A 51,651-nucleotide genomic window follows, 5' to 3' on the forward strand; every position below is an offset into this window, starting at 1 on the left:
TGCCGCCCACGCCTCGCGGCCGTACCCGGTCCACTCCTCCGAGACGTCGCAGGCGATCAGCGTCCCGTCGGCCGGCAGCGCCTGGGCCATCGACAGCGCGGAGAAACCGGTGAAGGTGCCGACCTCGACGATGTGCCGGGCGCCGATCAGCCGGACCAGGAAGGCCAGCAGCGGCCCCTGCTCCTCGGCCGACTGCATGCCGGCCTGCTCGGGCAGCCGCGTGTAGGTCGTCTCCACCAGCTCTCGTTGTACGGCGTCCAACGGCGGGTTGTGCGCCAGCATGTACGCGTAGAGCTCGTCGGTGATCCTGGTGCTGTTCCCCTTGGTCATGCGGGCTCTCCACTCGGTTGCCGCCACGGTCAGCCGGGATGCCCGCCGACGGCGTGTCGGAATTCCCGCAGGATCTCCTCGCCCGCCGCGACACCCCGACCGGAGGTTACGGCAACCGTCGGCGCGCTCCACCCCGTGTCGGCCAGTTCGCCGTGTGCGGGTCGCCAGCCCCGGTCGGCAGCGAGCAGCAGGTCCGCGTCCAGCAGCGAGTCCCCCGCGGCGAGGGTGAGGTCCGCGCCGGTGCGGCGGGCCACCTCGCGTACGGCGGCGCTCTTGGTGAGCGGGTTGGGCACGGCGTACAGCTTGCGGCCCTGCAGGGACACCGACCAGCCGCGCTCCCTCGCCCATACGGAGAGCTCCTTGACCCAGCCTTCGGGCAGCAGGGAGCGCTCCACGACCAGGTAGGCGAAGAGGTCCTCGGCGACCCGTTCATCGATCAGCCAGGCAGGGTCGGCCGCGGCGACCAGGTGGGCGCGTACCTCCGCGAGCGACGCCGATTCGGCCGCCAGCCTGCGTCGTACCGTGGCGTGCCAGCCGGGGTCCGGGACGCCGTCGACCATCAGGTGGCCACCGTTGGCGCAGATGGCGAACCGCGGGGGCGGGCAGGGCAGGTGGATGCGGTGGTACTGCTCCCGGGTGCGGGTGGTCGTCGGTACGAAGACGGCGTCGGCGGCGAGCTGTGCCAGCAGCCCGGCCGCGGTCTCCGTGAGGTAGGAGAGCGGCTTGCCGCGGTACACCTCGACGCACAGCAGCCTGGGCGCTTCGGCGTCCGGCATGGTCAGGTCCAGGGCCGCCGCCGAGTAGATGAGGGTGCGGTCCAGGTCGCTGGCTACGAGGACGGTCGGGGCGGCGGTCACTCAGCCACCACCGCGGTGCCGTGGGCGCCGGTGGCGCCGCGGGTGAAGCGCGGGTGGATGAGGCCCACGCAGGTGTACGGAAGGCCGTCGACCTCCTCGACGGGTACGCCGCGCTGTTCGGCCAGCAGCCGCACATGGTCGAGGTCGGCCCCCGCCCCCCTGGCGGCCAGGACCTTCCAGGGCACCCGTCGCAGCAGCACCCGGGTGGTCTCCCCGACGCCCGGTTTGACCAGGTTGACGTCATGGATGCCGTACTGCTCGCTGATCCGCTCGACGGCGGCCCAGCCCTCCCAGGTCGGCGCCCGGTCGGCGGAGAGCATTTCCTTCACTTCGGTGTCCACGGCGCCGGCCACCTCACCGAAGCGGGCGGCGATGGTGTCGATGAAGTCGTTGGAGACGTCGTTTCCGGCCAGCTCGCGGTAGAACTTCCCGCCGTGGAAGTCGTCGGGGCCGACCAGGTCGGCGCGCAGCACGGTGCGTGATATCAGCCCGGAGACCGTGGAGTTGAGGCAGGCCGAGGGGATCAGGAAATCCTCGCGGGTGCCGTAGGTCCGCACGCAGCCGCCCGGATCGGCGAGGACCGCGATCTCCGGGCTGAAACCGGGGAACTCCCGCAGCGCCTCGGCCAGTTCGCGGGTGATCGCGCCCTTGCCCGTCCAGCCGTCCACGAACACCACGTCGGCCGGGTCGTGGTGGACGGCCAGCCAGCGCAGCGCGTTGGCGTCGATGCCGCGGCCGCGCACGATGGACACCGCGTAGTGCGGCAGGTCCAGCCCGTGGCGGTGCTGCGCCCAGCGGCGCATCAGCACCCCGACGGGCGTGCCGGCCCGCGCCAGCGAGACCAGCACCGGACGGGGAGACCCCTGGGCCAGCACCGTGTCGGTGACGGTGCCGACAGCCCGCGCGATGCGGGCCGCCGAGGTCTCCAGGGCCGCCCGGAAGAGCTGCTGGTACTGCTCGCTCGGCTGGTACTCGACGGGCAGCGACTCGGCGTAGTGCGCTCCCCCCGCCTGGATCGCCTCTTCGCGCTCCTCGGTGGGCGCTTCGAGCTGGACCCCGGACAGATCCTGGAGCAGCCAGCCGACGTCCTCGGCCGCGTACGACGAGAAGGCGGGACCGCGCAACGGCTCGGGCAGCTGCTGGGGCATGGGGGGCGCTTTCTCTTCCGGGTGGACGGGCGACGCGGGCCTGACCGGCTGTTCGGGCCGCGCCGCGGGTACGTAGGAGGGCACCACGGCCAGCAGCACCTGCGGGACGTGCGCGGCGAGCTGCGCCAGGAGTCCGCCGGGGGCGTGCAGCGCGGGGGTGTCCGCGGTGGAGTCGACGACCGCGACCACCGCGTCGAAGCAACCGTCGGTGACGTTGTACGCGTACCGCTCATCGGGGCCGCCGGGGCTGTCGTGCGGGTCGTCGTGGGCCGGGAAGACCAGCCGGGTGCGTATCGCGTAACCGGGGTCGTCGACGGCGAGCACCGGGGAGCGGGTGGTGGTGGAGAAGCGCACGTCGTGTCCGGCGCGCTCCAGCTGGAGGGCGAGCCGCAGCGGTGCGTACATCAGCTCCTCGAAGCCGAGGACGAGGACCCGCCGGACGTCCCCCGGCAGTTCCGCTACCAGCCGGGAGGCCATCCCGGGCAGTGCGGCATCGAGTGCGCTCCGGTGCGCGGGTGTGAAGCCGTGCCGGCCGCCGTCCGGGATTCCGGTCGGCCAGCCGAGGTCGACCCGTACGAATTCACCGCCGGTGCGCAGGGCCGGCGGCTGCGCCTCGGCCGCCGTGTGCGCCTCGGCCGCCGCGTGCTCCTCGACGATCCGCTGCCCCTTCGCCAGCACGCCCTCCGGCAGCCGTACGGTGCCGCGGGCGGTGGTCACCAGGTCCACCCGGGCGCCGATCTCCTGGGTGAAGGCGTCCAGCCGCCCCAGGTCGGCGGCCGACCGCATGTCCACCAGCGCGACGATCACGTACCGCTCGCGCGGGTAGCGCCGGTGCAGGGCGCGGATGGTGTTGAGCACGGTGTTGCCGGTGGAGAACTCGTCGTCGACCAGGATCAGCGTTCCGTCCCCGGCGAGCAGGTCCGGGTCCTCGGGGAGCAGCAGATGCGAGGTGGCATGGGAGTGCGCCTCCTCGAAGCCGCCCGCCTGATCGACCCCGGCGACCGGGCGGCGGGTGGAGTGCAGGTAGGGGGCAAGGTGCACGCCGTCGGCGACCGAGTGGCCGAGTCCCGTCGCGGTCTCGGCGTATCCGAGGACGACGGCCCGGCTCGCGGCCTCGTCACCGAGCAGCTCGCGCACTTTCCGGCCGAGCCGGTAGCCGTGGCCGTACACCGTGGACGGGCGCTGCGGCACGTGTTTGCCCAGCACGTTCGACACGAGCAGATGGGCCCGCTTGGGGTTGCGCCGCAGCGCGAGGCCGAGCAGCTCCCGCAGCTCGTCGTCCCCGACGAGCTCCACGCCGAGTCTGCGTGCGACCCATGTTCCCGACCAGACCACGTTGCCCGTCTCTTCTCTCACAGGCCGCATCAGCCGGGCAGTCCGGCGGTCAGCAGCTCGACAAACCCGATGTCTTCCCTGGCCACGCCGAAGACCTCGGCCCGCAGCAGGGTGCGTTCGGCCCATGCCCGGTGCGGCTTCACCTCATTCATCTTGTTCGTGTAGACCGAGCGGAGCACCCCGCCGCCGCCCCGCTCGGGACGCAGGATGTCCTGGGCGTCGCTGTACTCCTCGTGGCTGACCACCGACAGCGCGTGCACCGGCACCACGTGCGAGGGGTGGATGCAGGTCTTGCCCAGCAGCCCGTTGGCCCGGTCCAGCTCGATCTCGTGGAGCAGTCCGTCCAGGTCGTGCTCGATGAGGGTGGTGCGGAGCTGTTCGGCGCGGCTCTCCATGAAGGGGCTGCGGCGCAGCTGCGGCTTGAACATCCGCTCCTGGACCCGGAAGTACTCCCAGACCGGCCCGGTGATGGTGAAGCCGGTGCCGTCCGAGCGGCCCAGGACGTTCACCACGTCACCGATGACGGCGGCTACGATCTGGACGTCGTACGCGGTCATGTCGGGCGCCCTGCGCAGTCCGTACGCGGAACAGAAGTCGGTGACGCCCAGGCGTAGTGCGAGTACCCGCTCGCGGTACTTGTCGACGGTGCGGGCGATCCCGGCGAGGGCTTCGCCGCGGGTCTCCAGATGCAGCAGTTCCGGCGATTCGAGTACCGGCATGGCGAAGAGCCGCTGGCCGCCGGAGCTTTCCGCGGCGCTGAGCGCCTCCAGGAAGGCCGTACCGCGCTCCTCGGTGAACTTCGGCAGTACGAATCCGGTCAGCAGCCGGGCGGCGGCGCCCAGCCTGCTGACCAGGTCGGGTATCTGCTCCGGTTCGCGGACCCGGATGAAGAGCAGTGGCACCTCGGCGCTCCTGGCGTCGAGGTCGGCGAACTGCCGCACCAGATTGGCCTCGGCGGCGGCGACCTCCGTGTCGTCGATGGAATCCTCCAGGCAGAGGACCATGGAGACGACCCCGCGTGCGGCCTGTTTCAGCACGTCGTCGGCGAGCGCCGGCCGGGTGGCCGGGCTGTAGAGGGTGGCACCGAGTGCGGCGGCGATCGTGCTCGGCGGGGAGGCGGCGCTGAAGTCGGCCGGCTCCCGGTGGAACAGCCCCTCCCGGACGACGGACGGGATATGCCCGAAATGACGCATAAAGTTCCCCCCGTGCTACGTAGACGGTCCTGATGAAGTGTGGCCGGTAATAGTACGTAGAGACGGATGTCGCCAGTTCCATCGACGGCGACATTTTCCTCGGCGGGCCCGTTCGACCAGGTGCGGGCGCCGACTCGCCGGACGCGGCGGAAAGCGCCCCCGCGTTGTCCGCCGCCGTGCCGGGAAGGCAGGATGACCGCCATGACGCACGCGATGCTGAAGGGCTCGAACGTCCCGCTGGACGCCATGGCGGTACGGGCCGTGCTCCGCTGGACGCCGGGCCCCGACATCCCCGACATCGACGCGTCCGCGCTGCTGCTGGGGCACGGTGGCCGGGTGCGCTCCGACGAGGACTTCGTCTTCTACAACCAGCCGCGCCATCCGTCCGGGCTGGTCCGGCGGCTGCCCAAGAAACGGGCGGGCGCCGGTCTCACCGACACCGTCGAAGCGGATCTGGCGGCCCTCGATCCCTCGGTCGAGCAGGTGGTACTGGCCGCGTCCACCGATGACGCGCCGTTCCTCGCCGTACGGGATCTGCGCATCCTGCTGTACGACGCCGCCGCGCCTGCCGACGGCGACGCGCCGGCGCTCGCGGTCTTCGACATACAGCCGGAGACCGGGCAGGAGACCGCGATGATCTGCGGCGAGCTCTACCGTCGCGGGGACGGGTGGAAGTTCCGGGCGGTGGGCCAGGGGTACCCGACCGGGCTGGTCGGCCTCGCCACCGCGTTCGGCATCTCGGTGGACGAGACGGAGGCGGACGGGACGGCGGAAGCGCAGCCCCGGCCCGAGCCGCAGCCGCACCGGGCGGCCGCCGCGGTCGCCGCTCCGCCCGAGCAGGTCACCGCGGTCACCGCCGCCCTGCCGCAGCCGCCGCCTCCGCAGACCGCGCCGCCGGCCGCCTACCCGCTGCCACAGCCACAGCCGGCGGTGGCCCAGCCCGCGCGCTCGGCATCCGAAGGACCATATGGGAGCCGAGACGGAGCGCCGCACAGTGGCTACCCCCAGCCGGCCGCCGCGGCGGCACCCGCTCCCGATCCGTACTTCGAGCTGCCGCCGATGGGGCCGCAGTTCCTGCCCCGGTAGGGCAGGCCCGGCCGCTCCGCCCCCCGTACCGCGCCCGAGGTTTCGTGCGGTGCTCAGATCTTGCTCTTGTAGCCGCGGCCCCACTGCAGCCCCCACCCGTAGAGCCGGTCGAGCTCGGCCTGGAAGCCGTACACGAACTTCACCTCGCGGCGGACGACCAGGTCGCCCTTGACGTTCTCGACGGAGAACACCGCGCAGGAGCGGGCCTGCGGGTGCCGTTCCTCCAGCTGGATCTCGATCCGCGGCCCGTTGCTGGGGTAGAGCGTCACGATGGCGTGAGTGCGGTCGAAGGCCGGCGTCTGGTCGTAGATGTAGACGAAGACCAGCAGTCGCTTGATCTTCTCGCGGTGGTCGAGGTTGATGAAGATCGTCTCGCCGGACGGCGCCCCGAACCGGTCGTCGCCGCTGAGCTGCACGTACGGCGGTTCGTTGAGACCACCGAAGAGGCTGCCCAGCGGCTGCACCACGCCCTTGCTGCCGTCCGTGAGCTCGTAGAGGCACCCCAGATCCAGGTCGACGTTGACGACGCCCTGCGTGTGCGCCTGCACCACATCGGGCTGCAACGCCCTGAGCGGGTGCCGGAGCAGGCTGGCGTTCGGCCGGCTCCGGCCGCCGATGTCCGATGTGCGCATCCGCCACGACAGGTTGACCCGCAGGTTCCCGGTGGTCGCCCCCTGCTTGGTGAGCGACACCACCGGGTGCCGTTTGGTGAGCTCGATGGCGTTGGACGCGGCGTTGCCGGAGTCGAAGTGTGGACCACGCTCCCGTCGCAGACCGTCCCAGAAGGCCATGCGCCCCACCCCCAGCTGTTCGGTGACTCTTCCCCGGTGCTTCCCGTGCCGACCCCACGCCGAACGGGGCGGCCAGGAGGCTGACGCGTCCTGGCCGCCCCGTTCAGAGCGTTCCGCAATCCCTTACGGGTCACACCCCGGAAGGGACTTCCGTCTTGTCTCCGGCGCCTTCCCCGCCGCCTTCCGCCTCGATCCGCCGGTTGCGGCGGACGGACGACCAGAAGGACCAGGCGATGAGGACGACACCGACGAGACCGGTGATGACCTCGTTGATCTCGTACTGAATGGTGACGAGCAGGATGCCGGACAGCGCGCCGATGGCGTAGTGCGCGCCGTGCTCCAGGTAGACGTAGTCGTCCAGGGTGCCCTGGCGGACCAGGTAGACGGTGAGCGACCTGACGTACATGGCGCCGATACCGAGGCCGAGCGCCATCAGCACGATGTCGTTGGTGATGGCGAAGGCGCCGATGACACCGTCGAAGGAGAAGGACGCGTCCAGCACCTCGAGGTAGAGGAACATGAAGAACGCCGCCTTGCCGGCCAGCACCACCGCGGCGACGCTCGAGCCGGACTTCCTGGCCTCTTCCTCGGCCTCCTGCTCGCGCTCCTCCTCTTCCTCGAGACGGTTCTCGAAGAAGCCGGAGAGACCGCCCACCACGAGATAGGTGATCAGACCGGCGATCCCCGAGATGAGGACGGTCTGCGCCTTGTCCGCATGCACGCCGCCGTGCTGGTGGGCGTGGGCGGCGACGGTCATGGACGAGACCAGCAGCACGATCAGCGCGATGCAGACCGAGAGCATGTCGACCTTGCCCAGCTTGGCCAGCGGGCGCTCGATCCAGCGCAGCCACTGGACGTCGCGGTCCTCGAAGATGAAGTCGAGGAAGATCATCATGAGGAACATGCCACCGAAGGCGGCGATCGACGGATGCGCGTCGGTCACCAGCTGCTGGTAGTGGTCCTTCTCGTTGACCGCGAGTTTGACCGCTTCAATCGGATTGATCTTGGCGCTGATCGCGACGACCACGACCGGGAACACCAGTCGCATGCCGAAGACGGCGATGAGCACACCGACCGTGAGGAAGATCTTCTGCCAGAAGGCATTCATCTTCTTCAGGATTCCGGCGTTGATCACCGCGTTGTCGAAGGACAGCGAGATCTCGAGGATGCCCAGGATCGCCACAATGCCCAGGGCGGTCCATCCGTCGTAGATCACCGCCACGGCAAAACCGATCACGGTGATCACGAGTGACCACCCGAAGGTCTTCAGAAGCACTGGCTACCCCATCGTGTGTGTACGGGTTCCCCCGCGCCGTGCGCGGCGTTGCACAACATTCTCCCGGGGTACCGCCCCCGGGCCCCCAGCACGAAATCCCGGGGCCTCCCGGACTTGAACCGTGCCGGAAGAATGCTTTAGGAAACATTGACCCCGAAGTCTAGGGCGATGCCCCGCAGCCCCGACGCGTACCCCTGCCCAACGGCCCGGAACTTCCACTCGCCGCCATAGCGGTAGAGCTCGCCGAAGATCATCGCGGTCTCCGTGGAGGCGTCCTCGCTCAGGTCGTAGCGGGCGAGTTCCTGGCCGTCGGCCTGGTTCACCACCCGGATGAAGGCGTTGGCGACCTGCCCGAACGTCTGACCGCGGTTGTCCGCGTCATGGATCGAGACCGGGAAAACGATCTTGTCGCAGTGCGCGGGCACCGCGGAGAGGTCGACAATGATCGACTCGTCGTCACCCTCGCCCTCACCGGTGAGGTTGTCACCGGTGTGCTCGACCGAACCGTCCGGGCTGGTCAGCTGGTTGTAGAAGATGAACCACTCGTCGCCGAGCACCCGGCCGGACTGGCACAGCAGCGCGCTGGCGTCCAGGTCGAAGTCCGCTCCAGTGGTGGAACGTGCGTCCCAGCCGAGCCCGACCAGCACTTGCGTGAGGTTGGGTGCGGCCTTGGAGAGGGAGACATTGCCTCCCTTGGCGAGCGTGACGCCCATGATCGTTTTCCTCCCCGACGGTACGAACGGTTGGCGATACGAACGGTTGGCGAGCGCGTCCGGCGCCGCACGGATGTGCGGCGCCGGACGAGGGAACTTCCTGCTCAGACGTTGACGCCGAAGTCCTGCGCGATGCCGCGCAGGCCCGAGGCGTAGCCCTGGCCGATGGCGCGGAACTTCCACTCCGCACCGTTGCGGTAGAGCTCGCCGAAGACCATGGCGGTCTCCGTCGAGGCGTCCTCGCTCAGGTCGTAGCGCGCGAGCTCGGAGTTGTCGGCCTGGTTCACCACGCGGATGTACGCGTTGCGGACCTGGCCGAAGCTCTGCTGGCGGGTCTCGGCCTCGTAGATCGAGACCGGGAACACCACCTTGTCGACATCGGCGGGGACGCCGGCGAGGTTCACCTTGATGACCTCGTCGTCGCCCTCGCCCTCACCGGTGAGGTTGTCACCGGTGTGCTCGACCGAGCCGTCGGGGCTCTTGAGGTTGTTGAAGAAGACGAAGTTCGAGTCGTTGGCGACCTTGCCCTCGGTGTTCGTCAGCAGTGCGCTGGCGTCGAGGTCGAAGTCGCCACCGGTGGTGGTGCGTGCGTCCCAGCCGAGACCGACGATGACCGCGGTCAGATTGGGCGCGGCCTTGGTCAGCGAGACGTTGCCGCCCTTGCTGAGGCTGACTCCCACGAGTCCTCCCAAATGGTGTCGAGGGGCCGAGGAGGGCCCTGCCCCCGTTTTGCCAGACATTTCTTACGTCGTACCGGATCAACGATTCGATCCTAGTGACCGGTTCCCGGACTCGGCAGGCTCTTGACCGACCGGTTCGGAGGGTGTCCGGTCAGAGGGTGTCGAGCGCCTTGACGTACTCGTTCAGGTCGCGCGCGTCGGGCAGACCGTTGACCACGGTCCAGCGGACGACGCCCTCCTTGTCGATGATGAAGGTTCCCCGCACCGCGCACCCCTTGTCCTCGTCGAAGACGCCGTAGGCCCGGGAGGCCTCACCGTGCGGCCAGAAGTCCGAGAGCAGCGGGTATTCCAGGCCCTCCTGCTCGGCGAAGACCCGCAGCGTGTGGATGGAGTCGTTGGAGACGGCGAGCAGCTGCACCTCGTCATTGACGAACGCCGGCAGTTCGTCGCGTAGCGCGCAGAGTTCGCCGGTGCAGACCCCGGTGAAGGCGAAGGGGTAGAACAGCAGCACCACGTTCTTCGCGCCGCGGAAGTCCGACAGCCCGACCGTCCGGCCGTGGTTGTCCTTCAGCTCGAAATCCGGGGCTTTCGTGCCGACCTCGATCGCCATGGAAACTCTTCCCTTCGGTGGGGCCATTCGAATGATGTCCACCCTAGGGCGAGCGCCGATCCCCGCCCGGGGCGGGGCGGCAGGGCAGAGCCCCCGCCGGCGGACTCGCCGGCGGGGGCTCGGGCTCACGACGACTCAGCGCTTGCCCGACTTGGCCACCTTCGGCGTGATCAGACGGCTTCCCGTCCAGTCCTTGCCCGCATTGATGCTCTTGGTCTGGGCAAGACCGGCGGTCTGCGAAGCCTCGTTGATGTCGCTCGGCTCGACGTAACCGTCACGGCCGGTCTTGGGGGTCAGCAGCCAGACCGCGCCGCCGTCGTCGACCAGACCGATGGCGTCAACCAGCGCGTCCGTAAGGTCGCCGTCGTCCTCGCGGAACCACAGCACGACGGCGTCAGCCACGTCGTCGTAATCCTCGTCGACGAGTTCCTGGCCGATGACACTCTCAATACCCTCACGGAGTTCCTGCTCGACGTCGTCGTCGTAGCCGATCTCCTGGACCACTTGTCCGGGCTCGAACCCCAGGCGTGCTGCCTGATTGGTCCGCTCCTCCGCGTGGTCCGCGGTCGCGCTCACGGTTTGCCTCCTGATCGTTTTTGGAAATGCGTCAGCCACGCGCGTGCGCGGGGCGTTGGCGGTAGTCCACACGGACGGGACCGATCGCGCAAGTACCCCGCGTCCGAGACAGCCGAAACGGTGACGATTAGATACAGCTCGTCCCAACTCCGGGCAGGTCCGGACGACGTCACGTGACGCACGCCACACTGTTCATCCTGATTTGCGAGCTTACGCCGCTTCGTTACGTCCATGATGGCCGCACGGGCTTTGGAACGCTTGAGCGTGCCGGGCGTAAGATTGCGATTTGGCCGGACCCATCCCCCGCCTTCGGACGGGAAATCCCGCCGAGCGGTGGTTACCCCTCGGTAGAGATGACGTTTGCGTCCCTGCGGTACACGATGGAGGCGGCGTACACCCGTATGGCACCGACCCGTATCGCACCGACCGAACAGCGAAGGAACAGCGTGGCTTCCGGATCCGATCGCACCCCGATCATCATTGGCGGCCTTCCGAGCCAGGTCCCGGACTTCGATCCCGAAGAGACCCAGGAATGGCTCGACTCACTCGACGCCGCCGTCGACGAGCGAGGCCGTGAACGTGCCCGCTACCTGATGCTCCGTCTGATCGAGCGCGCGCGCGAGAAGCGTGTGGCCGTGCCCGAGATGCGCAGCACGGACTACGTCAACACCATCGCCACCAAGGACGAGCCGTTCTTCCCCGGGAACGAGGAGATCGAGCGCAAGGTCCTGAACGCCACCCGGTGGAACGCGGCCGTGATGGTCTCGCGCGCCCAGCGCCCCGGTATCGGGGTCGGCGGCCACATCGCCACCTTCGCCTCGTCCGCCTCGCTGTACGACGTGGGCTTCAACCACTTCTTCCGTGGCAAGGACGACGGTCTCGGCGGCGACCAGGTCTTCTTCCAGGGGCACGCGTCCCCCGGGATCTACGCCCGCGCCTACCTCCTCGACCGGCTCTCCGAGCAGCAGCTCGACGGTTTCCGCCAGGAGAAGTCGAAGGCGCCGGACGGCCTGTCCAGCTACCCGCACCCGCGGTCGATGCCGGACTTCTGGGAGTTCCCGACCGTGTCCATGGGCCTCGGTCCGCTGGGCGCGATCTACCAGGCCCGGATGAACCGCTACATGGAGGCACGCGGTATCGCCGACACCTCCAAGTCGCATGTCTGGGCCTATCTCGGCGACGGCGAGATGGACGAGCCCGAGTCGCTCGGCCAGCTCTCCATCGCGGCCCGTGAGGGCCTGGACAACCTGACGTTCGTGGTGAACTGCAACCTGCAGCGGCTCGACGGTCCGGTGCGCGGCAACGGCAAGATCATTCAGGAGCTGGAGTCGCAGTTCCGCGGAGCCGGCTGGAACGTCATCAAGCTGATCTGGGACCGGAGCTGGGACCCGCTGCTCGCCCAGGACCGCACCGGCATCCTGGTCGACAAGCTGAACCGGACGCCCGACGGCCAGTTCCAGACGTACGCCACCGAGACCGGCGCCTACATCCGGGAGCACTTCTTCGGCGACGACCAGCGGCTGCGCTCCATGGTCGAGGGCATGACCGACGAGCAGATCCTGCACCTGGGCCGCGGCGGCCACGACCACCGGAAGGTCTACGCGGCCTATGCGGCGGCCAAGGCGCACAAGGGCCAGCCGACGGTGATCCTCGCGCAGACGATCAAGGGCTGGACGCTGGGGCCGAACTTCGAGGGCCGCAACGCGACGCACCAGATGAAGAAGCTGACGGCCGAGGACCTGAAGCGCTTCCGCGACCGGCTGCACCTGCCGATCGCGGACAAGGAGCTGGAGGACGGCAACCCGCCGTACTACCACCCGGGCCGGGACTCCGAAGAGATCCAGTACATGCACGAGCACCGCAAGTCCTGCGGTGGGTACGTACCGACCCGGGTGGTGCGCGCCAAGCCGCTGCCGCTGCCCGGCGACAAGGCGTACGCGACTGCGAAGAAGGGTTCGGGTCAGCAGTCGATCGCCACCACCATGGCGTTCGTCCGTGTCCTGAAGGATGTGATGCGGGACAAGGAGATCGGCAAGCGGTTCGTGCTGATCGCCCCCGACGAGTACCGCACGTTCGGGATGGACGCGTTCTTCCCGAGCGCGAAGATCTACAACCCGCTCGGTCAGCAGTACGAGTCCGTCGACCGTGATCTGCTGCTCGCGTACAAGGAGTCGCCGACCGGTCAGATGCTGCACGACGGCATCTCCGAGGCCGGCTGTACGGCGTCGCTGATCGCGGCCGGTTCGGCCTACGCCACGCATGGCGAGCCGATGATCCCGGTGTACGTCTTCTACTCGATGTTCGGCTTCCAGCGCACCGGCGACCAGTTCTGGCAGATGGCCGACCAGCTCGCCCGCGGCTTCGTGCTCGGCGCCACGGCCGGCCGCACCACACTGACCGGTGAGGGCCTGCAGCACGCGGACGGCCACTCGCAGCTGCTGGCGTCGAGCAACCCGGCGTGCGTCGCCTACGACCCGGCCTACGGGTACGAGATCGCGCACATCTTCCAGGACGGTCTGCGCCGGATGTACGGCGGGACGCCCGAGGAGAACGAGGACGTCTTCTACTACCTGACCGTCTACAACGAGCCGATCCAGCACCCGGCGGAGCCCGCTGACGTCGATGTCGAGGGCATCCTCAAGGGCATCCACCGCCTCCAGCGCGGCGAGAAGGGCCAGATCCCGGCCCAGATCATGGCGTCCGGTGTCGCGGTGCCGTGGGCGATCGAGGCGCAGCGGATCCTCGCCGACGAGTGGGACGTCAAGGCCGACGTCTGGTCCGCGACCTCCTGGAACGAGCTGCGCCGCGACGCCATCGATGTGGAGCAGCACAATCTGCTCCACCCCGAGGAGGAGCAGCGCGTCCCGTACGTCACGCGGAAGCTCGCCGACGCCGAGGGGCCCTTCGTGGCCGTGTCGGACTGGATGCGCGCGGTGCCCGACCAGATCGCGCGCTGGGTCCCCGGCACCTACCAGTCGCTGGGCGCGGACGGCTTCGGCTTCGCGGACACCCGGGGTGCGGCCCGCCGCTTCTTCCACATCGACGCCCAGTCGATCGTCCTCGCGGTGCTCACCGAGCTCGCCAAGGAGGGGAAGATCGACCGCTCGGCGCTGAAGCAGGCGCTCGACCGCTACCAGCTCCTGAACGTCTCCTCGGCCGACCCGGGTGCGGCGGGCGGCGACGCGTAGCACTCGTCCGGCACGCGACCGCGGAGGGCGGCGGGACCCTGGGGGTCCCGCCGCCCTCCGGGTTTCCTTACGATGCGCTGCATGAAGCAGCAACCAGCTCAGATGCGGTGGGAGCGGCGCACACAGTGGCCGTTGCTGGCGCTGGCCGTCGCTTTCGCCGTCGCCTACTCGGTGCCGATCATCGCGCCCGGCTCCCATTCGGTGTGGCGTGCGGTGTGTTCGGTGACCGAATGGGTGGTGTGGGCGGCCTTCGCGGCCGACTATGCGGTCCGCCTCGCGCTGACACCCGACCGGAAGTTCTTCGTCCGCACCCATTGGCTGGATCTGCTGGCCGTGTTGCTGCCGCTGGCCCGGCCGCTCAGGCTGCTGCGGCTGGTCTCCACGCTGGCCCTGGTCGGGCGGCGCGCCAGGATGGCGCCGCAGATCCAGTTGACGACGTATGTGGGCGGCGCGGTGGTCGGCCTGTTGATGTTCGGGTCGCTGGCCGTGCTGGAGGCCGAGCGGGACGCGCCGAACGGCAACATCAAGACGCTCGGCGACGCGGTGTGGTGGTCGTTCACCACCATGACCACGGTCGGATACGGGGACCACTCGCCCACCACCGGGCTCGGCCGGGTGGTCGCGGTGGGGCTGATGATTTCGGGGATCGCGCTGCTCGGGGTGGTCACGGCGAACATCGCGGCCTGGTTCATCTCCCGGTTCGAGCGGGACGACGAGGAGGAGCACCGCCGTACCGCCGCGATCGAGGCGCTCACCGCGGAGGTGTCGTCGCTGCGGGCGGCCGTCGCGGCGCTGGCCGCCGACCGGGCGGACCCGGCCGCGGACGGGACTCCGCCCGCGCCGACGGCCGCCGTCAGTTCTCCCAGATCTTGAACGCCCTCACCTGATAGGGCGATCGCGGCAGCCAGGTCCCTCCGCCGGGGTACGTGTCGAACTCGCCGGTGTCCGCGCACTCCTCGGACTGGTACGTGGTGACCGGCCGCCCGGTGCGGTTGGCCACGGCCTGCGCGGTGGTCCCCGTGGGGAGGACCACGCAGCTCTCGATGTCGGTACCGGACAGTTCGAAGGTGCGGCGGGCGCCCTTGAAGTCGGCCCGCTCCCAGAGGCAGAGCTGACCGGCCGCGCAGTCCCCGAGCCGGGGCCGGGCCGACGCCGGTGCGGGCTGCGGGGCAAGGACCGCGGTGGCCAGGAGCACGGCGGGCACGGCGGTACGCAACAGGTTCCTGCTGTTCATGTTCATCCCCCGGGTTGTACGGATCAGTTGACGCGACCGGCTGACCGCAGCCGGTTGACCGCAGTCGGTTGACGGCAGCCGGTTGACCGCAGTCGGTCGGCCAGTCGGTTGACCGCAGCCTGATCCGCAGCGGGGTGTCACCGGAAGGGGCGACCGCGTACACCACCCGGATAGGCGACAGCCCCGCCGGAACCGTCCGGCGGGACTGTCGTGGCGCGAGGTTGACGCCATGCCCGGGTCGGTGCCGAGCCGGTCCGGCGTCAGATGTGCGCGGCGCCCGCACCCGCTTCCGCGTTGTCCCCGCGCTTGGTGAGCAGCGCCACGAAGATCGCGACGGCGGCGACCCCCGCGGCCACCAGACAGGCCAGACCCATGCCCGAAATGAAGGTGTCGTGCGCGACGTCGGTTATCTTCGCGGCGATCGCGGCCGGAGTGTTCGGCGGCACCGGGGCGCTGCCGACCTGGACTGCCTGCGAGGCCTGGTCCAGCTGCTCGGGCTTGAGCGGCGGGAGCTTGGCCGCGGCCCAGTTGCCGGGCAGCGCGCTGTCGACCTTCGACGCCATGACGGCGCCGAGCACCGCCGTACCGAGGCTGCCGCCGATCTGCATGGCCGCCTGCTGCAGACCGCCCGCGACTCCGGAGAGTTCCATCGGGGCGTGGCCGACGATGACCTCGGTCGCGCCGACCATGACCGGCGCGAGGCCGAGGCCGAGCAGCGCGAACCAGACCGACATGGCGACGCTGCCGGTGTCGGTCTCCAGTGTGGACATGCCGAACATGGCGACCGCGGTGAGCAGCATCCCGCCGGCCAGCGGAATGCGCGGGCCGAGTTTGGTGATCAACGCGCCGGCCAGCGGCGAGCCGACGATCATCATGCCGGTGAGCGGCAGCAGATGGAGGCCGGCGTCGACCGGGCTCATCCCGTGCACGTTCTGCAGGTAGAAGGTGACGAAGAACAGACCGCCCATGAAGGCGATGGCCATCAGCACCATCAGCACCACACCGGCCGACAGCGGCACCGAGCGGAACAGCCCCAGCGGGATGAGGGGTTCCGCGACCTTCGTCTCCCAGAGGGCGAAGAGCGCGAAGCACACCACGGCAACGAGCAGGAAGCCCCACACCTTGCCGTCGCCCCAGCCCCACGCCGGGGCCTTGATGAGCGCCCAGACCAGGCAGAACATGGCCGCCGACAGCAGCACGATGCCCAGCAGGTCGAAGGAGCGCGGGGCGTTCTCGGCGCGGTGGTCCTTGAGGATCACCAGGCCCATGACCAGCGCCACCACACCGACCGGCACATTGATGAAGAAGACCGACTGCCAGCTGACGTGCTGGACGAGCAGACCACCGATGATCGGGCCGCCGGCCGTGGAGGCGCCGATGACCATGCCCCAGAGGCCGATGGCCATGTTGAGCTTCTCGGCGGGGAAGGTCGCACGCAGCAGGCCGAGGGCGGCCGGCATCAGCAGGGCGCCGAACAGACCTTGCAGCACCCGGAAGGTGACGACCAGGCTGACGCTCCCGGAGAAACCGATGGCGCAGGACGCGGACGCGAAGCCCACCACTCCGATGAGGAAGGTCTGCCGGTGTCCGAAGCGGTCGCCGAGCTTGCCCGCGGTGATCAGGGTCACGGCGAGGGCAAGGAAGTAGCCGTTCGTGATCCACTGGACCTGGGCGAAGGTCGCGCCGAGGTCCTTCTGGATGGCCGGGTTGGCGATCGCGACGATGGTGCCGTCGAGCGCGACCATCATCACGCCGATGGCCACGGAGATGAGCGTCAGCCAAGGGTGGCCACGGAGCCCCTTGGCCGGCGGGCCCCCGGCATCCCGCGGCGCCTGTTCAACGGTGGTCTGACTAGTCATACAAGCCAGACTAATGTCAGTCTCTGACAGTTGACCAACCGATTGACCCGCCGAGCGCTGTCAGGTGGGTCACAGGTAATCTGAGGGATTCCCGGACAAACATACAGAAAGCGGAAAGTGGGTCGACGAGTGACGATCGAGCAGACCGACCAGCCGGCGCCGGGCGCGCCGACAGGTCTTCGGGAGCGCAAGAAGCAGCGCACCCGCGACGCTCTGCTGCGCGCCGCCCTCGAACTCTTCACCACGCAGGGGTACGAGCGCACGACCGTCGATGAGATCGCCGACGCCGTGGACGTCTCCCAGCGCACCTTCTTCCGCTACTTCGCCAACAAGGAGGAAGTGGCCTTCGCCGTGCAGGACGTGGTCGACTCCTATTACGCCACCGCGCTGCGCGCCCGGCCGCCCGAGGAGAGCCCGTTCGAGGCGATGCGCAACGCGGTGCTCCAGTCCTGGGACAGCATCGGCCAGGCGATCGAGGACCTGGTCCCGGTCGACCTCTACCTGCGGACCTGCCGGCTGATCGAGTCCTCCCCCGCGCTGTTCGCGGTCCACCTGCGCCGCTGGGCCGAGATGGAGGAGAAGATCGCGCAGCTGATCGCCGAGCGCGAGGGCCTCGACGTGCACACCGATCCCCGGCCACGGGTGGCGGTGGCCGCCTTCACCGGGGTGATGCGGGTGACCGAGCAGCTGTGGGGCAGGGGGCCGGACGTCAGCGTGACGGCCATGCGGGAGCTGACCGTTCGTCATCTCGACCAGATAGGCCCTGCGTTGGCAGGGAACTGGCGTACGACAGACGCACACGGTGCGTAGCCATCCGGATTCATTCCCCCGTTAAAACGTGATGTCAGTCACTGCCTTCGTGAGGGCACCCCCCTGTCTCCTAGGGTGGTGCCCAGTGACTTCCTTGGACTCCTCCCCCACGCTCACCGTCTGGCGCACGCTGCTCGCGCTCGCGGTGGTTTTCGTCATGCTCGCCACGACCGGATGGACCGCGGCGCATCACCGAAGAACCCCCGGCCCACGCGAGGCGGCACTCACGGCCTGGGGGCAGGGCACCATCGCCGGTCACCACCTGCCCGCCGCTGACGCCTCACCGTCCCGGCTGAAGGAATTCTTCGCCACGCTGAGCGCCGCCCAGCGCATCCGGCTCGCCGACCGCTACCCGCTGGTCGTCGGAAATCTCAACGGCGCGCCGGTGACCCTCCGTTACCAGGCCAATCATCAGGCGCTGCTCGATGCCCGTACCGAGGAACGCCGACGGCTGACCGATCCCTCGCTGAGCGCCGACGGTCACCGGAACGCGGTGCGCACCTACGACCGCTACACGGCACTGACGCAGGACGGCCGGCAGATCATCGCGTTCGACCCCACGGGCACCGGTCGGGTCGCCGAAGTCATCGGCGATCTCCAGCGCGCCGAGCACGTCTCGGTCGTCGTCCCCGGCGTCGACACCAATCTGCTGACCTTCCAGCGGGACCAGCGCCCGTACTCGGCGCCGCTGGGCATGGCCAAGTCGCTGTACGCCGCCGAGCACAAGGAAAGACCCGCGGCTCACACGGCGGTCATTGCCTGGGCCGACTACACCTCACCCGTCGGCATCGGGGTGGACGCCGCCATCGGCCGGCTCGCCGAGGACGGCGCGGTACGGCTGCACGCGCTCATCGACGCACTGCCGGGAAACGCCCCGGTCGCGCTGGTCTGCCACAGTTACGGGTCCGTGGTGTGCGGCGTGGCCGCGCACCACCTGTCCACCCGGGTCAGCGACATCGCCGTCGCGGGAAGCCCCGGGATGCGGGCCGAAAGCGCCGCCGGACTGCGCACCGACGCACGGATCTGGGCGATGCGGGACAGCGACGACTGGATCCAGGACGTTCCGCATCTGGATGTCGGCGGCCTCGGGCACGGCGCCGACCCGGTGTCGGCGGACTTCGGCGCCCGAGTCGTCTCGGCGGGCCGGGCTCACGGCCACGCAGGCTATTTCCAGCCGGGCACCGAAAGTCTCAGCAATTTCGCCGCGGTGGGTCTCGGCGACTTCGCGGCGGTGAGCTGCGCGGACGGAAGCGACGCCTGTCACAGTTGATTTTGCGGTGACAGGCGGGACGAACGCGCGTAGAAGCCCGTACATCCGGTCCGGCGCCGAGGGGCGACGCGCGGGCGCACGCCCCCTACGATGTGGCACATGGGTGATGTTCTGGCCGGAATTCAAGCCACTTGGGAGTTCGCGACAGGCTCCGTGCTCATCCGCTTCGGACGGGGGATCCGCACGCCAAAGCTCTTCTCGGCGCTGCGCGGACGCCGTATCCCGCACGAAGCGCTGGAGTCCGTGACCCTCACCGGGGGCAGACGCGGGACGGTCGTACTGCAGGCGGTGCCACGCGCGGGCGCCGATCCACTGATGGAGGCCGCCTCCGGCCAGCTCAAGAAGGAGTGCGACCCCTACCGTCTGGTGCTGCCCGCCGAGCGGGGGACGCTGGCCGAGTACTACGCCGAGGAACTGACCGCCCGGCTCGCACCCGATGCCGGCGAACCGGCCGACCGCTTCCTGGTGGCGGCGCCCGAGGCGCCGCTGCACTTCAAGGCGTACGACGGCAAGGCGTCCTTCGACGGCACCCAGGTGTCCTTCCGCTGGTCCTGGACGGGAGCCTCGTCCGCCAAGTGGAAGTGCGGCGACCAGCGCATCCCGGTCACCGAGCTGACCGGCGTCGACTGGCGCTCCCCCGAAGCCTTCGACGGCTATCTGCGTCTGCTGCGCCGCGGCGACGCGAACGTCCCGCAGGCCGACCAGGACCCGGCGGCCGTTCTCTTCGGCCTGGGCTACGGCCCGGTGCACGAGTCGCTGCCCTTCGCCGCCGCCGTACTCGGAGCGGCCCGGAACGCCAGGAAGGCCCCGGTGCCCGCGGTAGCCGTCGGGCGCCGCGATCCCGCCGACATCGCGGAGCGGATACGACACCTCGGCGAACTGCACCAGTCGGGGCTGGTGACCGACGAGGAGTTCCACCTGAAGAAGGCGGAACTCCTCGCCGAGCTGTGACGTCCTGCGGGCCCTATTCGCGGGCGGCCGAGGTCGACGACATGTCCGGGTAGCGGTCACCCGCGACCTGCCCGGCGATCGGCTCCAGCAGCGCCAGTTCGTCGGTGGACAGCCGGAGCCGGGTGGCGCCGGTGTTCTCCAGCAGACGGCTGCGCTTACGGGTGCCCGGGATCGGCACCACCGCGAGGCCGTGCACCTCGGCCCGCTGCTGCACCCAGGCGAGGGCCACCTGGGCGGCCGTCGCGCCGTGTGCCGCCGCGATCTTGTGCACCGGTTCGAGCAGCGCCGCGTTGGCCCGGGCGTTGTCTCCGGTGAAGCGGGGCTGGTACGCGCGGAAATCGCCGCCGGACAGCTCCTTGGAGGCGTCTGCGAACGAGCCGGTGAGGAAACCCCGGCCGAGCGGTGAGTACGGCACCACGGCCACCCCGAGCTCGGCGGCCGCGCCCGAGGCGCTGATCTCGATGTCACGGCTGAACAGCGACCACTCGGACTGCAGCGCGGTGATCGGGTGCACCGCGTGCGCCTCGCGCAGCTCGGCCCCGGTCACCTCGCTGAGCCCGAGGTACTTGACCTTGCCCGCCTGCACCAGCTCGGCCATCGCGCCGACCGACTCGGCGAACGGGACGGCGGGGTCGCGGCGGTGCATGTAGTAGAGGTCGATCACCTCGACGTTCAACCGGCGCAGGCTGGCCTCGACGGCCTGCCGGATGTAGGCCGGGTCGTTGCGCACCGCCCGGTAGTCGGGGTCGTCCGCGCTCCGCTCGATGGCGAACTTGGTGGCCAGGGTGATCTCGTCGCGGTGCGCGGCGACGAACGGCGCGAGGAACTGCTCGTTGGCCCCCGAGCCGTAGATGTCGGCCGTGTCGATCAGAGTGACGCCCGCCTCGACGGTGGCCTCCAGGGTGTCCCTGGCCGCCGCTTCGTCGGTGTCCCCGTAGAACTCGCTGATGCCCATGGCACCGAAGCCCTGCACACCGACCTCGGGCCCGTTGTGGCCCAGCTGCACCTTGCTGATCTTCTCGATGCTCATCAGGTTCTAGAACCTCTCCGACGCCCGGCGGGCGTCCGCGTAAAAGCCGATCTTGGTGTCGAGCACGGCGAGGGTGTCCTGCAGCTCCGCGATGCGCGTCCGTACATCACGGCGGGTCTGCTCCAGAAGTTCCTGCCGGGCTTCGAAGGTGTCCTCGCCCTCGCGTGCCAGCTCGGCGTAGCGGACCATGTCCGCGACCGGCATTCCGGTCAGCCGCAGCTTGCCGACGAAGGCGAGCCAGTCCAGGTCGCGATTGGTGAAGCGGCGCTGACCGGTGTGCGACCGGTCGACGTGCGGCATCAGACCGATCCTCTCGTACCAGCGCAGGGTGTGCGCGGTGAGCCCGGTGAAGGCGACGACCTCGCTGATCGTGTACTGATCCGCCCCGTCAGGACGCCTGCCCCGGGTGGACGGCGCCGCACAGAGGTCCACCGCGGTGTCCGTTGCGGTGGGCCCGGACACGGTCTCGGTCACAGTCATGCGGTCCCAGCTCCTTCGTCCTCGCGACACCGTCAACGCTAGATCCTTGGAGTGCACTCCAAGCAAGCGAAATCAGGGAGAACTTTCCCCGGCGGTACGGCTAGCCTGCGGCGCTATGAGCCCCGCCCGCCGCGCCACCCCCGACGACGCCGGCGAACTGGTGCGCCTGCGCACGATCATGCTGGACTCGATGGCCGGGAAGCCGAACCCGGACACCGGCTGGCAGCCGGCCGCCGTGGACACCCTGCGCGCGAAGCTCGCGGATCCGTCGGGCGACCTCACCGCGTTCGTCGCGGACCGACCGGACGGCGGTGGTCTGGCGTCCTGTGTGGTCGGGACGATCGAGTACCGCCTCGGCGGCCCGGGAAACCCCCAGGGCGTGAGCGGCTACGTGTTCAGCGTCGCCACCGACCCGGACATGCGCCGCCGCGGCCTCTCCCGGGCGTGCATGGAGGCGCTGCTGGACTGGTTCCTGGAGCGCGGGGTCCGGAAGATAGACCTGCGTGCCTCGCCATCCGGTCTGCCCCTCTACGCCTCGCTCGGCTTCGTACGGACCCCCGATCCGGCGATGCGGCTCACGTGGTAGTTAGGCTCGTGCCTCATGAAGAGCCTGGCGATGACCGAGAACTGGCCGGTACCGACCGTGGCAGCAGCCGTCGTACGAGCGGACGGGACCCTGGCCGGCTCCGTCGGCCCGACCGCGCACCGCTTCCCGCTCGCCTCGGTCACCAAGCCGCTCGCCGCATACGCGGCGCTGGTGGCGTACGAGGAAGGCGCCGTCGAGCTCGACGAACCGGCCGGCCCCAGCGGCTCCACCGTCCGCCACCTGCTCGCCCACACCAGCGGTCTGGCCTTCGACGAGCCACGGGTGATGGCGGCCCCCGGCGAGCGCCGGATCTACTCCAACGCCGGCTTCGAGGCGCTCGGCGACCACATCGCGAAGGCCACCGAGATCCCCTTCCCGGAATACCTGCGGCAGGCGGTGCTGGAGCCGCTGGGCATGGCGTCGACCACGCTGGACGGCTCGCCCGCCAAGGACGGCGTATCGACCGTGGCCGACCTGGCGCGGTTCGCGGCCGAGGTGCAGGCGCCCCGGCTGCTCGACCCGCGCACCGTCCTGGCGGCGCAGACCGTCGTACACCCCGGTCTCAAGGGCGTGCTGCCCGGCTACGGTCAGCAGAACCCCAACGACTGGGGCCTCGGCCTCGAGATCCGCGACGCCAAGTCGCCCCACTGGACCGGTAGTTCCTCATCCCCGGCGACGTTCGGGCATTTCGGCCAGTCTGGCACCTTCCTGTGGGTGGACCCGGTGGCGGGCGCGGCCTGTGTCGTCCTGACCGACCGGGACTTCGGTCCGTGGGCCATCGAGGCCTGGCCGCCCTTCACCGACGCGGTACTGGCGGAGCTCGGCTCCGCCCGCTGAGCTGCTCATCCCGCTGAGCTGTCCCGCCCGCTGCCCCACCCCGCGATCAGGCGGTCAGAGCAGTCGCCACAGGTGGTCGTCGGTGCCGTTGTCGTCGAACTGGACGACCTGCGCGCTGTTCGCGGTGGACATTCCGTCCACCCCGAGGACCTTGCCGCTGTTCTTGTTGCGGACGCGGTACCAGCCGTCCCCGTTGTCGACCAGGGTCCACAGGTGGTCGTCGGTGCCGTTGTCGTCGAACTGGACGACCTGCGCGCTGTTGGCCGTGGACATTCCGTCCACCCCCAGGACCTTGCCGCTGTAGCCGTTGCGGATCAGGTGAAGGCCGTCGCCCTTGTCGACGAGCTGCCAGGCGTGGTCGCCCGTACCCGTGTTGTCGAACTGCACGACGTGGGCGCTGTTCTCCGTCGACATGCCGTCGACGGCGAGCACCTTGCCACTGTTCTTGTTGGCGATCCGCCGGTAGGCGGGCTCCGGTGTCCAGGCCGTGCCGCCGGGCGACGCCTGCGGGAACGACGTGATCCTCAGCCGGGCCGCGCCCATCGGGACGAGCGTGACGGTTTCGACCGGGGCGTCGCTGCGGGCCGGGCCGTTCTGCAGAGGTGCTACGACATGCTCGTCGTCGGCGATCCACTCGTCGATACGGCGGGCGCGGGCGGTGATGCGGACCGGGGTCGTCCCGTGCGTGAAGGGGTTGTCCGCGATCGGTTCGTCCGCGCGGCTGAACGCCAGGGCCGGCGCCGGATCGAGGCCGTAGTTCCAGGCCGACGTCGCGTGCACCTCGTCATGGGGGAACGTGTCGTCACCGGCGTACCGCTCGTACTTCTCGCCGATCTCCAACGAGTAGGTGAGCGGCCCGTGCTGGACGCTGACGGCGTCGTGGTTGTCGGGCCAGTGGCGCACGGAACTCTGCTGCGGAAGCCGTAGCGTCACCACGTCTCCGTCGTGCCAGGTGCGCTCCACGGTGGCCCAGGCGGGGCCGTCCTGCGCCGCCATCCGCCGGCCGTTGACCCGGAGCTCGGGCCCGCGGCACCAGCCGGGGACCCGGAGCTGGAGAGGGAAGCGCACCGGCTTGGGAGTGGAGAGGGTGAACGTCACCGAGTCGGTGAACGGGTAGCCGGTCTCCTCGGTGAGGGTCACCGTCGTGCCGTGCGCGACCTCGGTACGGACCGTGCACGGGGCGTACATCGCGGCGGCGAGCCCCTTGCCGGGGGTGGCGAGCCACAGCTCCTCGTTGAAGTAGGGCCAGCCCATACCGTAGTTGTGCGGGCAGCAGCGGTACTGGTCGACTCCCGGCTGCAGGGACTGCATGGCGAAGCCGTTCTGGAACTGGCCCTGGGTCTTGGGCTTGTTGTCCAGGTCGATGCTGTTGGCGCTGGTGATGTAGTGCAGGGACTTGCCCTCGGGATCGAGCGCCGCCGGCAGCATGTTGAACGCCAGCTCTTCGCAGCGGTCGGCCCACACCGGGTCACCGGTGATCCGGGTGAGCAGCTCGTGGCTGGCCATGAACTCCACGATGCCGCAGGTCTCGAAGCCCTGGCGCGGGTCACCGAAACCGGGCCGGTAGTTCTCGTCGCCCGCCATGCCGCCACCGGGGAACCGGCCGTAGGCGCCCATGACGGTGTCGTACCCGCGGTAGGTGGCCCCGGTCAGTTCGGTGGAGCCGTTGAGCTGTGCGTACTGCGCCGGCTCCCGGAAGCCCTGGGCGATGTTCACGTTGTGCCGCGAGGGGGTCTCGCCCGTCCAGTTCGCCCCCAGGGTGTGCATCTTGTCGGCCAGGTCGAGCAGGAAGTTCTCCCCGGTGCGGCGGTAGAGCCACACGGCGATGTCGAGCCCGTCACCCCAGCGGTAGGAGACCCAACTGGTGTTGAACGCGCCGGGTCCCTGGGCGTTCATGAAGCGCATGAAGCGGGTGATGAAGGGGATGATGCGCTGGTCGTGTGCGTACTCCTGGTACGTCCGGAGCGCCATCAGGAGCGGCAGGAACGGCCAGAAGTCCGGACCTCCGTTCAGCGACGTACGCAGGGCACGGGGCCCGAAGAAGCCGTCGCTCTGCTGGGTGGCGAGGATCGCGTCGATCCACTCGCGCGAGCGGGTGAGCGCGTGCTGGTCACCGGTGGCGACGGCGAGCGGGACGTAACCGCGCAACCAGTACGGCAGTTCCTCCCAGGCGTTCTTCTCGGGGTGCACCCAGCCGGTGGCCGAGAAGTCGAGAAAGTGCGAGAGTTTCTCGTACTGTCCGCACAGCCCGTCGAGCTGGAGGCTCAGCTGCCCCGCGAGCCACCCACGGGCGGTGACGCTTCCGGAGGGCAGCTTCTGGAACGCGTCGGGAAGCAGCCTATCGGCCGATGACCGGGGGGCTGCTGACGCCGACGTGGCGAACGGACCGCCAAGTGCTGCGGTACCGAGGCTCACTGCGCCGACACCGAGGAACGAGCGTCTGCTGACGGGCATGCGGGGGCTCCTGTTCTGAGGTACTCGGGGTTGCCGGGCCGGGGGTGGCGCTCCGGGCGCCCGCTGCCCTTGATGGTGCGCAGCGGGGGCCCGGAGCGAGCGATGCGGTGTGCCTCAGTTGGCGGAGCAGCCGGCCACGGTCGCCTGCGACGCGTCGTGGATCAGCGCGTCCTGCGCCGCCTTCACCCGCTTCACATCGGGCTTGACGACCTTCCGGTCGTACGTCATCAGGCCGTTGAGCTCACCTTCGACGTCCGATATCTGGGTGTACACGGCGCCGTTGCTGCCCTGGCAGGCCAGCTTGTGGACCTCGGCGAGCCGTGCCAGATAGTCGTCCGTGTAGGCCGACGGGTCGACGTCGACGTACGACTGCTGCACGGCCCAGGCGTGCCCGGGCACCGCGAGTCCGAGACCGCCGTACTCGCCGCTCACCAGTGCGCGCTTGCCGTCGGGGTGGGGCGGCAGAGCCGGGCTCGGGTAGCCGTGCTCGTCCATGATGTCGCCGGTCCCGCCGTCGGCGCCCAGGTTGAGGCCCGACATGTTGTTGACCAGCCGGGTCGGGTCCCAGGCCTTGGCCTGCGCGGCGATGCGCCCCACGTCGTACTGGCCCCAGCCCTCGTTGAAGGTGACCCACATGATCACCGAGGGGTGGTTGCTGTGCTGGTCGATCATCTGCTTCATCTCGTGCTCGTACTCGGCGCGCGCGGCCGTGTCCGGTGTGCTGCTCATGGCCGGCATGTCCTGCCAGACGAGGAGGCCGAGCTTGTCCGCCCAGTAGAACCAGCGGTCGGGTTCCACCTTGATGTGCTTGCGGACCGAGTTGAAGCCCATCTGCTTGTGCATCTTGAGGTCGTAGGACAGCGCCTGGTCGGTCGGTGCCGTGTACAGCCCGTCCGGCCAGAAGCCCTGGTCGAGCGTGGCCATCATGAAGATCGGCTTGCCGTTGAGGACCGTGCGGGGGGTGCCGTTCACCTTCTCGACGGCGATGGAGCGCATCCCGAAGTAGCTACCGACGCGGTCCTGTCCGACGCGCACCTTGAGGTGGTAGAGGAACGGGTCGTCCGGAGACCACAGGTGGGCCTTGTTGATCTTCAGGGTCAGCGGCGCACCGGTGCGCCCGCTCGCCGTGGCGACCGCGCGCTCACCGTCGTACGCCGTCGCCGTGACCGGCACACCGTCGCGTACGCCGGTGGCCTCCACGGTGGCCAGTCCCGCCTTGACGTTCGGCGTGATCTTGAGGTCGGTGGCGTGATCGGCGGCCACCGGCTCCATCCACACGGTCTGCCAGATGCCCGAGGACGGGGTGTACCAGATGCCGCTGGGATCGGTGCGCTGCTTGCCGACCGGCGGGTTCTCCCCGCCCGCCTCATCGGTCGGGTCGTAGACGCCGACGATCAGTTCCTGGGTGCTGCCGGGCTTCAGCGCGTCCGTGATGTCGGCGCTGAACTTGTCGTAACCACCCTTGTGTTCGGCGACCTTCTTGCCGTTGACGTACACCTCGGACTGCCAGTCGACGGCGCCGAAGTTGAGCTGCAGCCGCTGGTCGCTGTTCTTCCCGTGGCCCGTGCCCACCTTCCAGTTCTTCGGAACGGTGAAGGTGCGGCGGTACCACATCCGGTCCTCGTGCCGCTCGATGCCGGAGAGCTGGGACTCGACCGGGTACGGCACGAGGATCTTCTCGCCGAGTTGCTTGCCGACCGGAGGCTCGTCGCCGGCCTTGGCGGCGGCGAACTGCCACTGGCCGTTGAGGTTCTGCCAGTCGTGGCGGGTGAGCTGCGGGCGCGGGTACTCGGGGTGAGCGTTGGACGGGCTGACGTCGGCCGCCCACTTGGTGCTCAGCTCGTACTCGGAGTCGTTCGGGCCGCTGCTCCAGAACTGGCTGACGGCTGTGCCGTCGCTGCCGCTCAGGCCGCCCTTGCCGTCGTAGATGATGTCGGCCTGGCCGGCGGCGCCGCCGCCCTTCTTGCCGACGACCGGTTCCTTGAGTCCGACGACGAGGGAGCGCGGGTCGGCCGGGTCGGCCGTGACCGTGCTGAGGGGCCACTTGGAACCGCCGATGACGGCCTGCAGGTGGTCGAGCAGGCCGGTCGGCGGAGCCGCCAGGGGCTGCGCGAAGTCGAGCTTGAGCGTGCGCCCGTCCTTGAGGACGGTCGTGGAGATCGCCCCGTTGTAGTGCCAGTCGGCGGGCAGGCGGAAGGCGGAGGAGGGGATCGCCTCCTTGCTCTCGCCGGGCTCGGTCCAGCGCACGTGGAGGTTCGATCCCCCGAAGTGCTCGAAGTACTCGACCTTGATGTCATAGGCCTTGCCGGCCGTCAGGTTGACCGGCTGGGAGGTCTGTTCCTTGTCCCAGTCGTCGACCCAGTGGTCGATGGTGAGCTTGCCGTCGATCCAGAGCCGGAAGCCGTTGTCGCCGCTGATGGAGAACGTCGTCGGGCCGGTCTTCTCCGGGACGACCTCACCCGTCCAGCGGACGTTGTCGTCGTCGGACTGGCCGGTGGCGGTCTGGAGCCGGGAGTCGAGGCTGTTGAAGTCGAGGTCGGGGTCGAATCCGGTGGCCTTGAGTTCGTGGAAGTCGAAGGCCCCGGGTGCGGACTGCGTGTAGTACTCGCCCTTGAGGCCCTGCGGTCCGCCGGGGTCGTCGGCGGCTGCGGCTGCGGCCTGCGGCGACACGGTGAGGGCCGCCAGACCGAGTCCCGCGGCCAGCAGCATGGCCAGTTGGCCTCTGAGTCGTCGTTTGGTACGCACGGATCCTCCGTAGCTGAAGTAGGAACGGCTGGTCACTTTGTGCTCTCTACAACGTTGAAAAGAGCGGCAGTTGGCATGACAGCACGCGCTGCCGCGCGCTGTCCAGAGTCGGGTACGCGAGAGTGGGCGTCAGCGGGACAGCGACAGCAGTGCGAAGATGCCGCCGACGACGGGCCGGGCCTGGAAGCCGCCACTCTGATGGTTGTTCACGGTGTCGTACCAGTCGGTAAAGGGCACCCGGGACGGTGAGGTGTTGACGAAGTCGTACAGAGCGCTCACGAGGTAGTCACGGACCGGATGGCCGTGCAGCCAGGCCGCCGTCCACATCTCCCAGTCGCCCTTGGTGTAGGCGTGGCGGTTGTCCAGGGGAATGCCGAACTGGTTGACCTGGGTCATGTACCAGTCGCCTTCCTCCTTCGCGACCGCGCTCGGCACCAGGTCCAGCCCGAGCAGGGCGTCCGGGTAGCCGTTGTACTTCAGGCTCCACGTCCCCGACTGGTCGTAGGCGAGTTTGAGATGGGCGGGGGTGGTGTCCTGGGCCTTGCCGACCCACTGACCGATGTACTTCTTCGCGGTGGCCAGACAGCTCTCGGTGTCCGACTTCTTGCCTGCGAACGCAGCGACCTGGCTCATCGCGCCGATGGCGATGATGCCCTTGAGTGCCAGGTTGGCGCTGTGCCCGATGAAGCCGGTGAAGTCGTCGGTCTGGTTCTGGTAGCCGGGATCGAGGGCGTTGTCGGTGAGGTAGTCGGCCCACTGCTTGAGGATCGGGTAGTGGTCCGTGGCGAATGCCTTCGCGGTCGCCGGGTCCGTACGGGCGAGGTAGGCGGCCGTCATGATGAGCATGTTCGCGGATTCCTCGACCGGCATGTCCTCCTCGTTGCCGTCGTTGTGGCCGGCCGCATTGGGGTAGTGGGAACCGAGGTCGTGTTCGGCGAAGGTCTTGGGCCAGCCGCCGTGCTCCGCGTACTCCAGCATCGGGGCGAGCAGCAGACCCAGATATGCGGGATCGGTGTAGAGGAAGACCGGTATGGCCGGGTAGGTCACGTCGATGGAGGAGACGTTGCCGTCGCTGGAGATCTCCTTGAGGAACGCCCAGGGCTTGCCGTCGCGGCTGACCAGCTCGGTCGCCGCGTAAGCCTGACGCAGCGCGAGTGCGCACAGCGCCGCGTACTCGGCGCCTCCGGCGGCAGTGGCCTCGTGCTTCACCTTGCTGTCGAACGCGGCGGTACGGCGGGCCGCCGGGGCGGCGTCGGCGTGGAAGAAGGCGGCCATCTGCTGCCAGGTGGGCCAGTAGGAACGCCAGAGCGGTGGCAGTTCCGTACCGAGGTAGCTCATCGCCGGCTCGCGGACGTGCCCGACGGACAGCACGGCGGACCGGGCCGACCCGTGCACGCTGCCGAGGTCGAAGTGGAAAGCGAATACCGGCCATTGGTCGTTGATGGCCCGCGGCTGCCTGCTGTCGACGGTCCTGCCGAGCTTTCCGTCGGCCAGGACGGCTGGGCGTACCACCGTGTCGGCGCCGATCTGCCAGGTGAGGCCGGGCTGGTTCGTGGCGCTCCAGACGATGGAGCCCCAGGTAGCCATGTCACCGTTCTCACCGAGCGCCTTGGGGCTGTCGGCGCCGAACGACAGCGAGGTGAGCGTGCCGTTGCCGGCTCCCTTGACCTGCTCCTGGGACCAGTGGATCTTGGTTCCGGCGTCGCCGTGAGCCCATTCGCCCGAGATGTCGAAGTAGAGGCCGACGTCGTGCGCCTTGCCGTCGGTGCTGCGGACGCTCGCGGTGATGTACGACAGCGGCATCGACTGGCGGCGCAGGTCTCCGGGCTCGACCGGGGAGAGGAAAGTGAGGGTCAGCTCGATGCCGCCTCCCTGCAGGACGTACCGCGAGCGGGTGGCAGCGACCGTCAGGGATTTCTGCGCCATCCCCCGCAGTACGTGACCGGAGATGTTGGGTGCGCCGAGGAACAGGAAGGCCACGCCGTCGATCCGGGCGATGCCTGCCATGGCGGTGGTGCGGCCGGTCCAGAAGGTGGGCCAGGTCCCGGCGAGGTTGTCCGCGGGCATCCACGCGCTCAGATACGGGGAGCGCACCGCGAGCGGGACCGCCGGAGGGCGGATCGGATCGAAGGACGAGGACCTTACCGTCGAGGAAGCCGACCGGCCCTCGCGGGGCGCCGCCGCGGCGCTCCCCGCCATGCCGGGGAGCAGCGCGACGCCGGCGGCGCCGAGTCCGGCCGCTCCGGTCAGCCGAAGCACTCCACGGCGACTGACATCGTTGTCATCAGCCGACTGGTCGGCTGCGTCGGTTCGGACGTTCACGAATACCTCCAGGCCGCGGAGGGCGCGGCGTTGGTCAGGGGTTGCGATAGCCGACGGGCCGGCAGAACGAGGTGCTGCGGCCCGCTCGGCCCCGCCGGAGGACACACGACGAAGCGTTAACAACGTTGGAAAAAAAGAGGCAGGGGAATGACAGCACGACACTGCCGCGGTGTCCACCGTCCTGACAGAACTCCTGGGTTCGACAGCCCCCGACTCCCTGTCATCGCCGCCCTCACACCCGCTGCTCAGTGGCATTGACCTGCAAAGTCCCGTGCATGACGCGCTAATTGACGGGACATCGGCGCATCGAGTCCCGATGCCGGCAATCACGTGCGGAGCCTTGACAGCGTTGCGAGCGATACCCCACTGTCCTGTTCAACGTTGGAAACCCTGCGGAAACGTGCAGGGGCCGAGCCATGCGCCGGCCCCTGCCCACCCGCTTGCCAGTTCCCCCTCTGAGGATGTGATCGGCATGAACGCCACCCCACGTGCCAAGTCCCTGACCTTCGCGGTGATGACCGCCGGACTGTGCCTGGCCGCGAGCGCGTGCACCAGTTCCGGGTCGGACGCCGGCGGCTCCGACTCCAGTTCCTCTGCCGCCGACAACTCCGCCGCCTCACAGCAGGTCGCCTCCCCGACCGCGTCCGCAACCGGTCCGGCCTGCACCTACAAGTCCTACGGCGGCGGGGTGCCCAAGCTGGACCTCACCGACGGCAAGACGGTGGTCGGCTTCTCGCAGTCGGAGTCCACCAGCAACCCGTTCCGGGCGACCGAGACGAAGAGCATCGAGGCGCAGGCGAAGAAGCTCGGTGTCAAGCTCATCCAGCGCAACGCCAACGCGGACGTCAACGCGCAGAATTCGCAGATCGAGGACATGATCGCGCAGGGCGCGAAGGCCCTGATCGTGGCCCCGGAGAACTCCGACGGCCTCGGTCCGGCGCTGGCCAAGGCCGCGGAGAAGAAGATCCCGGTGCTCACCATCGACCGCACCGCGACCGGCAGCGCCTGCAAGGACTTCGTCTCCTTCGTCGGTTCCGACTTCTACGGGCAGGCCCAGATAGCCGCCGACGACCTGGCCGATGCCACCGGCGGCAGCGCACAGATCGCGGTCCTGACCGGCACTCCCGGCAACAACGTCTCCACCGACCGGACCAAGGGCTTCCAGGACCGGATCAAGGCCAAGCACCCGAAGCTGAAGGTGGTGGCGTCGCAGACCGCCAACTTCACCCAGACCGAGGGCCAGAAGGTCATGGAGCAGCTGCTCCAGGCGCACCCCGGTATCAACGCCGTCTACGCCGAGAACGACGAAATGGCACTCGGGGCGCTCCAGGCGATCAGGTCGGCGGGCAAGACCCCCGGCAAGGACGTCAAGGTGGTGTCCATCGACGGCACCCAGCAGGCGGTCAAGGACGTCGCGTCCGGCCAGCTGGCCGCCGACATCGAGACGAACCCGCGGTTCGGCCCGCTCGCTTTCCAGTCACTGCAGAACTTCTACGGCAGCGCCGGCGTGCAGGCCCAAATCATCATCAAGGACGGCCACTTCACCTCTGCCAACGCCCAGCAGGCGCTGGACCAGGGCCTGGTGTACTGACCGGCGGTCTCCGACCGGGACCGTGCCCGGCCGGGTGCCCCCGCAGCCGCCGGCCCCGCAGACCGGCCGCCGGCGTCTGTAGCGCATGAGGAGGAAACGTTGGTCCAGCACAAACCGGCCCCCTCGCCCGGCTCCGTCCTGGAGGTCACGGGGGTCGACAAGAGTTTCGCGGGTGTTCACGCCCTGCGGGCGGTCGACTTCGAGCTGCGCCCCGGCGAGGTGCACGCCCTCATCGGCGAGAACGGCGCCGGCAAGTCCACCCTGATCAAGGTCATGACGGGCGTCTACCGCCCGGACGCCGGGCACGTCCGATTCGCCGGCCAACAGCGGGACTTCCGCAATCCGCTGGAGGCACAGGGGGCCGGGCTTTCGACCATCTATCAGGAGGTCAATCTCGTCCCCCTGATGTCGGTCGCCCGGAATCTGTATCTGGGCCGTGAGCCCCGCCGCTTCGGGCTGGTGGACGTCGGCCGGATGAACCGTGAGGCAACGCGGGCGCTGGCCCGCTACGGCGTGCATGTCGACGTGACCCGCCCGCTGCGCACGCTGGGGCTGGGTGCTCAGCAGATGGTCGCGCTGGCCCGCGCCGTCCAGGTCGATGCGCGCGTCGTGATCATGGACGAACCCACCTCGTCACTGGAACCACGCGAAGTCGAGACGCTCTTCTCCGTCATCCGCGATCTCAGGCAGCAGTCCATCGCGGTGGTGTATGTCAGTCACCGCCTGGACGAGCTGTACGCCATCTGCGACCGGGTGACGGTCATGCGCGACGGGGCCGTGGTGCACACCGGGGACATCGAACGCCTGGAGCGACTCGAGCTGATCTCGCTGATGCTCGGCCGGGAGATGTCCACCGTCCGGGACAAGGGGAGCACCGCCTTCGACACCGAGCGGTCACTCCGGCGTGATGACCGGCCCGCCCTGCGGGCGTCGAACCTCACGGTCCGCCACCGGGTACATGACGTCTCGTTCGACATCCACCCCGGCGAAGTGGTCGGGCTCGGCGGCCTGTTGGGCGCCGGTCGCAGCGAGACCGCCAAGGCGGTGGTCGGCGCCCTGGCCACCGATTCGGGCTCCGTGGAGGTCGCCGGCAGCCCGATGCCGCACCGGAGCCCCGCGGCGGCCATCCGGGCCGGAGTGGTGCTGCTGCCGGAGGACCGCAAGGTCGAAGGGATCATCCCCAGCCTCTCGGTCCGGGAGAACATCTCGCTGGCCGCGCTGCCCCGGCTCTCGCGCGCCGGGGTGGTCAGCAAGGCCAAGCAGGACGAGATCGTCCGTTTCTTCATGGACCGGCTGAGGATCAAGGCGTCGGGCCCCGATCAGAAGGTCCGCGACCTCTCCGGCGGCAACCAGCAGAAGGTGCTGCTCGCTCGCTGGTTGTGCCTCAACCCGAAGGTGCTGCTGCTGGACGAGCCGACCCGCGGCATCGACGTCGGCGCCAAGGCCGAGGTGCAGGCCCTGATCGACGAGTTGGCCGGCGACGGTCTCGGCGTACTGCTGATCTCCTCCGACCTGGAGGAGCTCATCGAGGGTTCGAACCGGGTCGTCGTACTGAAGGACGGCCGGGTGGTCGGCGAACTGGAGGGTGCGGCAGTCACCGAGCAGGAGTTGCTGGACACCCTCGCCACGGCCCCCGGCCCCGAGACCACAGCCGAGGCGGCCACCACCGCCGCGGGCGAGGAGGAGCAGCGATGACCACCCTGACCTGGGCGGGCGTTGCCCGCGACCGGGACCGACGGCTGCAGCTGCTGCAGGAGTACGGCGTCTACGCCGCGCTCGCCGTCCTCTTCGTGGTGGCCGTGGGGCTGGACTCCTCGTTCCTCTCGGTCGGTAACGTACGCATCCAGCTCTTCCAGGTAGCCCCGACGCTGCTGGTCGCCCTCGGTATGGCGCTGGTCATCGGTACCGAGGGCATCGATCTGTCGGTGGGCGCCGTCATCGCCCTGTCGGCTGCCGTCGTCCCGCTCTACCTCGGTTACGGGCTGCCGACCGCGCTGCTGATCGCCCTGCTGCTGGGGGCGGTGTCGGGAGCGGTGAGCGGCGCGATGGTCGCCTTCGCCCGGATCCAGCCGATCGTGGCGACGCTGTCCTTGATGATCGGGGTCCGCGGACTCTCGGAGATCGTCAACGGCAACTCGGCGAAGCCCGTCGTCCAGTCCGGACTGCTCTCGCTCGGCTCGAACAGCTTTGCCGGGGTGCCGGTGATGGCGTGGATCGCCGCCGGTTGCGCGGTGCTGGCCGGCCTGGTCGTACGCCGTACCACCTTCGGCCGGCAACTGGTCGCCATCGGCGACAACCGGCAGGCCAGCCGGCTGTCCGGGCTGCCGGTACGCCGGGTGCTGGTGACGGTCTATGTGATCTCCGGGGCGCTCGCCGCGCTGGCCGGTGTCATGATCATCGGCCACGGCGCGGAAGCCGATCCGGCCCACCAGGGCCTGAACATGGAACTCAATGCGATCACCGCGGTCGTCGTGGGCGGCACTCCGCTGACCGGTGGCCGGGTGCGCGTGCTGGGCACCGTCGCCGGAGCGCTGTTCATGCAGCTGATCACGGCCGTGCTCACCCAGCACAACGTCCCCACGTCATACACCCAGATCGTCGAGGCGGCGATCATCTGCTTCGCCGTGTACGCCTCCCAGGAGCGTGGTAGCCGATGAGTCCCACCGCCATGCAGTCCACCACGCTGCCGCCGGGCCCCGCCGCCGGGACCGGCGCCCCACCGACCCCGTTGCGCGAGCGGCTCGCCTCGCAGGTGCAGCGGCACGGCGCCCTGGCCGTGCTGGTCCTGGTCGTCGCCATCGCCACCGCCGCCTCCTCCACCTTCCCGACGACGTCCAACATCACCAGCATCCTCGGCAACAACGCCTTCGTCTGGCTGCTGGCCCTGGGCATGACCTTCGTCATCATCACCGGGGGCATCGACCTGTCCGTCGGCTCGATGTACGCACTCGGCGGCGTCCTCGCTGCCTACGGGGCGCACACCAGTGGCACCTGGCTCGCCATCGCGCTGCCGGTCGTCGTCGGCGCCGCCTGGGGAACGCTGCAAGGTCTGCTCGTGGCACGGGCCGGGATGGCCCCGTTCATCGTCACCCTGGCCGGACTGCTCGGCGCTCGCGGACTGCTGCAGGCCGTCACCCACGACGGGTCCACCACCTACCTGGTACCGGCGGGTTCGGCTTTCCGCAGTCTCGGATCCGGCACCTGGGTACCGGTGATCATCGTCGGTCTGCTCTTCGTGCTGGCCGGCGTGGTGCTGGCCCGGACCCGCTTCGGGGCGACGCTGACGGCCATGGGCGGCAACGAGAACGCCGCGGTGCTGATGGGGCTCCCGGTGGCCCGGACGAAGGTACTGGTCTACGTCCTCTCCGGCGCCCTCGCCGCCACGGCCGGAGCGCTCGGCAGTGCCCGGCTGGGATCCGGTGTGACGACCATCGGGGTGGGTTACGAGCTCACCGCGATCGCCTCGGTCGTCATCGGTGGCACCCTGCTCACCGGCGGCAGCGGCTCGATCGGCGGTACACTCAGCGGCGTACTGCTGCTCGCGGTCATCCACAACCTGATCGACCACTACTTCTCGCAGTACGGCTCGGCATTCACCGACACCGTCAATGGGGCGTTCCTGGCGCTCGTGGTGCTGCTGCAGACCCTGCTGAGCCGGACTCAGCGACTTCCCTGATCTCCCGCCGGCAGCGTCGGCGCCGGTCAGCGGCGGGCCACGGCTCACGGGGGCCCGGTCCACGGGACGACCTACCCGCAGCATCCTCCGGTTCCTCCGCATGACGACCACGGAACCGGAACCGACACCGGGCCAGGGCTTGCGTCAAGCCCGCCCCAGCCCGGCCGAGCAGAGGAAACGAGCGCCGTGGGCGTCAGCCTGAAAGACGTCGCGCAGCGCGCAGGCGTCTCCACGAAGACCGTCTCGAACGTGGTGAACAACTATCCGCACATCAGCCCGGCCATGCGTGAGCGCGTCCAGCGAGCCATCGACGAGCTCGGCTACCGACCCAACCTGACGGCGCGTCACCTGCGGAAGGGGCGCACCGGGATCATCACCCTCGCCGTCCCCGAACTGGGCAACCCCTACTTCGCCGACCTGGCAGGCGCCATCATCGACGCCGCGGCGCAGCATGACCACACCGTTCTCCTCGATCACACCGCCGGGCTGCGGGACAAGGAGATCCTGGTCTCCCAGGGGTTCCGCTCGCACGTCATCGACGGACTGATTCTCAGCCCCATCCAGCTGGAGAACGAGGACTTGCTGGCGCGTTCCGAAGGGCCGCCGATGGTCCTGCTGGGTGAGCGCGAATACACCGCCCCCTACGACCAGATCGCCATCGACAACGTGGCCGCCGCCCGGACCGCGGTGCGGCACCTGCTCGATCTCGGCCGCCGCCGGATCGCCTTCCTGGGTGCCCGCAACGAGAGCGCCCGCCTCCCCGCTCATCTGCGATTGCGCGGCTGGCGCGAGGAGATCAAGGTCGCCGGCGGAACACCGCAGGAGTCCCTGGTCGTCGCGACGGAGGGCTACGACCGCCCGGACGGCGCAAAAGCCATGGCCGAGCTGCTGGCGCGGGGGGAACGGCCGGACGCCGTCTTCGCCTACAACGACGTCGTGGCGCTGGGCGCGATGCGGGTGCTCACCGAACGCGGGCTGCGCGTGCCCGAGGACATCGCGGTGGTCGGCTTCGATGACATCGAGGAAGGCCGTTACGGGGCGGTGTCCCTGTCAACGGTCGCCCCGGACAAGGCAGCCATCGCCCGGCTCGCCGTGGAATGCCTCATCGAACGCATCGCGAAGGGGGACTCAGGAGCCGCACCCGTGCCCCGGCGGATTCTGCCCGGCTACACGCTGATGATCCGGGAGTCCAGCGTGGGACGCACCGGCTCCGCAAGCCCCCCGCCGACCGGCGATCCCTCCGGGCCGGATCAGCCCCGCACCCCCCACTGAGGACCCGTATGCCACGCCCCACCTTGACCCGCTCCGCCTTCGATGTCACCGCCGACGGCACCCGCGTCGACCGCTGGACCCTGGATTCCGGCCACGGCGTTCGCGCCGAGGTGCTCGGTTACGGTGCCATTCTGCACAGCCTGACCGTGCCGGACGCCGACGGGCGACCCGAGTGCGTGGTGCTCAACCTGCCGACGGTGGCGGACTACGCGGAGCGCAGCCCGTTCTTCGGCGCGGTGATCGGCCGGTACGCCAACCGCATCGCACACGGCCGTTTCACCCTCGACGGACGCACGTACCAGCTGCCGGTGAACGACCGCGGGCATACGCTGCACGGCGGCCCCGAGGGCTTCCACCACCGCCTCTGGTCGGCCGGACCGGGCCCGGACGGCCACGGGGACGCCGCCGTCTCGGTGCGGCTTTCGCTGCACAGCCCGGACGGCGACATGGGCTTCCCCGGCGCGCTCGACGTCTCCGTCACCTACACGCTGGACCACCACGGCACCCTGCGCCTCGACTACACCGCCCGTACCGACCGGCCCACGCCCGTCAACCTCACCCACCACGCCTACTTCAACCTCGCCGGAGCGGGCCGCGGCGATGTCCTGGCCCACACCTTGGCGGTGGACTCCGACACCTACCTGCCAGTGACAGCCGAGGCGATCCCCTGCCCTGCGAGCGCCCCCACCGCCGGCACACCGTTCGACTTCGCCGAGCAACGACCCATCGGCGCACGGCTGAACGACGACAGCCGGCAGCTGCGGGACGCGGGCGGCTACGACCACTGCTGGGTCCTCACCCGGCCCGGAGTCCCGGACGAGATGCGCCGGGCCGCCCGGCTCGCCGAGCCCGGCAGCGGTCGGCGCATGGAGGTATGGACCACCGAACCGGGCCTCCAGGTCTACACGGGTAACGGCCTCGACGGCACGCTGAGCGGGCCGGCGGGCAAACCGTACGAGCGGCACGGTGCGGTCTGCCTGGAAACCCAGCACTTCCCGGACTCGCCGAACCGCCCCGAGTACCCGAGCAGCGTGTTGCGGCCCGGCGAAGTCTTCCGCAGCAGCACCGAGTTCCGCTTCCCGCACCTGCCGCGCGGTGCGGGTTGCTGACGTACGTGATCGGCGATCTGCGGGGCCCTTGATGCCTATGGTGACGAAGTTGCCACTTGAGGCGCGGCGACGACTGTCATCAAAGGGGAGCAATCATGGCGAACTCCGTAAGCGACACAGGCCACCAGGAGGAACGGCTGCGGCGGCCGGCGGGAATCCGCTCGCTGCTGCTGGGCGACACGAGGGTGTCCTTCGTGCCGGACGGGGATGTGCGACTACCGCCGCGCGGCTGGCTCCCGGACACCACCGACGAAGTGTGGGCTGCTCACCCGGAGTACCTGGACGCCTCCGGCCACCTCGTGGCGAGCATCGGCGCCCTGCTGGTGGAGCAGGACGACCGTGCGCTGCTGATCGACGCGGGCGTCGGGCCGGTGACGCTGCCGCCCGACCCGAGCGTCCCGCGCGGCGCCATCCACGGGGGTGCGCTGCTGGACAATCTGGCCGAACTCGGCCGCAGGCCCGAAGAGATCGAGGCGGTGGCGTTCACCCACCTGCACCCCGACCACATCGGCTGGACCCGGCATCCCGGCGCGCCTGACGACCGGCCCCCGTTCGCCCATGCCGACTACCTGGTGTCCGAGCCGGAATGGGCACAGCGCGACCTCCTGGCCGCGCACGGCCTGAACGACGTGATCACCGCCATGGCACCGCACGTCCGGACGGTGACGGACGGCCAGGAGATCTTCCCCGGCGTGCGAGTCCGGATCACCGCCGGTCACACGGCCGGCCATGCCGAGTACGTCATCACGGCGGATGGACAGCGGCTGGTCGCGTTCGGTGACGCCCTGCACTCGCCGATCCAGATCGCCCACCCCGAATGGTCCGCGTCCGTCGACGACGACCCCGTCCGGTCCGCCGACCACCGGCGCCGCCTCGTCGCCGAGCTGGCACAACCCCACACGATCGGCTTCGGCATCCACTTGGCCGACGTGGTCTTCGGGCGGGTCCAGCGGGACGGCGACGTGCCCGTCTGGCATCCCTGGGACGCCTGACCGGCCGGGGACTCGGCCGGCGCTCACCGACCCTCGCTCCGCCTCCGGCTTGCTCGTGGCAATGCTCGCGGGCCCCTTCCGGGGACGCACGGCCCCAGCCGCCCCGCCGTGTGCTCTTCGCGGGCAGTTCACGACCCGCCGCTCAGGCAGAGAGCGCCGTTTCCGCCCCCTCGGCATCCCCCGCGCACGCGGCAACCAGCTCGTCCAGGGACACCTCCAGCGCTCCGGCCAGGGCCGCCACGGTGAAGAAGGCCGGCGTCGGCGCCCGGCCGGTTTCGATTTTGCGCAGGGTCTCCGCTGATACCCCGGCCGCCGCGGCGACCTCCACCATGCTGCGGTCGCCGCGCGCCTGACGCAGCAGCGCGCCGAACCGCTCGCCGCGCTGCCGCTCCTCGGGAGTCAAAGCCGTTCTCACCATGCCCGTGATACTAATACCGGTATAAGAATTGGATTTCGGTGAGTGGCGCGAGGGAGTCGCAGGACATGGTGGAGATCAAAACGGACGAGGCACTGGACGCGATGCGGGAAGCCGGGCGCGTCGTGGCGCATGCGCTCGCCGCCGCCCGGGAGGCAGCGCGAATCGGAGTGTCCCTGCGGGACCTCGACGAAGCCGCCCGCGTCGTCCTGGCCAAGGCCGGCGCCCGTTCCCCCTTCCTGGGATACCAGCCCTCCTTCGCCCCCGTCCCCTTCCCCGCGGTGATCTGTACCTCGGTCAACGACGCGATCGTGCACGGCATCCCCACCGAATACCGTCTGCGCGACGGCGATCTGGTGAGTATCGACTGCGGAGCGGAACTCGACGGCTGGACCGGTGACGCCGCCATCAGTTTCACCGTCGGAACCCCACGCCCCGCCGACCTCGAACTGCTCAGCGCCACCCAGCGGGCGCTGGACGCCGGCATCGCCGCCGCCCTCCCCGGCAACCGCATCGGCGACATCTCCCACGCCATCGGCGCCGTCGCCCGAACCGCCCGCTGCGGCATGCCCGCCGACTTCGGCGGCCACGGCATCGGCCGCCGGATGCACGAAGACCCCCACCTCCCCAATCGGGGGCGCCCCGGCCGTGGCTTCCCGCTCCGCCACGGCCTGACCCTCGCCATCGAACCCATGCTCATGTCCGGCGGCCACGACGACTACTACACCGGTCCGGACGGCTGGACCATGCGCACCATCGACGGCAGCCGGGCAGCGCACATCGAGCACACCGTCGCCATCACCGAGGAAGGACCCCGCATCCTGACCCTGCCCTGAGCCCCGCGTACCCGGGTCGGGCGCTCAGTCGCGGTAGGCGGCGATCGCGATCCGGACGAACGAGCGGATCAGTGGATTCGTGTCGCCCTCGTTCCACGCCACCACCACGCGGCTCGTCGGCATGTCGATCAGCGTGCCCGGTCTGCAGGCCGGGATCCGCTGCGAAGATCAGCGGATAGGAGCCGCACCGACCCAGCGGTGGTAGGCGTCTGCGTCGACGTTGCTGCCGCACACGATGGTGACTACGTGTCGGCCGGCGAAGCGGTCACGGTCTTCCAGGATCGCCGCGATGCCGAGCGCGGCCGACGGTTCGACGACGAGGCCGGCGTGGTCGAGGAGCATCCGCATACCGGCGATGATCGACGCCTCCTGGACCAGGACGGCGTCGTCAGCGACCAGCAGGAGGTCGTCCAGGACGGCCGGGATCGGACGCCGGCCGGCGACGCCGTCAGCGATGGTGTCGGTCGCGTCGGTGGTGACGACGCGCCGCCTGCGCCACGAGTGTGTCATCGCCGGTGCGCCCAGCGGCTGGATGCAGATCACCTCGGTTTCGGGCGCCATGGCCTTCACCACATGCCCCATCCCGGTGGCCAGCGCCCCTCCGCCGAGAGCGATCAGGACGGCGTCGAACGACGGCACGGCATCCGCCAGTTCCAGGCCGATGGTCGCCGCACCCTCGCAGGTCTCGATGTCCAGGCTGTCCTCGAGCAGCCGGATGCCGTCGTGGCGCGCGATGGCCGCCCGCTCGCGAGCCATATCGTGGTCGCCGTCCACCAGTTCCAGCCTGGCGTCCAGTGCGCGGATGCGATCGAGCTTGGCCGCAGTCGCGAAGCGGGATGCCACGACGGTGACGTCGAGGCCCCGGCCGCGACCGGACCAGGCGAGGGCCTGGCCGAGGTTGTCCGCGCTGGCGCACACCACGGCTCGCGGGCCATGACCGGCGAGCAGGCTCGCGACTACCTCGGTGCCGCGGGCCTTGAAGCTGCGGACCGGGTTCGCCGTTTCGAGCTTGATGCTCACCGTGCACCCGAGGTGGGGTTCCAGCGCCTCGCAGCGGTACAGCGGCGTGTCGAGAAAAACCGGGTCGATCACCCGGCGGGCCGCCCGGAAGCGAGCGGTGTCGAGGCGCGTCTCCTGCATGACGATGCAGCGTAGCGCCGCCGGGCGCTGTTCCCTTGGGGTGAACGCCCGGCGACCGCCGCTCAGTATCAGGTGTTCAGGCGGACGTGCCCGTGACCGCGGTGCCGGACCTGGTCAGCGTGTACGTCACGACCGTCCCGCTCCAGAAGTGGAAGGTGAGGGTCACGGCGGAGCCGTCGGTGACGCCGTCGAAGAACGCGGTCGGCAAGGTGATCGTGCCTGCCGCGTAGTCCGGTGTGAAGGCCACATTGAACTGCTGGTACGTCGTCCAGGACTGCGGACCGGCGGCGGTGCCGTCGGCGTACACCGCTTCCATGGTCGCCAACTTGTCCCCGTTGAACGCGGTGGGGATCACCAGCGAGTTCGTGGTACCCGTCGCGCTCGTCAGCACCGGCTCGTCATAGGTGATGACGTTGACGGCCCACGGAGTTCCGTGCGTGAACCGGAGGGACAGGACCGCATTCGTGCCATGCTTCTGCGACGCGGTCAACCGGCCGAGCGTCGCCGCCGCGATCGTCAGCGTGCTGCCGCTGAGCGTGTAGTCCAAGCCCCGGACCAGGTGGCCGGTACCGACATCGATCTTCTTCAGCCTGGTGCCGTTGAGGTTCAGCGTGAGCGTGGCGTCCGTCGGGGTCTTGCCCCTGGGCACGAAGAGCTGATCGGTGGACGCGGTGCCGGAGCGCCCGGTCCAGCTCGAACGTATCTGGGCATAGAGGCTCGGGTCGTTCCATTGCCTGGTGAGGCGGTTGAAACGACCGCCGTTGTCCCACAGCATCGTGGTCAAGCCCCGGTACCGCGCGTAGGAGCCGAGATACTCGAAGTACTTGAGCAGCTCGCCCTCTTCGACCGTGCCGGGGCCGGAGTCCCAGCCGAGCAGCCCGTACTCACCGACGACGACCGGGATCCCGTTGGCCACGAAGGCCTTGTGCACCCGGTCGAACGTGTCGGTCAGATCCTGCTGGGTGGCCGCGTTGAAAGTCGTGTAACCGGCGAGGTTCACGCTGAACGGCCAGAAGCTGTAGTAGTGGACCGACGCCACCAGATGCGGGTCGTCGAGCGCGGTGAAGGTGGCGACCAGGCCGTCGATCTGGGTCTGCTCCGGGGTGTCCCCCAGGGTCGGCATCACGAGCAGCCGGTCGGCGTTGCCTCCGCCGGTCGCGCGCACGACGGAGTGGAAGGTCGTGTTGAGCTCGTTGATCAGAGTGGCGTTCTGTGCGTCGCCGGAACTGCCGTTGAAGAAGGGCTCGTTGATGCTCTCGAAAAGCAGCCGGCGCGGTTCGTCCCGGAAGGCGGCCGCGATCTGCTGCCAGGTGGCCTTGTACTGGGCCAGGACCGCGTCATGCCGGGTCGGCATGTCCAGCACCCACTGCCACGCGTCACCGTGCATGTTGATCAGAACATGGAACCCATCGGCCAGTGCCCAGTCGACCACCTGCTTGAGCCTGGCCAGGAACACCGGGTCGAGGGTATAGGTCGGAGCCGCGCCCTCGTGCTGGCCCCAGGTCACCGGAATCCGGATGCTCCTGAAGCCCTGCGCCTTCAGTCCGCGGAGAAACGCCCGGGTCACCCGCGGGTTGCCCCACGCCGTCTCGTCGGCGCCGATGGCCTCGAAACTGTTGCCCAGATTCCAGCCGGGCTGCATACGCGCGACTACGTCCAGCGCGGACGCCTTCGCGGCGGGGTCCGCGGACCGGCCGGCGGCCTGCGCGGCCGATGGGACGGACAACGCCGCGACGGCGAGGGCCGCGGAGGTCGTCATGACCTGGCGGCGGGTGAAACCGGCTGAGCTCGGCATAGCACTCTCCATTGAGTCGAAGGGCCTTCCCGCGATGTCGGAAGCGGTCAACGTCGAAGCGCTTCGACACATTTTTCGGGGAGCCTAGCGCAGCCTGGCGCTGGAGAGAACGGGTCGCGGCGGACGCTCGTCGGAAGAACAGGCTGAGGCACCTCGCCCCTCGGCGCCCTTCATGGCCAGACATTCGAACCAGACCGTCTTGCCACAGCCGTCGCGGCGCTCATCCACACCCCACCTGTCGGTGACGGCATCGACCAGCAGCAGCCCTCGCCCACCCTCACCGAGCTCATCACCCGCGCCCGCGCGAGGCAGGTGCGGACAGCCGTCCGCGACCTCGACGCGGACTCCCCCGGCCTGCAGCAGGAAGATGAAGGTCTGACAGCGACGGCCGGGGACATGCCGTACGACGTTCGCGATCAGCTCGGTGAGCGCCAACTCGGCCGCGTCCGCCCGTCGAGGAGCTCCCACCCGGTGAGGTACAGGCGCAGGATGCGGCGCAGGTGCCGCGCCGAGTGCTCGCCCAGCGCGAAGTCGGAACGGTAGGCCGACTCGGCGGGTCCGGTCGGCTGATCGATTGCGTGATTCATGTCACCAGCGTGCAATGCGGCGATTACGCTCGGCTACGTACGGAAACGAACGCCGCCAGGCGTTGAAAGCCGGAGGTACCTCGCCGTGGCCAACGTGCAATCACTCGACCCGAGCGCTTCCCCGTTGGACTACTACGGCTGGGAGTTGCGCCGCCAGCGAGAGGCGAGCGGTCTCCGGCAGGGCCGGCTCGGCGACATCATCTTCTGCACGGGCTCGCTGATCGGCCAGATCGAGACCACGAAGAAGGTCCCGACCCGCGACTTCTCCGAACGGGTGGACGCGGCGCTCGGTACCGTCTGCAAGCCACAGCTCTCTCTCCCGAGGACTCGGCGGAACTGATCACCTGCGTGATGGAGGATCGCTATGGAGGCCCGCCTCATACTGAGGAACGCTGAGTGGCGTAAGTCCACCTACAGCGGCACCAACGGTGGCGAGTGCGTTGAGTGCACCGTCACCGACGGCGCAGCCTGGCGCACCTCCTCGTACAGCGGTAACACCGGCGGCGACTGCGTCGAGGTCGCCGACGGATGCCCCGTCGGCTCCGTCCCGGTCCGCGACAGCAAGAACCCGTCCGCCCCCGCCCTGATCTTCCGCGCGGACACCTGGCACGCCTTCGTGGCCGGACTCCGCTAGACCGCGGCCGCGCAAACTTGTCAGTCGAGCGGCACCTCGGCGGGGGCCGTCGCCCACACGCCACGCACCAGTGTGTAAGCAGTTGATCTGGCCCCACTCGGCCTGCGTAAGTGCATTAACGTGCTCGGGGTGATGACAGCTGATGACGTGTTGTCTGTGCTTCTGCTGCTGCGACGGGCCGGGGTCGACGCCTGGATCGGTGGGGGGTGGGGCATTGATGCCCTGCTCGGCAAGCAAACCCGTGAGCACCGGGATCTGGATCTCATGCACCCGGAGGACCGGGAAGACGACGTTGTGAAAGCCTTGAACGGTGCCGGCTTCGTCGAGAGCCTGAACTGGCGGCCTGTACGGTTCGTGGTCGCAGCATCAGACGGACGCGAAATTGACCTCCACCCTCTCGCCTTTGCGGCGGACGGTTCGGCCGTGCAGGCATCCCTCGACGCGGAGAACCCGTTCGTCTACCCCGCGTCGTGCTTCGTGAGTGGCATGATCGGTGGCACGTCTGTCCCGTGTCTGTCAGCCGAGCAGCAGGTCTATTTCCACCAGGGCTACGAGCCGGCTGACCGCGACCGTCACGATATGGCCCAGCTGCGGCATGCTTTCGGGATCGCCACCCACTTCTGAGGTGGGCTGCGTTCGGTTAGCCGGCGAGCGTGCCGACATTTGTTCGTCTCCCCGACACAGCCGGGGCCTCCAGTGCCCGGCGCAGAGCGGTGGCGTCACGATAGCGGCCGGTCATGACATGGTCCCCAGCGCTCGCTCCAGGCCCAGCTCGGCACGCGGGCCCAGGACCTGGGCTGCATGCAGCAGCTTGCGGCGAGTGACCATGCCCCGCTCCAGCGCCTCGGCCACGGCCCCGTCGAGGACGTCCTGGTCGTCGCCCTCCGCCGCGCACTCCACGAGGGTCCGCAGCGGTGTCGTCACTCGATAACCCATCCGATCCTCCACATCCGAATCAGCGAGGTCCGCACGATGCAGGATCACTACATCCGACTTCTGTCGGAAGCCGCGGGGGACGGTGAGATGGATACGGGACGGGTTCGCCGTGCCGAGGTCGTGTGCGGTGAGGGCGGTGTCGTGCGAGACCACCGCTCTCCCTTTGCTCCAGAGCGACCAGCGCACCAGTTGTTCATCGCCCTCATCGGGCAGGTCGGAGAACTCCCTGAAGCGATAGAGGGCGCGGTCCACCACCAGCCAGTTGCCGTGCTGGGCGTGGTACCGCTGGGCCTGGTAGGAGTACCCGGCCTCCTGCGCCTGCGCGGCGGTGAAGTAGCCGCGCTGGCCGGCAGCGGTACGCCAGAGTGCCGCCCTGTTGTCCGTGGGTTCTCTGAGCACCACCGATTCATATCCGCATGGAACTCAAAGTTTCTTTTAGTTTGGCGACCGACCGGTTCCACGACCGGCCACGCCCGCGCCCCGCCGTCTCAGTCCCCCAGGTCCCACACCAGCACCTCCGCCGCCGAGATGCCCACCAGCTCCAGCCCCGACGCATCGGTGATCCGGGCCGAGTCACCGGGCCCCAAGTCCGAATCGCCGAGCCGAACTTCACCCTGTACGACATGGACGTACACCCGCCCCGCGTCCGGTACCGCCGTGCGCTCGCCGGGGATCAGGCGGCGCAGGTGCAGCAGGGCGCCAGCGGCGCGGATGTCGTACGGGGTGGCGTCCGCGATGCCGTGGACGATCTCGTACGAAGGCTCACCGCCCGGCTCCAGCGGGGTGAGCCAGGTCTGGACGAAGACCAGCGGGTCGGTGCCCTCGTTGCGCTCCTCGTGGCGGACGCCGCCAGCCGAGGAGAGGCGCTGGACGTCTCCGGGGCGGACCACCGTCGCGTGACCGGTGGAGTCGCGGTGGGTGAGTTCGCCCTGCACCACCCAGGTGATGATCTCGGTGTGGCTGTGCGGGTGCTCGTCGAAGCCCGCGCCGGGCGCGAGCCGCTCCTCGTTGCAGGCGAGGACCGGGCCGAAGCGGAGGTTGTCCGGGTCGTAGAAGGTGCCGAAGGAGAAGGCGTGCCGGGACTCGATACCGGCCTCGGGGTCACCGCCGCGGTAGCGCTCGCCGGAGCGCCGTACATCCATCACGCGGACCACCGTAGCCCCGGCACGAGGTGCCGCTCCGCCGATAAGGCAGTCTTGTCCATGTGCCCCAACCCGATTCCGCGCAGCCCTCACCCCATCCCGCACACCCGCATGCCGCCACGCTGAAGCGTCTCGAGCAGGCTTCCGGACGGTTGTCGGCGAACGCCATCGCCCGGATGGACGAGACGCTGCCGTGGTACCGGGCGATGCCTCCGGAGAACCGGTCCTGGATCGGTCTGGTCGCTCAGGCCGGTATCGCGGCGTTCACCGAGTGGTTCCGGCACCCGGAGGCCCCGCAGGCCATTTCGACCGATGTGTTCGGCACCGCGCCGCGGGAGCTGACCCGGGCGATCACTCTGCGGCAGACCGTGGAGATGGTGCGCACCACGATCGAGGTCATGGAGACCGCGATCGAGGAGGTCGCGGCCCCCGGCGACGAGGCCACCCTGCGTGAGGCGCTGCTCGTGTACGCACGGGAGATCGCGTTCGCCACCGCCCAGGTGTACGCGCAGGCCGCCGAGGCCCGCGGCGCCTGGGACGCCCGGCTCGAATCGCTGGTGGTCAACGCCGTGCTGTCCGGCGAGGCCGACGAGGGCGCGGTGTCCCGTGCCGCGGCTCTGGGATGGAACTCACCCGACCATGTCTGCGTGATCCTCGGCACCGCGCCCGACGGCGACAGCGAACTCACCGTCGAGGCGATCCGCCGCGCCGCGCGGCACGCCAAGGTGCAGGTGCTGACCGGGGTGCTCGGCAACCGGCTGGTGGTCATCGCGGGCGGCAACGACAATCCGCTGCAGGTGGCCAAGGCGCTGATCGGGCCGTATGCGGCAGGTCCGGTGGTCGCCGGACCGATCGTGCCCGATCTGCTGGCCGCGACCCGCTCCGCGCAGGCCGCGGCCGCCGGGCTCAAGGCGGGGTACGCCTGGCAGGACGCGCCACGCCCGGTGCTCGCCGACGATCTGCTGCCGGAGCGCGCCATCGCGTCCGATCCGGCGGCGCGCGAGCAATTGGTGGAGGAGATCTACAGACCGCTGGAGGAGGCGGGCTCGGCTCTCCTGGAGACGCTGAGTGTCTATCTGGAGCAGGCCAGCAGCCTCGAAGGGGCCGCCAGGATGCTTTTCGTGCACCCCAACACCGTGCGCTACCGGCTGCGACGTGTGACAGACGTCACCGGATGGTCACCCTCTGATGTCCGGTCGGCGTTTACTCTACGAATCGCGCTGATCCTCGGGCGTCTGGCTGACCGGGACACGCAGCTCTAAACTTTTGTCCAACACCAACAATTAGCCCGCCGGTTCTTCGTCCCTGTCCCCACGGGCGTTCGGAGCCGTCCACAAGAGAGAGTGTGAGGGTGCTCGTACTCGTCGCTCCCGGCCAAGGCGCTCAGACGCCCGGCTTCCTGACTCCCTGGCTCGAACTCCCCGGTGCCGCCGACCGCATCGCCGCGTGGTCGGACGCCATCGGACTCGACCTCGCCCACTACGGCACGAAGGCCGACGCGGAGGCGATCCGCGACACCGCGGTGGCGCAGCCGCTGCTGGTCGCGGCCGGCCTGCTCTCGGCCTCGGCGCTGGGTGACGCCGCCCCCGGCATCGTCGCCGGACACAGCGTCGGCGAGATCACCGCGGCCGCCTTCGCGGGGGTGCTGGACGAGGTCGCCGCGCTGCGTTTCGTACGGACCCGCGGGCTCGGCATGGCCGAGGCCGCCGCCGTCACGGAGACCGGCATGGCCGCGCTGCTCGGCGGCGAGCCGGAGGCGATCCTGCCCCATCTGGAGCGTCTCGGTCTGACCCCGGCGAATGTGAACGGCGCGGGGCAGATCGTGGCCGCCGGCACCGCGGAGCAGCTCGCCGCGCTGGCCGAGGACAAGCCGGAGGGCGTACGCCGGGTCGTCCCGCTGAAGGTCGCCGGAGCCTTCCACACGCACCACATGTCCCCGGCCGTCACCGAGCTCGGCAAGGCCGCGCAGGACCTGGTCGTCTCGGACCCGGTCGTGCCGTACGTCTCGAACGCCGACGGCCAGGTCGTCGGCACCGGCGCCGACATCGTGGCCCGTCTGGTCAATCAGGTCTCCAATCCGGTCCGTTGGGACCTGTGCATGGAGACCTTCAAGGAGCTGGGCGCCACCTCGCTCATCGAGGTCTGCCCCGGCGGGACCCTGGTGGGTCTCGCCAAGCGAGCCCTGCCGGGGGTCCGCACGCTGGCGCTGAAGACCCCCGACGACATCGAAGCGGCCCGCACGCTCATCGCCGAGACCCAATCACCTGCCGCTGACGCGGCGGGGGCCTAAGGAGCCCGAGAGAGCATGGCGAAGATCAAGCCCAGCCAGGGCTCCCCGTACGCACGCATCATGGGCGTGGGCGGTTACCGGCCGGTCCGGGTGGTGCCCAACGAGGTGATCCTGGAGACGATCGACTCGTCCGACGAGTGGATCCGCTCGCGTTCCGGCATCGCCACCCGCCACTGGGCCTCCGACGAGGAGACCGTGGCCGCGATGTCGATCGAGGCCTCCGGCAAGGCGATCGCCGATGCCGGGATCAGCCCCGGCCAGATCGGCGCGGTCGTCGTCTCGACCGTCTCGCACTTCAAGCAGACCCCGGCCATCGCCACCGAGATCGCCCACAAGGTCGGCGCGGGCAAGGCGGCCGCTTTCGACATCTCGGCGGGCTGCGCGGGCTTCGGTTACGGTCTGACGCTCGCCAGGGGCATGGTCGTCGACGGTTCGGCGGAGTACGTACTCGTCATCGGCGTCGAGCGGCTGAGTGACCTCACCGACCTGGAGGACCGCGCGACGGCCTTCCTGTTCGGTGACGGCGCGGGCGCCGTCGTGGTCGGTCCCTCCCGTGAGCCGCACATAGGGCCCACGGTGTGGGGGTCCGAGGGCGACAAAGCCGAAACGATCAAGCAGACCACCTCGTGGTCGGAGTACCGGGGCGGCAACGGCCCGGCCAAGTTCCCGGCGATCACCCAGGAAGGCCAAGCGGTGTTCCGCTGGGCCGTGTTCGAGATGGCGAAGGTCGCCCAGCAGGCGCTGGACGCGGCCGGGATCAGCGCGGACGACCTGGACGTCTTCATCCCGCACCAGGCCAACATGCGGATCATCGACTCGATGGTGAAGACCCTCAAACTGCCGGAGCACGTCACGGTCGCCCGCGACGTCGAGACCACCGGCAACACGTCCGCGGCCTCGATCCCGCTCGCGATGGAACGGCTCCTGGCGACCGGTCAGGCCAAGAGCGGGGACACCGCGCTCGTCATCGGCTTCGGGGCGGGTCTCGTCTACGCCGCGACGGTCGTTACCCTCCCCTAGGGCATACCGTCCTCCAGGGCATTCCGGAGCAATCCGGTTCGTTCGAACACCCCCAGATGTCACCGAGACACTCTGCTACACATCGAAGGAGCGCCATCATGGCCGCCACGCAGGAAGAGATCGTCACCGGTCTCGCCGAGATCGTCAACGAGATCGCCGGTATCCCGGTCGAGGACGTCCAGCTGGACAAGTCCTTCACCGACGACCTGGACGTCGACTCGCTGTCCATGGTCGAGGTCGTCGTCGCCGCCGAAGAGCGCTTCGACGTCAAGATCCCCGACGACGACGTCAAGAACCTCAAGACGGTCGGCGATGCTGCCGACTACATCTCGAAGCACCAGGCCTGACCCAGGCCGCGCGGCTGACACGCCACCCGGTGGTGGCGCCGTGATGCGGAGGGACCGGCTCGCCGGTCCCTCTCAGATCCCTCTACACGTGGAGAAGAAATTCCAGTGAGCCCGACCAATCGCACCGTGGTCGTCACCGGTATCGGCGCAACCACACCGCTGGGTGGCGACAGCGCATCGACCTGGGACGGACTGCTCGCAGGCCGTTCCGGCGTCAAGCCCCTCACCGAAGAGCGTTTTGCCGACCTGCCGGTCCGCATCGCCGCCCCGGTGGCCGTCGACCCGAGCGAGGTCCTGGCCCGTCCGCTCGCCCGCAAGCTGGACCGCTCGGCCCAGTTCGCAGTCATCGCGGCCCGTGAGGCCTGGACCGACGCGGGGTTCACCGCGAAGGCCGGCGAGGACACCAGCCCCGACGGCACTCCGGTGATCCGGCCCAACCGGCTGGGCACCGTCATCGCTTCCGGCATCGGCGGCATCACCACCCTGCTCGACCAGTACGACGTGCTCAAGGAGAAGGGCGTACGCCGCGTCTCCCCGCACACCGTCCCCATGCTGATGCCCAACGGTCCGTCGGCCAACGTCGGCCTCGAGCTCGGCGCCCAGGCCGGCGTACACGCGCTGGTCAGCGCCTGTGCGTCGGGGGCCGAGGCGGTCGGGTACGCGGTCGAGATGATCCGCTCCGGCCGTGCCGACATCGTCGTCGCCGGCGGCACCGAGGCGACCATCCACCCGCTGCCGATCGCCGCCTTCGCCAACATGATGGCGATGTCGAAGAACAACGACCACCCGGAGCAGGCCTCCCGCCCGTACGACACCGGCCGTGACGGCTTCGTGCTCGGTGAGGGCGCCGGGATCGTGGTCCTGGAGTCGGCCGAGCACGCCGCCGCGCGCGGTGCGAAGGTCTACTGCGAGGTGGTGGGGCAGGGTCTGTCGTCGGACGCCCACCACATCGCCCAGCCCGAGCCGACGGGGCGCGGTATCGCAGCGGCGCTGCGGCACCTGCTCGAGTCGACCGATCTCAAGCCGGCCGAGGTCGTGCACCTCAACGCGCACGCGACGTCCACGCCGCAGGGCGACGTCGCCGAGATCAAGGCGCTCCGTCAGGTGTTCGGTGACGCTCTCGACGGTGTCGCGGTCTCCGCGACGAAGTCGATGACCGGGCACCTGCTCGGTGGCGCCGGTGGTATCGAGACCGTCGCGACGGTGCTTGCGCTGCATCACCGTACGGCTCCGCCCACCATCAACGTCGATGAGCTCGACGGGGAGGTCGACGCGGACGTCGTGCGGGACAAGCCGCGGGCGTTGCCGGAGGGGCCGATCGCGGCCGTCAACAACTCGTTCGGGTTCGGTGGGCACAACGTGGTGCTTGCGTTCCGGTCTGTCTGACCTGGGGTGGGCACGGGGCTCTGCCCCGGCCCCCGCTCCCCAATCGCCGGAGGGGCTCGACTGTGGGACCCGGAGACGCGGATGGATCCGCTGACGCAGGCCGTCGCCTCGCTTCTGGCGGG

General features: G+C 69.4%; 45 protein-coding genes and 3 pseudogenes (1 of these 48 running past the window's edge). 24 read left to right on the forward strand and 24 right to left on the reverse strand.

Annotation, left to right across the window (positions count from 1 at the left end; all coding sequences use genetic code 11):
• The 4 genes in view from AB0M87_RS27430 to AB0M87_RS27445 are tightly spaced (at most 29 nt apart) and all read right to left on the reverse strand, a layout consistent with a single transcriptional unit that may run on beyond the window.
• Nucleotides 1-330: the 5' end (the start) of an O-methyltransferase gene (locus tag AB0M87_RS27430; protein WP_365857488.1), read on the reverse strand. 330 nt of this gene lie to the left of the window's left edge; 330 of the gene's 660 nt are visible here — the first part of the coding sequence; its start codon is at nucleotides 328-330; its stop codon lies beyond the left edge, outside the window.
• Between the two features lie 29 nt (nucleotides 331-359).
• The gene (locus tag AB0M87_RS27435) at nucleotides 360-1,187 is read right to left on the reverse strand and encodes an HAD family hydrolase (RefSeq protein WP_365857490.1); all 828 of its coding nucleotides are present in this window, start codon (nucleotides 1,185-1,187) and stop codon (nucleotides 360-362) included.
• Nucleotides 1,184-3,670 carry a phosphoribosyltransferase gene (locus AB0M87_RS27440; protein ID WP_365857591.1) on the reverse strand — a complete coding sequence of 829 codons (2,487 nt, stop codon included), beginning with the start codon at nucleotides 3,668-3,670 and terminating at the stop codon, nucleotides 1,184-1,186. The genes AB0M87_RS27435 and AB0M87_RS27440 overlap by 4 nt, the downstream gene beginning before the upstream one ends.
• 29 nt (nucleotides 3,671-3,699) lie before the next feature.
• Nucleotides 3,700-4,863 carry an HpcH/HpaI aldolase/citrate lyase family protein gene (locus AB0M87_RS27445; protein WP_365857492.1) on the reverse strand — a complete coding sequence of 388 codons (1,164 nt, stop codon included), beginning with the start codon at nucleotides 4,861-4,863 and terminating at the stop codon, nucleotides 3,700-3,702.
• Between the two features lie 201 nt (nucleotides 4,864-5,064).
• On the opposite strand from AB0M87_RS27445, the gene AB0M87_RS27450 reads away from it, so the two are divergent.
• Nucleotides 5,065-5,949 (forward strand): TerD family protein, encoded by an 885-nt coding sequence (locus tag AB0M87_RS27450; protein ID WP_365857593.1) that lies wholly within the window; start codon nucleotides 5,065-5,067, stop codon nucleotides 5,947-5,949.
• Between the two features lie 53 nt (nucleotides 5,950-6,002).
• On the opposite strand, the gene AB0M87_RS27455 is transcribed toward AB0M87_RS27450, so the two are convergent.
• The 6 genes from AB0M87_RS27455 to AB0M87_RS27480 form a co-directional block, all read right to left on the reverse strand.
• Nucleotides 6,003-6,740 (reverse strand): Tellurium resistance, encoded by a 738-nt coding sequence (locus AB0M87_RS27455; RefSeq protein WP_365857495.1) that lies wholly within the window; start codon nucleotides 6,738-6,740, stop codon nucleotides 6,003-6,005.
• 130 nt (nucleotides 6,741-6,870) lie between these two features.
• On the reverse strand, nucleotides 6,871-8,016 hold the full coding sequence (locus tag AB0M87_RS27460; protein WP_365857497.1) for a DUF475 domain-containing protein: 1,146 nt from the start codon (nucleotides 8,014-8,016) through the stop codon (nucleotides 6,871-6,873).
• A gap of 137 nt (nucleotides 8,017-8,153) precedes the next feature.
• Entirely contained in the window at nucleotides 8,154-8,729 is a 576-nt protein-coding gene (locus tag AB0M87_RS27465) for a TerD family protein (RefSeq protein ID WP_365857499.1), read from the reverse strand.
• Nucleotides 8,730-8,833: 104 nt separating this feature from the next.
• Nucleotides 8,834-9,409: a TerD family protein gene (locus AB0M87_RS27470; RefSeq protein WP_365857501.1), complete on the reverse strand. Its 576-nt coding sequence runs from the start codon at nucleotides 9,407-9,409 to the stop codon at nucleotides 8,834-8,836.
• 151 nt (nucleotides 9,410-9,560) lie between these two features.
• Complete coding sequence (locus tag AB0M87_RS27475; protein ID WP_365857503.1) at nucleotides 9,561-10,019, reverse strand: peroxiredoxin; 459 nt, start codon at nucleotides 10,017-10,019, stop codon at nucleotides 9,561-9,563.
• A 135-nt stretch (nucleotides 10,020-10,154) separates the two neighbouring features.
• Nucleotides 10,155-10,595, reverse strand: a complete 441-nt coding sequence (locus AB0M87_RS27480) for a DUF3052 domain-containing protein (protein ID WP_365857505.1) — start codon at nucleotides 10,593-10,595, stop codon at nucleotides 10,155-10,157.
• Between the two features lie 446 nt (nucleotides 10,596-11,041).
• Here AB0M87_RS27480 and aceE point away from each other — a divergent pair, with 446 nt between their 5' ends.
• Both aceE and AB0M87_RS27490 read left to right on the forward strand, forming a co-directional pair.
• On the forward strand, nucleotides 11,042-13,783 hold the full coding sequence (aceE, locus tag AB0M87_RS27485) for a pyruvate dehydrogenase (acetyl-transferring), homodimeric type (protein WP_365857507.1): 2,742 nt from the start codon (nucleotides 11,042-11,044) through the stop codon (nucleotides 13,781-13,783).
• An 81-nt stretch (nucleotides 13,784-13,864) separates the two neighbouring features.
• Entirely contained in the window at nucleotides 13,865-14,656 is a 792-nt protein-coding gene (locus tag AB0M87_RS27490; RefSeq protein WP_365857509.1) for a potassium channel family protein, read from the forward strand.
• Here the strand turns inward: AB0M87_RS27490 and AB0M87_RS27495 are convergent.
• Both AB0M87_RS27495 and AB0M87_RS27500 read right to left on the reverse strand, forming a co-directional pair.
• Nucleotides 14,637-15,017 carry a peptidase inhibitor family I36 protein gene (locus AB0M87_RS27495; protein ID WP_365857511.1) on the reverse strand — a complete coding sequence of 127 codons (381 nt, stop codon included), beginning with the start codon at nucleotides 15,015-15,017 and terminating at the stop codon, nucleotides 14,637-14,639. The two genes, AB0M87_RS27490 and AB0M87_RS27495, sit on opposite strands and share 20 nt — an antisense overlap.
• A gap of 260 nt (nucleotides 15,018-15,277) precedes the next feature.
• Nucleotides 15,278-16,876, reverse strand: coding sequence for an MFS transporter (locus tag AB0M87_RS27500; RefSeq protein WP_365857513.1), 1,599 nt, complete (start codon nucleotides 16,874-16,876; stop codon nucleotides 15,278-15,280).
• A 129-nt stretch (nucleotides 16,877-17,005) separates the two neighbouring features.
• On the opposite strand from AB0M87_RS27500, the gene AB0M87_RS27505 reads away from it, so the two are divergent.
• The 3 genes from AB0M87_RS27505 to AB0M87_RS27515 all read left to right on the forward strand — a co-directional run bounded on the left by AB0M87_RS27505 (nucleotide 17,006) and on the right by AB0M87_RS27515 (nucleotide 19,907).
• Nucleotides 17,006-17,686 carry a TetR family transcriptional regulator gene (locus tag AB0M87_RS27505; protein ID WP_365857515.1) on the forward strand — a complete coding sequence of 227 codons (681 nt, stop codon included), beginning with the start codon at nucleotides 17,006-17,008 and terminating at the stop codon, nucleotides 17,684-17,686.
• An 85-nt stretch (nucleotides 17,687-17,771) separates the two neighbouring features.
• The gene (locus AB0M87_RS27510; RefSeq protein ID WP_365857517.1) at nucleotides 17,772-18,956 is read left to right on the forward strand and encodes an alpha/beta hydrolase; all 1,185 of its coding nucleotides are present in this window, start codon (nucleotides 17,772-17,774) and stop codon (nucleotides 18,954-18,956) included.
• A gap of 99 nt (nucleotides 18,957-19,055) precedes the next feature.
• The gene (locus AB0M87_RS27515) at nucleotides 19,056-19,907 is read left to right on the forward strand and encodes a DUF4429 domain-containing protein (protein WP_365857519.1); all 852 of its coding nucleotides are present in this window, start codon (nucleotides 19,056-19,058) and stop codon (nucleotides 19,905-19,907) included.
• Nucleotides 19,908-19,920: 13 nt separating this feature from the next.
• On the opposite strand, the gene AB0M87_RS27520 is transcribed toward AB0M87_RS27515, so the two are convergent.
• Nucleotides 19,921-20,937, reverse strand: coding sequence for an aldo/keto reductase (locus AB0M87_RS27520; protein WP_365857521.1), 1,017 nt, complete (start codon nucleotides 20,935-20,937; stop codon nucleotides 19,921-19,923).
• A 6-nt stretch (nucleotides 20,938-20,943) separates the two neighbouring features.
• Complete coding sequence (locus tag AB0M87_RS27525; RefSeq protein WP_365857523.1) at nucleotides 20,944-21,417, reverse strand: MerR family transcriptional regulator; 474 nt, start codon at nucleotides 21,415-21,417, stop codon at nucleotides 20,944-20,946.
• Nucleotides 21,418-21,532: 115 nt separating this feature from the next.
• On the opposite strand from AB0M87_RS27525, the gene AB0M87_RS27530 reads away from it, so the two are divergent.
• On the forward strand, nucleotides 21,533-22,003 hold the full coding sequence (locus tag AB0M87_RS27530; protein WP_365857525.1) for a GNAT family N-acetyltransferase: 471 nt from the start codon (nucleotides 21,533-21,535) through the stop codon (nucleotides 22,001-22,003).
• Between the two features lie 15 nt (nucleotides 22,004-22,018).
• Complete coding sequence (locus AB0M87_RS27535) at nucleotides 22,019-22,840, forward strand: serine hydrolase domain-containing protein (RefSeq protein WP_365857527.1); 822 nt, start codon at nucleotides 22,019-22,021, stop codon at nucleotides 22,838-22,840.
• Between the two features lie 54 nt (nucleotides 22,841-22,894).
• Here the strand turns inward: AB0M87_RS27535 and AB0M87_RS27540 are convergent, their stop codons facing one another.
• The 3 genes from AB0M87_RS27540 to AB0M87_RS27550 all read right to left on the reverse strand — a co-directional run bounded on the left by AB0M87_RS27540 (nucleotide 22,895) and on the right by AB0M87_RS27550 (nucleotide 30,361).
• A complete protein-coding gene (locus AB0M87_RS27540) occupies nucleotides 22,895-25,294 on the reverse strand; it encodes an RICIN domain-containing protein (protein WP_365857529.1) in 2,400 nt (799 codons plus the stop codon).
• 114 nt (nucleotides 25,295-25,408) lie between these two features.
• Nucleotides 25,409-28,003: a PA14 domain-containing protein gene (locus AB0M87_RS27545; RefSeq protein ID WP_365857595.1), complete on the reverse strand. Its 2,595-nt coding sequence runs from the start codon at nucleotides 28,001-28,003 to the stop codon at nucleotides 25,409-25,411.
• 165 nt (nucleotides 28,004-28,168) lie between these two features.
• Nucleotides 28,169-30,361, reverse strand: a complete 2,193-nt coding sequence (locus AB0M87_RS27550) for a DUF5127 domain-containing protein (RefSeq protein WP_365857532.1) — start codon at nucleotides 30,359-30,361, stop codon at nucleotides 28,169-28,171.
• Nucleotides 30,362-30,833: 472 nt separating this feature from the next.
• On the opposite strand from AB0M87_RS27550, the gene AB0M87_RS27555 reads away from it, so the two are divergent.
• From AB0M87_RS27555 to AB0M87_RS27585, 7 genes are all read left to right on the forward strand, one after another.
• Nucleotides 30,834-31,952 (forward strand): ABC transporter substrate-binding protein, encoded by a 1,119-nt coding sequence (locus tag AB0M87_RS27555; RefSeq protein ID WP_365857534.1) that lies wholly within the window; start codon nucleotides 30,834-30,836, stop codon nucleotides 31,950-31,952.
• A gap of 99 nt (nucleotides 31,953-32,051) precedes the next feature.
• Complete coding sequence (locus tag AB0M87_RS27560) at nucleotides 32,052-33,647, forward strand: sugar ABC transporter ATP-binding protein (protein WP_365857536.1); 1,596 nt, start codon at nucleotides 32,052-32,054, stop codon at nucleotides 33,645-33,647.
• Nucleotides 33,644-34,609 carry an ABC transporter permease gene (locus tag AB0M87_RS27565; RefSeq protein ID WP_365857538.1) on the forward strand — a complete coding sequence of 322 codons (966 nt, stop codon included), beginning with the start codon at nucleotides 33,644-33,646 and terminating at the stop codon, nucleotides 34,607-34,609. The genes AB0M87_RS27560 and AB0M87_RS27565 overlap by 4 nt, the downstream gene beginning before the upstream one ends.
• Entirely contained in the window at nucleotides 34,606-35,628 is a 1,023-nt protein-coding gene (locus tag AB0M87_RS27570) for an ABC transporter permease (RefSeq protein ID WP_365857540.1), read from the forward strand. Before AB0M87_RS27565 ends, AB0M87_RS27570 begins: the two co-directional genes overlap by 4 nt.
• 186 nt (nucleotides 35,629-35,814) lie before the next feature.
• Complete coding sequence (locus tag AB0M87_RS27575) at nucleotides 35,815-36,900, forward strand: LacI family DNA-binding transcriptional regulator (RefSeq protein ID WP_365857542.1); 1,086 nt, start codon at nucleotides 35,815-35,817, stop codon at nucleotides 36,898-36,900.
• 8 nt (nucleotides 36,901-36,908) lie between these two features.
• Nucleotides 36,909-38,009: an aldose epimerase family protein gene (locus AB0M87_RS27580; protein WP_365857544.1), complete on the forward strand. Its 1,101-nt coding sequence runs from the start codon at nucleotides 36,909-36,911 to the stop codon at nucleotides 38,007-38,009.
• A gap of 95 nt (nucleotides 38,010-38,104) precedes the next feature.
• On the forward strand, nucleotides 38,105-39,001 hold the full coding sequence (locus tag AB0M87_RS27585) for an MBL fold metallo-hydrolase (protein ID WP_365857547.1): 897 nt from the start codon (nucleotides 38,105-38,107) through the stop codon (nucleotides 38,999-39,001).
• Nucleotides 39,002-39,143: 142 nt separating this feature from the next.
• Here the strand turns inward: AB0M87_RS27585 and AB0M87_RS27590 are convergent, their stop codons facing one another.
• The gene (locus tag AB0M87_RS27590; protein ID WP_365857549.1) at nucleotides 39,144-39,419 is read right to left on the reverse strand and encodes a helix-turn-helix transcriptional regulator; all 276 of its coding nucleotides are present in this window, start codon (nucleotides 39,417-39,419) and stop codon (nucleotides 39,144-39,146) included.
• A gap of 65 nt (nucleotides 39,420-39,484) precedes the next feature.
• Here AB0M87_RS27590 and map point away from each other — a divergent pair, with 65 nt between their 5' ends.
• Nucleotides 39,485-40,252: a type I methionyl aminopeptidase gene (gene map / locus AB0M87_RS27595; protein ID WP_365857551.1), complete on the forward strand. Its 768-nt coding sequence runs from the start codon at nucleotides 39,485-39,487 to the stop codon at nucleotides 40,250-40,252.
• A 24-nt stretch (nucleotides 40,253-40,276) separates the two neighbouring features.
• On the opposite strand, the pseudogene AB0M87_RS27600 reads toward map, so the two are convergent.
• From AB0M87_RS27600 to AB0M87_RS27615, 4 genes and pseudogenes are all read right to left on the reverse strand, one after another.
• A pseudogene (locus AB0M87_RS27600) lies at nucleotides 40,277-40,384 on the reverse strand (LysR family transcriptional regulator); the annotation flags it as partial.
• 36 nt (nucleotides 40,385-40,420) lie between these two features.
• The gene (locus AB0M87_RS27605; protein WP_365857553.1) at nucleotides 40,421-41,392 is read right to left on the reverse strand and encodes a pyridoxal-phosphate dependent enzyme; all 972 of its coding nucleotides are present in this window, start codon (nucleotides 41,390-41,392) and stop codon (nucleotides 40,421-40,423) included.
• A 76-nt stretch (nucleotides 41,393-41,468) separates the two neighbouring features.
• A complete protein-coding gene (locus tag AB0M87_RS27610) occupies nucleotides 41,469-43,187 on the reverse strand; it encodes a cellulase family glycosylhydrolase (protein ID WP_365857555.1) in 1,719 nt (572 codons plus the stop codon).
• Between the two features lie 84 nt (nucleotides 43,188-43,271).
• A pseudogene (locus AB0M87_RS27615) lies at nucleotides 43,272-43,774 on the reverse strand (ATP-binding protein).
• Nucleotides 43,775-43,859: 85 nt separating this feature from the next.
• On the opposite strand from AB0M87_RS27615, the pseudogene AB0M87_RS27620 reads away from it, so the two are divergent.
• The 3 genes and pseudogenes from AB0M87_RS27620 to AB0M87_RS27630 form a co-directional block, all read left to right on the forward strand.
• A pseudogene (locus AB0M87_RS27620) lies at nucleotides 43,860-44,069 on the forward strand (helix-turn-helix transcriptional regulator); the annotation flags it as partial.
• Nucleotides 44,070-44,138: 69 nt separating this feature from the next.
• On the forward strand, nucleotides 44,139-44,408 hold the full coding sequence (locus AB0M87_RS27625) for a DUF397 domain-containing protein (protein ID WP_365857557.1): 270 nt from the start codon (nucleotides 44,139-44,141) through the stop codon (nucleotides 44,406-44,408).
• Between the two features lie 132 nt (nucleotides 44,409-44,540).
• Nucleotides 44,541-45,032: an amino acid transporter gene (locus AB0M87_RS27630; RefSeq protein ID WP_365857559.1), complete on the forward strand. Its 492-nt coding sequence runs from the start codon at nucleotides 44,541-44,543 to the stop codon at nucleotides 45,030-45,032.
• Between the two features lie 111 nt (nucleotides 45,033-45,143).
• Here the strand turns inward: AB0M87_RS27630 and AB0M87_RS27635 are convergent, their stop codons facing one another.
• The gene (locus AB0M87_RS27635) at nucleotides 45,144-45,743 is read right to left on the reverse strand and encodes a hypothetical protein (protein ID WP_365857561.1); all 600 of its coding nucleotides are present in this window, start codon (nucleotides 45,741-45,743) and stop codon (nucleotides 45,144-45,146) included.
• A gap of 89 nt (nucleotides 45,744-45,832) precedes the next feature.
• A complete protein-coding gene (locus tag AB0M87_RS27640) occupies nucleotides 45,833-46,486 on the reverse strand; it encodes a pirin family protein (protein ID WP_365857597.1) in 654 nt (217 codons plus the stop codon).
• 62 nt (nucleotides 46,487-46,548) lie between these two features.
• On the opposite strand from AB0M87_RS27640, the gene AB0M87_RS27645 reads away from it, so the two are divergent.
• The 5 genes from AB0M87_RS27645 to fabF all read left to right on the forward strand — a co-directional run bounded on the left by AB0M87_RS27645 (nucleotide 46,549) and on the right by fabF (nucleotide 51,529).
• On the forward strand, nucleotides 46,549-47,748 hold the full coding sequence (locus tag AB0M87_RS27645) for a helix-turn-helix domain-containing protein (protein ID WP_365857563.1): 1,200 nt from the start codon (nucleotides 46,549-46,551) through the stop codon (nucleotides 47,746-47,748).
• A gap of 89 nt (nucleotides 47,749-47,837) precedes the next feature.
• The gene (locus tag AB0M87_RS27650) at nucleotides 47,838-48,776 is read left to right on the forward strand and encodes an ACP S-malonyltransferase (protein ID WP_365857565.1); all 939 of its coding nucleotides are present in this window, start codon (nucleotides 47,838-47,840) and stop codon (nucleotides 48,774-48,776) included.
• Nucleotides 48,777-48,791: 15 nt separating this feature from the next.
• The gene (locus tag AB0M87_RS27655) at nucleotides 48,792-49,796 is read left to right on the forward strand and encodes a ketoacyl-ACP synthase III (RefSeq protein ID WP_365857567.1); all 1,005 of its coding nucleotides are present in this window, start codon (nucleotides 48,792-48,794) and stop codon (nucleotides 49,794-49,796) included.
• Nucleotides 49,797-49,894: 98 nt separating this feature from the next.
• On the forward strand, nucleotides 49,895-50,143 hold the full coding sequence (locus tag AB0M87_RS27660; protein WP_266857402.1) for an acyl carrier protein: 249 nt from the start codon (nucleotides 49,895-49,897) through the stop codon (nucleotides 50,141-50,143).
• A 105-nt stretch (nucleotides 50,144-50,248) separates the two neighbouring features.
• Nucleotides 50,249-51,529: a beta-ketoacyl-ACP synthase II gene (fabF, locus tag AB0M87_RS27665; RefSeq protein ID WP_365857569.1), complete on the forward strand. Its 1,281-nt coding sequence runs from the start codon at nucleotides 50,249-50,251 to the stop codon at nucleotides 51,527-51,529.
• The last annotated feature ends 122 nt before the right edge of the window (nucleotides 51,530-51,651 follow it).

It is taken from the genome of Streptomyces sp. NPDC051320 (assembly GCF_040682175.1).
In the GTDB taxonomy this organism is placed as follows: Bacteria; Actinomycetota; Actinomycetes; order Streptomycetales; family Streptomycetaceae; genus Streptomyces.

Coding starts and splice junctions, on each gene's coding strand:
- AB0M87_RS27640 (WP_365857597.1), bottom strand. CDS start 46,486: ATGGATGTACGGCGCTCCGGCGAGCGCTACCGCGGCGGTGACCCCGAG.
- AB0M87_RS27495 (WP_365857511.1), bottom strand. CDS start 15,017: ATGAACAGCAGGAACCTGTTGCGTACCGCCGTGCCCGCCGTGCTCCTG.
- AB0M87_RS27580 (WP_365857544.1), top strand. CDS start 36,909: ATGCCACGCCCCACCTTGACCCGCTCCGCCTTCGATGTCACCGCCGAC.
- AB0M87_RS27465 (WP_365857499.1), bottom strand. CDS start 8,729: ATGGGCGTCACGCTCGCCAAGGGAGGCAATGTCTCCCTCTCCAAGGCC.
- AB0M87_RS27655 (WP_365857567.1), top strand. CDS start 48,792: ATGGCGAAGATCAAGCCCAGCCAGGGCTCCCCGTACGCACGCATCATG.
- AB0M87_RS27625 (WP_365857557.1), top strand. CDS start 44,139: ATGGAGGCCCGCCTCATACTGAGGAACGCTGAGTGGCGTAAGTCCACC.
- AB0M87_RS27515 (WP_365857519.1), top strand. CDS start 19,056: ATGGGTGATGTTCTGGCCGGAATTCAAGCCACTTGGGAGTTCGCGACA.
- AB0M87_RS27450 (WP_365857593.1), top strand. CDS start 5,065: ATGACGCACGCGATGCTGAAGGGCTCGAACGTCCCGCTGGACGCCATG.
- AB0M87_RS27540 (WP_365857529.1), bottom strand. CDS start 25,294: ATGCCCGTCAGCAGACGCTCGTTCCTCGGTGTCGGCGCAGTGAGCCTC.
- AB0M87_RS27570 (WP_365857540.1), top strand. CDS start 34,606: ATGAGTCCCACCGCCATGCAGTCCACCACGCTGCCGCCGGGCCCCGCC.
- AB0M87_RS27500 (WP_365857513.1), bottom strand. CDS start 16,876: ATGACTAGTCAGACCACCGTTGAACAGGCGCCGCGGGATGCCGGGGGC.
- AB0M87_RS27525 (WP_365857523.1), bottom strand. CDS start 21,417: ATGACTGTGACCGAGACCGTGTCCGGGCCCACCGCAACGGACACCGCG.
- AB0M87_RS27530 (WP_365857525.1), top strand. CDS start 21,533: ATGAGCCCCGCCCGCCGCGCCACCCCCGACGACGCCGGCGAACTGGTG.
- AB0M87_RS27535 (WP_365857527.1), top strand. CDS start 22,019: ATGAAGAGCCTGGCGATGACCGAGAACTGGCCGGTACCGACCGTGGCA.
- AB0M87_RS27555 (WP_365857534.1), top strand. CDS start 30,834: ATGAACGCCACCCCACGTGCCAAGTCCCTGACCTTCGCGGTGATGACC.
- AB0M87_RS27520 (WP_365857521.1), bottom strand. CDS start 20,937: ATGAGCATCGAGAAGATCAGCAAGGTGCAGCTGGGCCACAACGGGCCC.
- map (WP_365857551.1), top strand. CDS start 39,485: ATGGTGGAGATCAAAACGGACGAGGCACTGGACGCGATGCGGGAAGCC.
- AB0M87_RS27605 (WP_365857553.1), bottom strand. CDS start 41,392: ATGCAGGAGACGCGCCTCGACACCGCTCGCTTCCGGGCGGCCCGCCGG.
- AB0M87_RS27490 (WP_365857509.1), top strand. CDS start 13,865: ATGAAGCAGCAACCAGCTCAGATGCGGTGGGAGCGGCGCACACAGTGG.
- AB0M87_RS27565 (WP_365857538.1), top strand. CDS start 33,644: ATGACCACCCTGACCTGGGCGGGCGTTGCCCGCGACCGGGACCGACGG.
- AB0M87_RS27455 (WP_365857495.1), bottom strand. CDS start 6,740: ATGGCCTTCTGGGACGGTCTGCGACGGGAGCGTGGTCCACACTTCGAC.
- AB0M87_RS27545 (WP_365857595.1), bottom strand. CDS start 28,003: ATGCTGCTGGCCGCGGGACTCGGTCTGGCGGCCCTCACCGTGTCGCCG.
- AB0M87_RS27660 (WP_266857402.1), top strand. CDS start 49,895: ATGGCCGCCACGCAGGAAGAGATCGTCACCGGTCTCGCCGAGATCGTC.
- AB0M87_RS27475 (WP_365857503.1), bottom strand. CDS start 10,019: ATGGCGATCGAGGTCGGCACGAAAGCCCCGGATTTCGAGCTGAAGGAC.
- AB0M87_RS27590 (WP_365857549.1), bottom strand. CDS start 39,419: ATGGTGAGAACGGCTTTGACTCCCGAGGAGCGGCAGCGCGGCGAGCGG.
- AB0M87_RS27610 (WP_365857555.1), bottom strand. CDS start 43,187: ATGCCGAGCTCAGCCGGTTTCACCCGCCGCCAGGTCATGACGACCTCC.
- AB0M87_RS27585 (WP_365857547.1), top strand. CDS start 38,105: ATGGCGAACTCCGTAAGCGACACAGGCCACCAGGAGGAACGGCTGCGG.
- AB0M87_RS27445 (WP_365857492.1), bottom strand. CDS start 4,863: ATGCGTCATTTCGGGCATATCCCGTCCGTCGTCCGGGAGGGGCTGTTC.
- AB0M87_RS27630 (WP_365857559.1), top strand. CDS start 44,541: ATGACAGCTGATGACGTGTTGTCTGTGCTTCTGCTGCTGCGACGGGCC.